This is a genomic window from Rhodocyclaceae bacterium (assembly GCA_020248265.1).
Lineage (GTDB): Bacteria > Pseudomonadota > Gammaproteobacteria > Burkholderiales > CAIKXV01 > CAIKXV01.
In genome coordinates this window covers 1-57,057 of the sequence record JADCHX010000005.1, presented here as the reverse complement: position 1 = coordinate 57,057, position 57,057 = coordinate 1, and the positions used below count along the sequence as shown (strand labels likewise).

At 67.9% G+C, this 57,057-nt stretch carries 51 protein-coding genes and 1 riboswitch (1 of these 52 only partly in view); of the genes, 28 read left to right on the top strand and 23 right to left on the bottom strand.

What is annotated here, in order from left to right:
- A protein-coding gene (locus tag ING98_07545) for a P-II family nitrogen regulator (GenBank protein ID MCA3101710.1) crosses the window boundary here: on the top strand, positions 1 to 148 show its final stretch. The gene continues 191 nt to the left of window position 1, outside the view; 148 of the gene's 339 nt are visible here — the last part of the coding sequence; its start codon lies beyond the left edge, outside the window; it ends in the stop codon at positions 146 to 148.
- 4 nt (positions 149 to 152) lie between these two features.
- Here the strand turns inward: ING98_07545 and ING98_07540 are convergent, their stop codons facing one another.
- Positions 153 to 806, bottom strand: a complete 654-nt coding sequence (locus tag ING98_07540; protein MCA3101709.1) for a Smr/MutS family protein — start codon at positions 804 to 806, stop codon at positions 153 to 155.
- A 28-nt stretch (positions 807 to 834) separates the two neighbouring features.
- On the bottom strand, positions 835 to 1,794 hold the full coding sequence (trxB, locus tag ING98_07535) for a thioredoxin-disulfide reductase (GenBank protein MCA3101708.1): 960 nt from the start codon (positions 1,792 to 1,794) through the stop codon (positions 835 to 837).
- Positions 1,795 to 2,203: 409 nt separating this feature from the next.
- On the opposite strand from trxB, the gene ING98_07530 reads away from it, so the two are divergent.
- From ING98_07530 to lolA, 4 genes are all read left to right on the top strand, one after another.
- Positions 2,204 to 2,911, top strand: a complete 708-nt coding sequence (locus tag ING98_07530) for a Crp/Fnr family transcriptional regulator (protein ID MCA3101707.1) — start codon at positions 2,204 to 2,206, stop codon at positions 2,909 to 2,911.
- A 127-nt stretch (positions 2,912 to 3,038) separates the two neighbouring features.
- Complete coding sequence (locus ING98_07525) at positions 3,039 to 5,432, top strand: DNA translocase FtsK 4TM domain-containing protein (protein MCA3101706.1); 2,394 nt, start codon at positions 3,039 to 3,041, stop codon at positions 5,430 to 5,432.
- A 29-nt stretch (positions 5,433 to 5,461) separates the two neighbouring features.
- A complete protein-coding gene (locus tag ING98_07520; protein MCA3101705.1) occupies positions 5,462 to 6,076 on the top strand; it encodes a DUF4124 domain-containing protein in 615 nt (204 codons plus the stop codon).
- A gap of 107 nt (positions 6,077 to 6,183) precedes the next feature.
- Positions 6,184 to 6,795 carry an outer membrane lipoprotein chaperone LolA gene (gene lolA, locus ING98_07515; GenBank protein MCA3101704.1) on the top strand — a complete coding sequence of 204 codons (612 nt, stop codon included), beginning with the start codon at positions 6,184 to 6,186 and terminating at the stop codon, positions 6,793 to 6,795.
- An 87-nt stretch (positions 6,796 to 6,882) separates the two neighbouring features.
- Here the strand turns inward: lolA and ING98_07510 are convergent, their stop codons facing one another.
- Positions 6,883 to 7,404, bottom strand: a complete 522-nt coding sequence (locus ING98_07510) for an OmpA family protein (protein MCA3101703.1) — start codon at positions 7,402 to 7,404, stop codon at positions 6,883 to 6,885.
- A 335-nt stretch (positions 7,405 to 7,739) separates the two neighbouring features.
- On the opposite strand from ING98_07510, the gene ING98_07505 reads away from it, so the two are divergent.
- The 3 genes from ING98_07505 to ING98_07495 all read left to right on the top strand — a co-directional run bounded on the left by ING98_07505 (position 7,740) and on the right by ING98_07495 (position 11,288).
- Complete coding sequence (locus tag ING98_07505) at positions 7,740 to 8,738, top strand: tripartite tricarboxylate transporter substrate binding protein (protein ID MCA3101702.1); 999 nt, start codon at positions 7,740 to 7,742, stop codon at positions 8,736 to 8,738.
- A complete protein-coding gene (locus ING98_07500) occupies positions 8,738 to 10,168 on the top strand; it encodes a replication-associated recombination protein A (GenBank protein ID MCA3101701.1) in 1,431 nt (476 codons plus the stop codon). The genes ING98_07505 and ING98_07500 overlap by 1 nt, the downstream gene beginning before the upstream one ends.
- Positions 10,169 to 10,496: 328 nt before the next feature.
- A complete protein-coding gene (locus ING98_07495; protein MCA3101700.1) occupies positions 10,497 to 11,288 on the top strand; it encodes an SDR family oxidoreductase in 792 nt (263 codons plus the stop codon).
- 96 nt (positions 11,289 to 11,384) lie between these two features.
- On the opposite strand, the gene pcaD is transcribed toward ING98_07495, so the two are convergent.
- Entirely contained in the window at positions 11,385 to 12,179 is a 795-nt protein-coding gene (gene pcaD / locus ING98_07490) for a 3-oxoadipate enol-lactonase (protein MCA3101699.1), read from the bottom strand.
- 27 nt (positions 12,180 to 12,206) lie between these two features.
- On the opposite strand from pcaD, the gene ING98_07485 reads away from it, so the two are divergent.
- The 3 genes from ING98_07485 to ING98_07475 all read left to right on the top strand — a co-directional run bounded on the left by ING98_07485 (position 12,207) and on the right by ING98_07475 (position 14,312).
- Positions 12,207 to 13,073 carry a methyltransferase domain-containing protein gene (locus ING98_07485; protein ID MCA3101698.1) on the top strand — a complete coding sequence of 289 codons (867 nt, stop codon included), beginning with the start codon at positions 12,207 to 12,209 and terminating at the stop codon, positions 13,071 to 13,073.
- A complete protein-coding gene (locus tag ING98_07480; GenBank protein ID MCA3101697.1) occupies positions 13,070 to 13,975 on the top strand; it encodes a DMT family transporter in 906 nt (301 codons plus the stop codon). Before ING98_07485 ends, ING98_07480 begins: the two co-directional genes overlap by 4 nt.
- Before the next feature lie 103 nt (positions 13,976 to 14,078).
- Positions 14,079 to 14,312, top strand: coding sequence for a DUF3567 family protein (locus ING98_07475; GenBank protein MCA3101696.1), 234 nt, complete (start codon positions 14,079 to 14,081; stop codon positions 14,310 to 14,312).
- Between the two features lie 36 nt (positions 14,313 to 14,348).
- On the opposite strand, the gene ING98_07470 is transcribed toward ING98_07475, so the two are convergent.
- From ING98_07470 to ING98_07460, 3 genes are read right to left on the bottom strand one after another with little or no spacing between them, the layout of a single operon-like run.
- Positions 14,349 to 14,591, bottom strand: coding sequence for a hypothetical protein (locus tag ING98_07470; protein MCA3101695.1), 243 nt, complete (start codon positions 14,589 to 14,591; stop codon positions 14,349 to 14,351).
- Positions 14,592 to 14,649: 58 nt separating this feature from the next.
- Positions 14,650 to 16,149: an ethanolamine utilization protein gene (locus ING98_07465; protein MCA3101694.1), complete on the bottom strand. Its 1,500-nt coding sequence runs from the start codon at positions 16,147 to 16,149 to the stop codon at positions 14,650 to 14,652.
- Positions 16,146 to 19,013 carry an insulinase family protein gene (locus tag ING98_07460; GenBank protein ID MCA3101693.1) on the bottom strand — a complete coding sequence of 956 codons (2,868 nt, stop codon included), beginning with the start codon at positions 19,011 to 19,013 and terminating at the stop codon, positions 16,146 to 16,148. Before ING98_07460 ends, ING98_07465 begins: the two co-directional genes overlap by 4 nt.
- A 229-nt stretch (positions 19,014 to 19,242) precedes the next feature.
- Between ING98_07460 and ING98_07455 the strand changes: the two genes are divergently transcribed.
- A complete protein-coding gene (locus ING98_07455; GenBank protein ID MCA3101692.1) occupies positions 19,243 to 20,526 on the top strand; it encodes an amidase in 1,284 nt (427 codons plus the stop codon).
- A gap of 151 nt (positions 20,527 to 20,677) precedes the next feature.
- On the opposite strand, the gene ING98_07450 is transcribed toward ING98_07455, so the two are convergent.
- Entirely contained in the window at positions 20,678 to 21,172 is a 495-nt protein-coding gene (locus tag ING98_07450) for a hypothetical protein (protein MCA3101691.1), read from the bottom strand.
- Positions 21,173 to 21,435: 263 nt separating this feature from the next.
- A riboswitch (cyclic di-GMP riboswitch) is annotated at positions 21,436 to 21,519 on the top strand.
- A gap of 56 nt (positions 21,520 to 21,575) precedes the next feature.
- Here ING98_07450 and ING98_07445 point away from each other — a divergent pair.
- Together ING98_07445 and ING98_07440 are read left to right on the top strand one after the other, a co-directional pair.
- On the top strand, positions 21,576 to 23,885 hold the full coding sequence (locus tag ING98_07445) for a S8 family serine peptidase (protein MCA3101690.1): 2,310 nt from the start codon (positions 21,576 to 21,578) through the stop codon (positions 23,883 to 23,885).
- Between the two features lie 138 nt (positions 23,886 to 24,023).
- A complete protein-coding gene (locus ING98_07440; GenBank protein MCA3101689.1) occupies positions 24,024 to 25,022 on the top strand; it encodes a tripartite tricarboxylate transporter substrate binding protein in 999 nt (332 codons plus the stop codon).
- Between the two features lie 83 nt (positions 25,023 to 25,105).
- Here the strand turns inward: ING98_07440 and ING98_07435 are convergent, their stop codons facing one another.
- Positions 25,106 to 25,960, bottom strand: coding sequence for a hypothetical protein (locus tag ING98_07435; protein MCA3101688.1), 855 nt, complete (start codon positions 25,958 to 25,960; stop codon positions 25,106 to 25,108).
- Here ING98_07435 and ING98_07430 point away from each other — a divergent pair.
- Complete coding sequence (locus tag ING98_07430) at positions 25,959 to 27,332, top strand: hypothetical protein (protein MCA3101687.1); 1,374 nt, start codon at positions 25,959 to 25,961, stop codon at positions 27,330 to 27,332. The genes ING98_07435 and ING98_07430 overlap by 2 nt on opposite strands.
- 68 nt (positions 27,333 to 27,400) lie before the next feature.
- On the opposite strand, the gene ING98_07425 is transcribed toward ING98_07430, so the two are convergent.
- Genes ING98_07425 through ING98_07410 form a run of 4 tightly spaced genes read right to left on the bottom strand, consistent with a single transcriptional unit; the run spans position 27,401 to position 32,412 of the window.
- Positions 27,401 to 28,033, bottom strand: coding sequence for a hypothetical protein (locus tag ING98_07425; protein MCA3101686.1), 633 nt, complete (start codon positions 28,031 to 28,033; stop codon positions 27,401 to 27,403).
- A 22-nt stretch (positions 28,034 to 28,055) separates the two neighbouring features.
- A complete protein-coding gene (locus ING98_07420) occupies positions 28,056 to 29,435 on the bottom strand; it encodes an MmgE/PrpD family protein (GenBank protein ID MCA3101685.1) in 1,380 nt (459 codons plus the stop codon).
- 48 nt (positions 29,436 to 29,483) lie between these two features.
- Positions 29,484 to 30,344: an alpha/beta hydrolase gene (locus ING98_07415; protein ID MCA3101684.1), complete on the bottom strand. Its 861-nt coding sequence runs from the start codon at positions 30,342 to 30,344 to the stop codon at positions 29,484 to 29,486.
- Positions 30,345 to 30,369: 25 nt separating this feature from the next.
- Positions 30,370 to 32,412 (bottom strand): fused MFS/spermidine synthase, encoded by a 2,043-nt coding sequence (locus ING98_07410; protein MCA3101683.1) that lies wholly within the window; start codon positions 32,410 to 32,412, stop codon positions 30,370 to 30,372.
- Between the two features lie 149 nt (positions 32,413 to 32,561).
- Here ING98_07410 and ING98_07405 point away from each other — a divergent pair, with 149 nt between their 5' ends.
- Together ING98_07405 and ING98_07400 are read left to right on the top strand one after the other, a co-directional pair.
- Positions 32,562 to 33,326 (top strand): SDR family oxidoreductase, encoded by a 765-nt coding sequence (locus ING98_07405; GenBank protein MCA3101682.1) that lies wholly within the window; start codon positions 32,562 to 32,564, stop codon positions 33,324 to 33,326.
- Positions 33,327 to 33,415: 89 nt separating this feature from the next.
- Positions 33,416 to 34,267 carry a TRAP transporter substrate-binding protein gene (locus ING98_07400; GenBank protein ID MCA3101681.1) on the top strand — a complete coding sequence of 284 codons (852 nt, stop codon included), beginning with the start codon at positions 33,416 to 33,418 and terminating at the stop codon, positions 34,265 to 34,267.
- Between the two features lie 29 nt (positions 34,268 to 34,296).
- Here ING98_07400 and ING98_07395 read toward each other — a convergent pair whose 3' ends face one another.
- Complete coding sequence (locus ING98_07395; GenBank protein ID MCA3101680.1) at positions 34,297 to 35,322, bottom strand: tripartite tricarboxylate transporter substrate binding protein; 1,026 nt, start codon at positions 35,320 to 35,322, stop codon at positions 34,297 to 34,299.
- Between the two features lie 82 nt (positions 35,323 to 35,404).
- Positions 35,405 to 36,223 carry a sugar phosphate isomerase/epimerase gene (locus ING98_07390; GenBank protein ID MCA3101679.1) on the bottom strand — a complete coding sequence of 273 codons (819 nt, stop codon included), beginning with the start codon at positions 36,221 to 36,223 and terminating at the stop codon, positions 35,405 to 35,407.
- A gap of 149 nt (positions 36,224 to 36,372) precedes the next feature.
- Here ING98_07390 and ING98_07385 point away from each other — a divergent pair, with 149 nt between their 5' ends.
- The 3 genes from ING98_07385 (at position 36,373) to ING98_07375 (ending at position 42,069) form a co-directional block, all read left to right on the top strand.
- Positions 36,373 to 38,226: a hydantoinase B/oxoprolinase family protein gene (locus ING98_07385; protein MCA3101678.1), complete on the top strand. Its 1,854-nt coding sequence runs from the start codon at positions 36,373 to 36,375 to the stop codon at positions 38,224 to 38,226.
- Positions 38,223 to 40,328, top strand: a complete 2,106-nt coding sequence (locus ING98_07380; GenBank protein ID MCA3101677.1) for a hydantoinase/oxoprolinase family protein — start codon at positions 38,223 to 38,225, stop codon at positions 40,326 to 40,328. Before ING98_07385 ends, ING98_07380 begins: the two co-directional genes overlap by 4 nt.
- 85 nt (positions 40,329 to 40,413) lie before the next feature.
- Positions 40,414 to 42,069: a hypothetical protein gene (locus ING98_07375; protein ID MCA3101676.1), complete on the top strand. Its 1,656-nt coding sequence runs from the start codon at positions 40,414 to 40,416 to the stop codon at positions 42,067 to 42,069.
- Positions 42,070 to 42,126: 57 nt separating this feature from the next.
- Here ING98_07375 and ING98_07370 read toward each other — a convergent pair whose 3' ends face one another.
- From ING98_07370 to ING98_07355, 4 genes are all read right to left on the bottom strand, one after another.
- Positions 42,127 to 42,702 (bottom strand): hypothetical protein, encoded by a 576-nt coding sequence (locus ING98_07370; protein MCA3101675.1) that lies wholly within the window; start codon positions 42,700 to 42,702, stop codon positions 42,127 to 42,129.
- 271 nt (positions 42,703 to 42,973) lie between these two features.
- On the bottom strand, positions 42,974 to 44,122 hold the full coding sequence (locus tag ING98_07365; GenBank protein ID MCA3101674.1) for an FAD-dependent monooxygenase: 1,149 nt from the start codon (positions 44,120 to 44,122) through the stop codon (positions 42,974 to 42,976).
- A gap of 5 nt (positions 44,123 to 44,127) precedes the next feature.
- A complete protein-coding gene (locus ING98_07360; protein MCA3101673.1) occupies positions 44,128 to 45,138 on the bottom strand; it encodes a tripartite tricarboxylate transporter substrate binding protein in 1,011 nt (336 codons plus the stop codon).
- Between the two features lie 4 nt (positions 45,139 to 45,142).
- A complete protein-coding gene (locus ING98_07355; GenBank protein ID MCA3101672.1) occupies positions 45,143 to 46,108 on the bottom strand; it encodes a tripartite tricarboxylate transporter substrate binding protein in 966 nt (321 codons plus the stop codon).
- Between the two features lie 128 nt (positions 46,109 to 46,236).
- On the opposite strand from ING98_07355, the gene ING98_07350 reads away from it, so the two are divergent.
- Positions 46,237 to 47,850 (top strand): FAD-dependent oxidoreductase, encoded by a 1,614-nt coding sequence (locus ING98_07350; GenBank protein ID MCA3101671.1) that lies wholly within the window; start codon positions 46,237 to 46,239, stop codon positions 47,848 to 47,850.
- A gap of 9 nt (positions 47,851 to 47,859) precedes the next feature.
- Here ING98_07350 and ING98_07345 read toward each other — a convergent pair whose 3' ends face one another.
- Both ING98_07345 and ING98_07340 read right to left on the bottom strand, forming a co-directional pair.
- Positions 47,860 to 48,246: a cupin domain-containing protein gene (locus ING98_07345; protein MCA3101670.1), complete on the bottom strand. Its 387-nt coding sequence runs from the start codon at positions 48,244 to 48,246 to the stop codon at positions 47,860 to 47,862.
- Between the two features lie 7 nt (positions 48,247 to 48,253).
- The gene (locus tag ING98_07340) at positions 48,254 to 48,637 is read right to left on the bottom strand and encodes a cupin domain-containing protein (protein MCA3101669.1); all 384 of its coding nucleotides are present in this window, start codon (positions 48,635 to 48,637) and stop codon (positions 48,254 to 48,256) included.
- Between the two features lie 144 nt (positions 48,638 to 48,781).
- On the opposite strand from ING98_07340, the gene ING98_07335 reads away from it, so the two are divergent.
- Entirely contained in the window at positions 48,782 to 49,561 is a 780-nt protein-coding gene (locus ING98_07335; protein ID MCA3101668.1) for an SDR family NAD(P)-dependent oxidoreductase, read from the top strand.
- Positions 49,562 to 49,581: 20 nt separating this feature from the next.
- On the opposite strand, the gene ING98_07330 is transcribed toward ING98_07335, so the two are convergent.
- On the bottom strand, positions 49,582 to 51,192 hold the full coding sequence (locus ING98_07330) for a peptide chain release factor 3 (protein MCA3101667.1): 1,611 nt from the start codon (positions 51,190 to 51,192) through the stop codon (positions 49,582 to 49,584).
- A gap of 159 nt (positions 51,193 to 51,351) precedes the next feature.
- On the opposite strand from ING98_07330, the gene ING98_07325 reads away from it, so the two are divergent.
- Both ING98_07325 and ING98_07320 read left to right on the top strand, forming a co-directional pair.
- Positions 51,352 to 51,702, top strand: coding sequence for a molecular chaperone DnaK (locus ING98_07325; protein ID MCA3101666.1), 351 nt, complete (start codon positions 51,352 to 51,354; stop codon positions 51,700 to 51,702).
- 43 nt (positions 51,703 to 51,745) lie between these two features.
- Entirely contained in the window at positions 51,746 to 52,666 is a 921-nt protein-coding gene (locus tag ING98_07320) for a TAXI family TRAP transporter solute-binding subunit (protein ID MCA3101665.1), read from the top strand.
- An 18-nt stretch (positions 52,667 to 52,684) separates the two neighbouring features.
- Here the strand turns inward: ING98_07320 and ING98_07315 are convergent, their stop codons facing one another.
- Positions 52,685 to 53,260 (bottom strand): class I SAM-dependent methyltransferase, encoded by a 576-nt coding sequence (locus ING98_07315; GenBank protein ID MCA3101664.1) that lies wholly within the window; start codon positions 53,258 to 53,260, stop codon positions 52,685 to 52,687.
- Positions 53,261 to 53,425: 165 nt separating this feature from the next.
- On the opposite strand from ING98_07315, the gene ING98_07310 reads away from it, so the two are divergent.
- The 4 genes from ING98_07310 to ING98_07295 form a co-directional block, all read left to right on the top strand.
- Entirely contained in the window at positions 53,426 to 54,490 is a 1,065-nt protein-coding gene (locus ING98_07310; protein MCA3101663.1) for a LysR family transcriptional regulator, read from the top strand.
- 55 nt (positions 54,491 to 54,545) lie between these two features.
- Positions 54,546 to 55,424, top strand: coding sequence for a dienelactone hydrolase family protein (locus ING98_07305; protein ID MCA3101662.1), 879 nt, complete (start codon positions 54,546 to 54,548; stop codon positions 55,422 to 55,424).
- Positions 55,425 to 55,465: 41 nt separating this feature from the next.
- Entirely contained in the window at positions 55,466 to 56,662 is a 1,197-nt protein-coding gene (locus ING98_07300) for a pyridoxal phosphate-dependent aminotransferase (protein MCA3101661.1), read from the top strand.
- 104 nt (positions 56,663 to 56,766) lie between these two features.
- Positions 56,767 to 57,057: hypothetical protein (locus ING98_07295; GenBank protein MCA3101660.1), on the top strand; the 291-nt coding region annotated here is incomplete at its 3' end.

Below are 57,057 nucleotides of genomic sequence, written 5' to 3'. Positions count from 1 at the left end.
CCTTCCCGATAGCCTGCTCGATGCGGCGATCGAGGCGATCAACAGGTCTGCGCGTACCGGCAAGATCGGCGACGGCAAGATCTTCGTCTACGACGTCGAGCAGGCGATCCGCATCCGCACCGGCGAGACCGGCGAAGCTGCGATCTGACCGGCTATCGCTCGCGCGCCTTCAACAGCACGAACAACGCGCCACCGCCGCCGTCGCGCGGCGTGGCCTCGCAGAAGGCCAGCACCTCGTCGCGCTGCGCCAGCCAGTGCGCAACCCTCGACTTCAGTACCGGCTCCCGGTTGCGCGAGCGCAGTCCCTTGCCGTGGATCACCCGGATGCAGCGCGCACCCCGGCGCGTGCATTCCGACAGGAAGGCGGCGAGGTGCACCCGCGCTTCCTCGCGGGTCATTCCGTGCAGGTCGATCTCGCCCTGCAGGATCCAGTGCCCGCGGCGCAGCTTCCGGAACACCAGGGGCGACACGCCGTCGCGCTTGAACGCCAGCTGTTCGCCGGTCTGGTTGTCGAATTCCCAGGCGACCGTGTCGCTCAGGCTGTCGGCCAGCGCCGCGCGGTCGTCTGCCCAGCGCTGCAGGGGCAGCGGGCGCACCCGCGGCGGGGACGGTAGCACGCGTCCCGTATCCGGCAGCGGGCTTGCATCGGACACCGCGGCTCGGAACAGGCCCGTATCGGACAGGTCGACCGCCGGCTGGATCACCGGCACCAGCGGTGGCGGGCGTCCGGCAGCGCGGCCGCCGCGCCCCTGCCCGGCGCGCGTGCCGATGGTGACCGCGCGTAACCGCCTGAAACGGTCTTCCATCGGACACTCGAACTGCCGGCCGCTGCGCCTACGTCAGCCCGTCGAGGTAGCGTTCGGCATCCAGCGCCGCCATGCAGCCAGTGCCGGCGCTGGTGATCGCCTGCCGGTACACGTGGTCCTGCACGTCGCCGGCCGCGAACACGCCCGGTACCGAGGTGGCGGTAGCGTTGCCTTCGGTACCGCTGCGGGTGGTGATGTAGCCACCTTTCATTTCGAGCTGGCCATCGAAGATGCCGGTGTTCGGCGTATGGCCGATCGCGATGAAAACGCCGTGCACAGGGAGGTCTTTCTTCTCGCCGGTTCCGGTCGATCGGATGCGCACGCCGGTCACGCCCTTGTCGTCGCCCAGCACCTCGTCGACTTCGTGGTTCCACTCGATGCGGATGTTGCCGTTCTTCGCCTTCTCCATCACGCGGTCGATCAGGATCTTCTCGGAGCGGAAGCGGTCGCGCCGGTGGATCATGGTGACCGTCTTTGCGATGTTCGACAGGTACAGCGCCTCTTCGACCGCAGTATTGCCGCCGCCGACGACTGCGACGTCCTGGCCCTTGAAGAAAAAGCCGTCGCAGGTCGCGCAGCCGGATACCCCGCGCCCGAGCAGCGCCTGCTCGGATTCGATGCCCAGGTACTTCGCCGACGCGCCGGTGGCGACGATCAGCGCATCGCAGGTGTAGATGCCGTTGTCGCCTTCCAGCCACAGCGGGCGCTGCCGAAAGTCGACCTTGCCGATCTGGTCGAACAGGATCTCGGTGCCGAAGCGCTCGGCGTGGCGGGTGAAGCGATCCATGAGGTCCGGGCCCTGAACGCCATCGGCATCGGCGGGCCAGTTGTCCACGTCCGTCGTGGTCATCAGTTGCCCGCCCTGGGCGTAGCCAGAAATCACCACGGGCTTGAGGTTGGCGCGCGCGGCATAGACGGCAGCGGTGTAGCCGGCGGGGCCGGAGCCGAGGATCAGCAGCCGTATGTGGCGAACAGGCTTGGCGGACATGGTGCACTCCCGAAATGACAGAACCCGATTGTACACGCGACGCAGATCGCCAGCCTGGATTCCGCCGTTTTCTTTCTTCAAATTCAGGGTGTTACGCTGTGCTTGCGGCCCTTTTCGAGGGCCGGGCCGAGAGTGCGGGACGGCGCTGCGGCGGGTACCGCTAAAGTGCCTGCGGCGCTGGTCGATAAGTGACCGACAGTCTCAAGCGTGAATCACTTCCTTGCGCACGCGGCTACCCGCCCAGCCTCCTGACGCTATACTTGACAGTCGATAGAGGTAAGTGCAGTAACCGACCGGTGGCAGTTCTCGCCGGTGAACTGAACGACGATGGTCGCGTGAGTCTCGCTGCACGTTCCAGCCTGCCTTTCCTGGGCGGGTGGACGGGGCGGCGGGCGTGTCACGCGAACAGATGCTCCCGCGACCGAGGTTCTCCGTGCCCGCTTCCCCCACCGTCATTGCCACGCTGCGTCTGGTGCCGTTCTTCGCGGCCCTTCCCGAATCCGACCTGCAAAGGCTTGCGTCGACCGCGCGTCAGAGGAAGTGCCCGAAGAATACGGTGATCATGTCGCAGGGTGACGACACCGATTCGCTTTCGCTCTACATCATCGCGTCGGGCCGGATCAAGGTCGGTATCAGCGACGAGGAGGGCAAGGAAGTCATCCTGTCGATCCTCGGGCCGGGACAGTTCTTCGGCGAGATGTCGCTGGTCGACGATCACCCGCGCTCGGCGAACATCGAGACGATGGAAGCATCCGAGTTCGTCGTCGTGAACAAGGACGATTTCAAGCGCTTCCTGTCTCAGAACTTCGACATGGCACTTTCGTTCATGAAGGAACTCGTGCGCCGCCTGCGCGAGGCCGACAAGAAGATCGAGAGCCTGGCGCTGATGGATGTCTACGGCCGGGTCGCGCGCGTGCTGCTCGACATGGCCGAGGAGACCGTCGACGGCAGGCTGATGATCAAGCGCCGGCTCACCAAGCAGGATATCGCCCGGATGATCGGCGCCTCGCGCGAGATGGTGAGCCGCGTGATGAAGGATCTCGTCGAGATGAACCACGTGAGCTTCCAGGGATCGGTGATCGTGCTGAACGAAAACCTGGCGGAATCCACGCGCTGATCCGCAGTACCCGATTTCCCGGACGCCGTGCCGCGAGTGTCCTGCGGCGGCAGTGTCTGGTCCGGGGGGTGCCCGGGCGCCGGTATACTCGTTGCCGCGGGCTGCCCGCTTTCCGGAGACCGGTCGTTTGTCCCAAGCCGCACGCAAGGCCCCTGAACCTTCCGCCCTCACGCTGACGCCGGGCCGCATAGCCGGTCTGCTGCGCGAGTCCTGGTGGCTCGGCCTCGTGGCGGCGGTGATCTACCTGGCGATGGTGCTCTATACCTTCGACCGGGCCGATCCGGGATGGTCGCACAGTGCCCGGGTCAGCGACATCCGCAACGCCGGCGGCGCGGTCGGCGCTTGGGTATCCGACCTGCTCCTCTGGCTGTTCGGAATGTCGGCGTGGTGGTGGTTGGGGTTCTGCCTGTATCTGATCTGGTGGGTCTATCGCCGGCTGGACGATCTGCTGAAACTCGAGCGGGCGCACCTCGCGGTCGCGGTGGCCGGATTCCTGATGCTCCTGGTCGGGAGCAGTTCGCTCGAGGCGCTGCGCCTGTACAGCCACACCGCTGCGCTGCCGCTCGCGCCCGGCGGCATGGTCGGCCTGGTGTTCAGCGGCGCGGTGTCTTCGGCGCTCGGCTTTACCGGCGCAACCCTGATGTTCCTGGTGATGATGGCGGTCGGCTTCAGCCTGTTCACCAACCTCTCGCTGATGGCGCTGATCGAGAAGACCGGCGAGGTCGTCGAGGGCGGGTTCGAATGGGCGCTGGCGAAATGGCACGAGCGCCAGGACCGGAAGATCGGTGCCCAGGCGGCAGTCGAGCGCAAGGAGGTGGTCGAAGTCGAGCGCAAGCGCTTCGAGCAGAACGAGCCCGTCCGCATCGAACCCCCGAAGGTCGAGATCGTGCCGTCGGTACGGGTCGAGAAAGAGAAGATCAAGGCCAAGCAGACCAAGCTGTTCGCTGACCTGCCCGACTCCCCGCTGCCGCCGCTCGGGCTGCTGGACGAGGCCCAGGTCCAGGTCGAGGTGGTCGGCAACGACACGCTCGAGTTCACCTCGCGGCTGATCGAGAAGAAACTGGCCGACTTCGGCGTCGAGGTGAAGGTGGTCGCGGCCTACCCCGGCCCGGTGATCACGCGCTACGAGGTCGAGCCGGCCACCGGCGTGAAGGGCAGCCAGGTGGTGAGCCTCATGCGCGACCTCGCGCGTGCGCTGTCGGTGGTGAGCATCCGCGTGATCGAGACCATCCCGGGCAAGACCTGCATGGGACTCGAGATACCGAATCCCAGGCGGCAGATGGTGCGCCTGTCCGAGATTCTCTCCTCGCAGGTGTATGCCGAAAATCCATCTTCCCTCACCGTCGCGCTCGGCAAGGACATCGGCGGCAAGCCGATGGTGGCCGATCTCGCGAAGATGCCGCACCTGCTCGTGGCCGGCACCACGGGGTCGGGCAAGTCGGTGGGTATCAACGCGATGATCCTGTCGCTGGTCTACAAGTCGACCGCCGATGAAGTGCGCATGATCATGATCGACCCGAAGATGCTCGAGCTTTCGATCTACGAGGGCATCCCGCACCTGCTGGCGCCGGTGGTGACCGACATGACCAAGGCTGCGGTGGCGCTGAACTGGTGCGTTGCCGAGATGGACCGGCGCTACAAGCTGATGTCCGCGCTCGGCGTGCGTAACGTGGCCGGCCTGAACGCGAAGATCCGCGACGCCGAGAAGGCCGGTACGCCTCTGGTCGACCCGATCGAGGCCGCTGCCGCGAAGGAAGCCGAGGCGGCGATGATCAGCTCGCGCCTTGGCAGTGGCGAGGACCCGGAGTCGATCCGCTCCACGGTCCCTCCGCCCGATCCGCTGCTGCCGCTGCCGCTGATCGTGGTGGTGATCGACGAACTCGCCGACCTGATGATGGTCGTCGGCAAGAAAGTCGAGGAGCTGATCGCCCGCCTCGCACAGAAGGCGCGTGCCGCCGGCGTCCACCTGATCCTCGCCACCCAGCGGCCGTCGGTGGACGTGATCACCGGCCTGATCAAGGCGAACATCCCTACCCGAATCGCCTTCCAGGTCTCGAGCAAGATCGATTCGCGCACCATCCTCGACCAGATGGGCGCCGAGGCGCTGCTCGGCCAGGGCGACATGCTGTACCTGCCGCCTGGCACTGGTTATCCGCTGCGGGTGCACGGGGCGTTCGTCTCGGACGATGAAGTGCACCGTGTCGTCGACTACCTGAAGAAGCTCGGCGCGCCGCAGTACGACCCCGCCGTGCTGGCCGGGGATTCGCTCGAGGACGGCGGCGCGGCGGGCGAGGGGGCAGCCGCATCGGCGGATGCCGAGACCGATGCACTGTACGACGAGGCGGTCGCGATCGTGCTCAAGACGCGCCGTCCGTCGATCTCGCTCGTACAGCGACACCTGCGTATCGGCTACAACCGGTCGGCGCGGTTGATCGAGCAGATGGAGCGCGCAGGTCTGGTGTCCCCGATGCAGACGAACGGCAACCGCGAGGTGCTGGTGCCGGCCGGCGGCGAGCGATGAACACCGCGCGCCGCGTCCGGAAAGACCGCATGGCCGTCTTCGCGTGCACGGTGGTGCTCGCGTGCCTGCACGGCCTGTCGGGAGCGCTGGCGCAGCAGGTGCAGCCGAGGGCAGCCGAGCGTACCGGACCTGGCAGCGACACCCAGCCGCTCACGGCCCAGCCGCTGCCGCCCGCGGCGTCTGGCCGCAGCGGCGGCGAGGTGTTCCGATCGGTCGATGAGAACGGCACGCCGTCGTTCAGCCAGAGCCCGCCGTCCGGTCGTGCGTCGCAGCCGGTCGAGCTGAAACCGTTGTCGGGCAGCATCGACACCGTGAAGCCCGTGCCTGGCCCGGTTGCTGCGCCGGCGCCGCGGGTGGTTCCCCCGCCGCCCCCGCCGCAGGCCGCCCCGGGCGCGGAGCGCACGCCTTCGGGGGGGGCACCGCGCGGGCTGTCTTTCGAGACCTTTATCCTGATCCGGCGTGGCATGAGCGAAGGCGAACTGCTCGGCCGCGCCGGGCCACCCGACTATCGCGGCAACGAGGTCAACCGTGGCCTCCTGCAGGAGTCATGGTACTACCTGCCAACCGCCTCCGACCCCTTCACCACGATCATCCAGCTGCGTGGCGGACGCGTGGTCGATACCGAACGGATACGAAAGCTTTGAACGATCCCGATCGCAGCAGGCCTGGCCTGGCGGGTACGCACGCCGATCGTGCAGTCCGCGCGCCGCGCAGGCGCGATGCGTTGCGGGTGGCGACGGCCATGCTGGCGATGCTGCCACTCGCGACGCTGTCCCGGGCACAGCAACAGGCGCAGCCTGCGGGTTCCGCCGCCGCGCGACTGCGCAGCTTCATCGAGGGTACGCAGTCGGCGCAGGCGCGGTTCACGCAGACGGTGGTCGATCGCAAGGGCAGGCGTGTGCAGGAGGCGACCGGCCTGATGCAGTTCCAGCGTCCCGGACGCTTCCGCTGGGAATACGAGAAGCCGTATTCACAGCTGCTGGTCGGCGATGGTCAGCGGATCTGGATCTGGGACCGTGACCTGAACCAGGTGACGGTGCGAAGCCTGGATCGTGCGATCACAGGTACGCCGGCTGCGCTGCTGGCGGGCAGCAACGAGATCGAGAAGGCCTTCACGGTCACGGCGCAACCGGCGCAGGACGGGCTCGACTGGATCGAGGCGGTTTCGAAGGGCAACGAAAGCAGCTTTGCCAGCGTCCGCCTCGGCTTCGCGGCGGACGTGCTGTCGGCGATGGAACTGAACGATGCGCTCGGCAGCCGTACCCTGATCCGCTTCGAGGATCTGCAGCGAAACCCGAAGCTGGCACCGCAGCTGTTCCGCTTCACCCCGCCAAAGGGCGCGGATGTACTCGAGGACAAGTGAAAACGCCCGCGCGGATCGCGCGGGCGCTTCGGGTTGGCTGGGTTGGCTGGCGCGCGCCATGCCGGCCGCGCGTCTCCCGGGCCGTCCTCAGGCGTCGCAGAACTTCGTGACCGCGACCGGATCGCGCGCGCCGCGACCTTCCCAGAAGATCACCTTGGAACTGATGCCCTTGCTGACCAGGTAATCGGTGACGGCTTTTGCGCGCTGCTCGCTCAGGCCGGGCGTCTTGCGCTCCTCGAGACGATCATTGTGTCCGGTGACGATAACGACCTCGACCTCGGTCGGACGCGTGTCCTTGCCGGCACCGGAGGCGATCTCCTTCAGCATGCTGTCGAGTTCGGCGCGCCCTTCGGCCTTCAGTGCTGCGCTGCCGACATCCCAGGCGCTGCTGCCCTGGATCTGGACGCTCATCGTGACGTTCTGGCGGCCGGGCTTTCCGGGCTTCGCGCCTTCGACGGGCTTCGGCGCCGGCTTGACCTTGAAGCCGGTCACTTCGACCGCGACCCGACGGTTCGGGTCGAGGCAACTCACGAGTTCGGGGCTCGCGGCACAGCCGGAGAGCACGGTAACGGCGGCAATCACTACCCAGCGCGAGCGGGCAGGCATCATGGTCAACTCCCCCAGTATCTGAATTTGTTGGTCGGCGCGATGCGGATCTGCAACGGCTGAGGCTTCTCCACTCGCGTACGAATTCTAGGGCCGATGTAAGGTTCAAGTCATCTGTTTTCCGAGCGAGCCGGTCAACCTTCGAGGATGCGCCATGCCGCCCGGACCGCGAGCCGGCCGAGCCCGGGTCGCGCAGCCCGAACCACAGCGTCACCACGTCACGCCGCAGCATCCTGGCCCGGTCTGTCCGTGGCGTACGCGTATCCCTCGGCAGGGGCTACCATCCGCGTTCGGGGCGTGCAGGCTGCGCATGCCGGATTTCGAAAGGAGCGGATGAAATGGATCGCAGGATCCGTGTGACCCATGCAGCGGCATTGCTCATCGCAGCGGCCAACCTGGCGGTTTCTCCCGATCTGCATGCGCAGCGTGCGCAGCCGATCGCGTTCCCGGAGAAACCGATGCGCATGATCGTGCCGTTTCCGCCCGGGGGTGGCAACGACATCGTCGGGCGCGCCGTCGCCCAGCGGCTGTCGGAAGTGGTCGGCCAGCAGGTCGTGGTCGATAACCGCCCGGGCGCCGGCGGCGTGGTCGGCGTGACGATCGCCGCGCAGGCGGTGCCGGACGGTTACACGATGCTGCTCGGCAGCGTCGGCATGCTGGCCCACAACCCCGCACTGAAGCGTGACCTCGCCTATTCACCGCTGCGTGACTTCGCGCCGGTGGCGCTACTGGTGACCTCGCCGATGATCATCGCCGTGAATCCGGGGCTGCCGGTGAAGACGGTGGCCGAACTCATCGCCCTGGCCAAGGCGAGCCCGGGCAAGCTCAGCTATGCATCGGGCGGGACCGGCTCGTCGCTCCACATGACGGGCGAGCTTTTCCTGCGTGCCACCGGAACGAACATGCTGCATGTGCCCTACAAGGGCGGCGGCCCGGCGCTGGTCGACCTCGTCGGCGGTCGCGTCGACCTGATCTTCAGCACGATGCCGCCCGCACTGTCGCTGGTGAAGTCCGGCAAGCTGCGCGCGGTCGCGGTGACGACGACCAGGCGCGCACCGGCGCTGCCCGAAGTGCCCACGGTCGGCGAGACGGTGAAGGGATTCGAGGTGACGAACTGGCAGGGCATCGTGGTGCCGTCGAAGACACCGCAGGCGATCGTGCGCAAGCTGCATGCCGACCTTGCGGCGACGATGAAGCTGCCCGCGATGGGCGAGACCATGGCCCAGCAGGGACAGGATACGGCGATCGGCACGCCAGAGCAGTTCGGCGCGTTGATCCGCAGCGAGATCGAAACCTACACGCAGCTGGTGAGGGCGGCCGGCATCAAGGCCGACTAGTGACTGCCGACCTGTTTGGCGGGCCGTCTTCCGCGCCGGTGTCCGGGGCCGCGCGGCGCAGCGCGGCTGGCGGTGACGCTCCGGACGTCGCTGGTCGCCAGCCGTCGCCGCACGCACCGCTGGCCGAGCGCCTGCGGCCTGCGTCGTTGTCCGAGGTGATCGGGCAGCGCCACCTGGTCGGGCCGGGCATGCCGCTGTCGTCCGCGCTGGCCTCCAGGCGCATGCATTCGATGATCCTCTGGGGCCCGCCTGGCGTCGGCAAGACGACGCTCGCTCGCCTGATCGCCGCGTCGGTCGAGGCCGACTTCATCGCGCTGTCCGCGGTGCTCTCCGGCGTGAAGGACATCCGCGAGGCGGTCGAGCGTGCGCAGGCCGCGGCGGACGCGGGCCGGCGCACGCTGCTGTTCGTCGACGAGGTACACCGCTTCAACAAGTCGCAGCAGGATGCCTTCCTGCCGCATGTCGAATCCGGGCTGGTCACCTTCATCGGCGCGACCACGGAGAACCCGTCGTTCGAGATGAACGCTGCGCTGCTGTCGCGCGCAGCCGTGTACGTTCTCAAGCCGCTGTCGCACGATGAACTGCTCGAAGTGGTCGCGCGTGCCTCGGCGGCGCTGTCCCCGCATCCGCCGATCGAGCGCGATGCCCGCGAATTGCTGGTCGGACATGCCGACGGCGATGCGCGCCGGCTGATCAACCTGGTCGACCAGGTCGTCGCGGTCGCGCGCGATGCGGCGGTGTCCGGCATCGACCAGGCGTTCGTGCAGACGACGCTCGCGCAGAGCGTGCGCCGCTTCGACAAGGGTGGTGACCAGTTCTACGACCAGATCTCGGCGCTGCACAAATCGGTGCGTGGCTCTTCGCCCGACGCAGCCATCTACTGGCTGGTACGCATGCTCGATGGCGGCGCCGATCCGCGCTACCTCGCGCGTCGGATCGTACGCATGGCGGTTGAGGACATCGGGCTCGCGGACCCGCGCGCCTGGCGCATCACGCTCGATGCCGCCGACACCTACGAGCGGCTGGGTTCGCCGGAAGGCGAACTGGCCCTCGCCAACGCCGTGCTGTATCTCGCCTGCGCCGCGAAGAGCAATGCCGCGTACAGCGCGTTCAACGAAGCGCGTGCGCTGGTCGCCCAGGATGAGAGCCGGCCGGTTCCGATGCATCTGCGCAATGCGCCGACGAAACTGATGAAGTCGCTCGGGCATGGCGAAGGCTATCGTTACGCGCATGACGAGGCCGACGGCTATGCGGCCGGCGAGCGCTACCTGCCGGCGGGGCTCGAGGAGCGCCGCTTCTACCGTCCCGTCGCGCGCGGCCTCGAGGCGGGTATCGCCGAGAAGCTCGATCGACTGCGCGAGCGCGATGCGGCGGCGCGCGGCGACCATTGCCCCGATGTGAAGAACCCTTCGGCCGGGCGAGCAGACTGAACAGCCGGGTACCGTCGCGCTGGGCGTCCATGTGCAGGCATTGGCGAGTTTCGTGACGGGATGGGTGCTTTCGGCGCGCGACGCTTTCGGCGCGCATGCGTAACGTCGTGCCTGCCGGATACCGCCGGTGCAGGCAGGCAACGCAGCTGCAGCGACCGGGGCAACCTCCTCCAGCCCCGCTGATGCAGCTTCGTTTCCTGGCGCTGCCGCCCCCGCCAGCGGCGCGCTGGCGTGTATCCGGCACCCAGTCATCGGACGCGGTGTGCACCCTGCCGCCGTGGCGGCGGCCCTATACTCCGCGTCCCGCATGGTTGAATGGACAGAGCACATGGATCTGTGTCTGAAGGACAAGGTCGCGATGGTCACCGGTGCGAGTTCCGGTATCGGTCGCGAGTCGGCACGCGTGCTCGCCGCCGAAGGAACGAAGCTGATGCTGGTCGCGCGATCGAAAGACAAGCTCGACGCGGTGGCCGCCGAGATTGCCGCCGCGTTCAAGGTCGAGACGGCAGTGTTCGCCTGCGACCTTACCGAGCAGGATGCGGCCGACCGTGCGGTGGCCGCGACGCTGGCGCACTACGGGCAGCTCGACGTCGCGGTGTGCAGCGCCGGTGCGTCGGCCAACGGCATCTTCTGGGAGATCCCGGACGCCGTCTGGGAAGCGAGCTTCCGGCTGAAGTTCATGGGCACGGTGCGCACGCTGCGTGCGGCACTCGCTCCCATGCGCGATCAGAAGTCCGGCCGCATCGTGGTGATCGCCGGCAACCTCGGCCGGCAGCCGTTGCCACGCGGGCTTCCCAGCGCGTTCGCGAATGCCGCGCTGCTCGCGGTGGTGAAGGGCGCGGCCGATGAAGTTGCCGCGCAAGGCATCTTCATCAACGCGGTGAGCCCCGGCCTGACGCGCACCCCGCGCTTCGAGGAGCGCATCGCCGCGCAGGTGAAGGCGACCGGCAAGACCGCCGAGCAGATCGAACACGAGATGACCGCACCGGTGCCGAGCGGCCGCGTCAGCGAAGCCGACGAGATCGCGCGCACCGTGGCGTGGCTGGCTTCGCCAGTGGCGGGCCACATCACCGGCACCAATGTCACGGTCGATGGCGGCCACACCCGGGGCGTGACCTGAGCGGCCCGGGGCTTCATGCCGGGCGCTGCCAGGTGCGTGGCCTGGCCGCTACCGCCGAGCGCCATATCGGCGGGCGGTAGTGGCCGGCGCAGACGGTCAGTGCCGTGCGAGGAAGCCGGTGAGCGCCTGGTCGAACGCTGCCGGCTGTTCGACGTTGGACAGGTGCGAGGCCTCCGGGATGATCACCAGTTCCGAACCGGGTGCCGCCGCATGCATCGTCTGCGACAGCGCCACGGGGGTGCCGGCGTCCTGCTCGCCGACGATGATCAGTATCGGGCACTTGATCGTGTTCAGGCGGGCGGTGGTATCGATCTTGGGCAGGGCCTCGCAGCAGCCGGCATAGCCGAGCGGCGGGGTCGAGCGGATCATCGCGGTCACTTTGTCGATGCGCGGGTCGCCCTTCGCACGGAACGGGTCGGTGAACCAGCGCGAGATCGTGCCGGCCACCAGCGGCTCCATGCCCTGGGCGGTGGCGGTCTTCACGCGCTCGGCCCACATGGGGATGGCTGCCTCGGGGTAGCGGCTGGTGGTGTCGCACAGCGCGAGCGTGCGGCAGGTGCCGGGATGCTTCAGCTCGAGCACCTGGCCGATCATGCCGCCCATCGACAGCCCGACGAAGTGCGTGCTGCCGATCTTCAGCGCATCGAGCAGGGCCTTGGCATCTTCTGCCAGTTCGTCGAGCGTGTACGCCGCCGCAGGTGCCTCGGTCAGGCCATGGCCGCGCGTGTCGTATGCGAGCACGCGGTACTGTTTCGACAGCGTCTCGATCTGCGCGTCCCACATGTGCAGGTTGCAGGCGAGCGAGTGCGAGAGCGTCACCCACGGTGCGCTGCCGGAGAGGTCGCCATGCAGTTCATAGTTCACTTCGATGCCGTTTGCCTTGATCTTCACGCAGTCCTCCGGTAAATGACTTTGCCCATGTCTGCAATCCCGAAGAGTATAAGCGAAGCGTCCGGCCATCCCGTTCGCGGTCCGTCCCCCGCGCGCACGGCCGTCAACATCAGCGAAGAGCGTGGCCTGCGCCTGATGCACCTGGGCGACGACGCGATCCAGAGCCGGATGCGCATCGACCGACCGGACGAACTCTCGCTGGCCTACACGCGCGCGATGATGGGCGGGTTGATGTTCATGCCCCGGGCGCGCGACTTCCTGATGATCGGGCTGGGCGGCGGTTCCCTCGCCAAGTTCATCCATCGCCGGCTGCCGCGCGCGCGCGTCACCGCGGTCGAGATCAATGCGCAGGTGCTGATTGCCGCGCGCACGATGTTCGGCGTGCCGAGGGACGGCAAGCGCTTCACGGCCCTGCTCGGCGACGGCGCCAAGGTCGTGCGCACGCTCGAGCCGGCTTCGTATGACATCGTGCTGCTCGATGCCTACTGCGGCGGGCGCCAGGTGCCGGCGATCACCCGGCGCGCATTCTACGAACGGGTACGGGGCGTCCTGCGCCCCGGTGGCGTGCTGGTGGTCAACTGCATCGCCGACCAGCCCGAACTGCGCGGCTACCTCGACAACCTGTGCCGCGCGTTCGGCGGACGCGTCTGGGCGGTGCCGACCCCGCCGGACGACAACCTGGTGGTGTTCGCGCTGGGACCTTCGGTCGAAGAGCCGACGATCGAATCGCTGCGACCGCGCGCGGCCGACTGGCAGGCCCGGTTGTCGCTGCCGTTCCGGCGCTGGGTGCGTGACCTGCGGGCGGTGCCGCACAGTTCGGAACTGCGCCGGATCCCGCCGGCCCGACGGATACCCGGACCCGGCCGCGCGGCCGCCGGCCAGGGGCGGCGGTGACCCGCGTCCACCACCCGGCCACGCACTGGGTGCTGCTTGCCTGCCTGGTGACGATGTGGAGTACCACCTATCTGTCGATCAAGGTCGCGCTGCTCGGCTTCGATACGCTGACCGTGATCGCGGCACGGCTGGTGCTGGGCTCGCTGGTGCTGCTCGGCATCGCCGCGGCGGCCGGCAGCCGGCTGCCGCGTACCCGGGTCGAATGGGGCTGGATGCTCTGGCTCGCGCTCCTGGGCAACTGCCTTCCCTTCTTCTTCATCACCTGGGGCACGCAGCACATCGACAGCAGCCTCGCCGGGATCCTGGTTGCCGTGATGCCGCTCGGCGTGCTGGTGCTCGCACATTTCGCGCTGCCCGGCGAACGCATCACCCGGCGCAAGGCGGCCGGCTTCGTGCTCGGTTTCGCCGGCGTGGTGGTCCTGATCGGTCCGGACGCGCTCGACCTCGGCAACACCTCGCTGCTGCAGGTGCTCGGACAACTCGCCGTGCTGGGCGGGGCGCTGCTCTACGCCGCCAATGCCGTGTCCGCGCGCCGGATGCCGCGGATGGATTCGATCAGCGTGGCGCTGTCGACGCTGCTGATCGCAACCGTGCTGATGGTGGCCTGTGCATTCTGGTTCGAGGATCCGTTCGCCGCAACGCCGCCGCCCGAAGCGGTCTGGTCGGTGCTCTGGATGGGCATCTTCCCGACCGCCGTGGCGACCATCGTCTACTTCCAGCTGATCCGGATGGCCGGGGCGAGCTTCATGGCGCTGACCAACTACCTGACCCCGGGTATCTCGGTGCTGCTGGGCATGGTGCTGCTGGGCGAGCGGCCGGGCTGGAACGCCTTCGCCGGCATGATCCTGATCCTGGCCGGCGTCGCGATCGCGCAGTCTGCCTGGAAACGCCGTCAGGCTTGAAAACGGCTGTCGCCAGCCCCAGATTCAATTTCGAACGGGGTCCTGCCGTTAATGCAGAACCGCCCGAAAACAGTCCCGGACGCTCCTGGCAGAGGTGACGACGATGAACCTGGTCTACAACAGCGAAACGTTCTATGTCCTCGAGTACCCGGCCCAGCACGGGTACGAACTCGTGAACAAGCACACCGGTCGCGGTGCATTCATCCAGGGTGAAATCGCCCTGCATTTCCGCAACTCGATCACCGACGCCGCGAGCCGTGACGACTCGGTCGAGAACATCGACGAGTTCCTGGAGAACTTCCAGCCGCTGATGACGCTGCCGGTCGTGATGCACTGAGGGCAGGTGACCGGGGCACGCGGCGAGCGCCTGCGCTCAGTGCCAGTCCTGCATCGCCTTCATCACTCGCTGGCGCTTTTCCTCGACATCCTTCGCGAAGCCGGGATGCTGCTGCTCGACGAAGTGGATGGCGAGGCTGACCTTCAGCACGGCCACGGCCAGGCAGGCGCCGAGATCGTCGAGGTCGGGACTGGCCTTGGCCAGCGCGAGCGCCTCGGTCGTCTCGTCCATCAATTGGTTGAAGGCGGATTCGTGTTCGCCGGTCAGTATGGTCGGCATGGTCTGCACCTGGGCAATATCGAGCGGCGGATGATACCGCAGGGGCCCGCGCGCTTCGTCAGAGGCGGATGCGTTCGATCCGCAGCCCCGGGGTCTTCAGCAGCCGGGCGAGGATGCGCAGCGGCTGCGGATCCGGCTGCAGGCTGCCGTCGGCAAGGCCTCGCGCGCGCGCGTCGAGGTCGGCCAGTGCGTCGGCATCTTCCACGCTGCCCAGGTAGTGCGGGCCCTCGAACACATGCAGCTCGGAGCGGCCGTCGATATCGGTCTCGCGGAAACCGACGCGCCCCTGCGTTGCCGTCGGCGTCGGGCGTGGCAGCCGTGCGAGGGCGGTGAGCGCACGTCCGAGGTGGGCTGCCTCGGTTTCCAGGCCCGGCGCGTGAGTTTGCCCGGCGCCCAGGCATTCGCGTCGCGCAGCGGCTGCGCATGGCGTGGCGCAGCCGCCGGCCGGCGCCGCCGGACGGTCGGCGGCTTCGCGTGCAGCCGTGCCGTCGGCCATCAACCCGAGGCGCGGCAGGCAGAGCCGGTGTTCCCGCGCGAACGCGGCAAGGGCCTTGCGTGCCGTTCGTTCGTCGGGAAAGTCGCCGAACCGGGTTTCGCGGGTGCCGGCGGACAGTCCGGCCTCGCGCAACGCGAAACCGCTCGCGGGGGCGCCGCTCCAGGCGAGACTCCACGACTCGCGCAGCGGTTCGGAGGCGACCCGCCGCTGGTGCTTCGGCGCGAACCGTTCGATCAGCCGTCGCTGGGCGAGGGCTGCACCGAGCACGCCGGGATGCGGCTCGGGGTCTACGGTCGCGGCCTCCGACAGCAACGCGCGGCCGAGCGGACTGGATTTCTGCAGCAGCCGGAGTGCCTCGCCGCGCATGCTGGCGCCGCCACCGACGTACAGCACGCCGCCGTCGGAGGCGCGCAGCACGAAGCAGCCGGGCGCGTCTGCAAGCTCATCGGCGAGCGCGACGGTTTCGCGCGGCGTGCCGGCCGGGGCGGTCAGTGCGCTGGCCACTTCGCGCACCCGATCGGCACCGAGGTCCGTCACGGCCGCCACCAGGAAGTCGCCGATCACGCGCGCATCGCCCAGCGCGCGATGCCGCTCGCTGCAGTGCAGGCCGTGGCGCGCGATCAGCGAATCGAGGTTGTGCCGCGGGTACTGCGGATAGAGCTTGCGTGACAGCCTGGCGCTGCACAGGGCGGGCAGCGCGAACGCGATGCCGGCGCGCTCGAACTCTGCGCGCAGGAAACCGTAGTCGAAACGCACGTTGTGCGCTACCAGCACCTTGCCCTCCAGCCGCCGCGCCAGGTCGGCCGCGAGGTCGGCGAAACGCGGTGCCGTGGCGACCATGTCGTCGTCGATGCCGGTGAGCCCGCTGATGAAGGGGGGGATCGGCATGCCTGGCTGCACCAGCGTACTCCAGCTTACCGGGTCTTCGCCCAGCGCCGGGTCAGGCAGGCCGGGGCCGATCTCGACCAGCCCGATCTCTGTGATCCGGTCGCGGGCCGGCGAGGCCCCGGTCGTCTCCAGGTCGAGGAGTACGGCCGGGCGATCGAACAGGGCTGCGATCAAGGCGCTGCGGCGGGCTTCGACGCGGGGGCTGGCCCGGCGGCCGCCGTGGATCCACCGGGCTGGGTTCGCAGGCTGCCGGGCCGTTTCGCCGCTCCCGCGAAATCGCCGGCGATCACCGTGGTGAGCTTCGACAGGTCGAGCCGCCTGCGCAGTGCCTCCACCACCTGCTGCGGCGTGGTGGCCGCGACCTTTGCATCGAGCGCTTCCTGGAACGCATAGGTGCGCCCGAGGAACTGGTTCGATGCGAGTGCCGCCGCCAGACGGGTGTCCGACGAGCGCGCGACCCGTACCGACTGCAGGTAGCCGCTCTTCGCGCTTGCGACCTCCTGCTCGGTGAAGCCGTCGGCGAGCGCCCGCTGCAGTTCTTCGCGCACGGCCGCCTCCAGGCGCGCAGCGTTCTCCGGGGCGAAGATCGCACCGGCGATGAATGCGCCGCTGTCGTCGAGGCTGCCAGCGGCGATCTGTGCCCAGATCGAGTACGACAGGCCTTCCTGATGCCGTACGCGCGTGGCGAGGCGCGAACTGAGGAAGCCGCCACCGAGCATCTGCTCGCCCAGCAACAGTGCCGGGTAATCCGGGTCGTCCACGCGCAGCGCGAGATTCATCCCCATCCGGAAGGACGCGTTCGCACGGTCGGGCGTCTCGATCACGATGCGGGACGGCGCGATGTCGGCATGCACGTTCGGCACGCGCTGCCACGGCCGGGGGCTTTTCCAGTCGTTGAACAGCCTGCCGACCAGCCCGGCGAGCGCGGCCTCGTCGAAGTCGCCGACGGCGGCGAACTCCCCCTTGCTGGCGCCGTAGAACTCGCGGTGGAAGGCACGCACGCCGTCCAGCGTGACCGCGCGAACCTGTGCCATCTGCTCGTCGAGCGTCTGTACGTGGCGGATGTCGCCCGGCGGGTGGATGTTGAAGTGCCGGTTGAACGCCAGCGCTCCGATCGACGCCGGATCCTGGCGCTGGCGATCGATCGAGGCGATCGATTCCGCCCGCATCTCTTCCAGGTCCCGTTCCGGGAAGGAAGGCCGCCGCAGCACCTCGGCGACCAGTTCCAGTACGGCCGGCAACTGCGACTTCACCGTCTGTCCCGTGACGGTGACCGAGGTCGGGCCACCGCCGATCGATACCTGCGCGCGCAGCGCGTTGAACGCATCCTGGATCTGCTGGCGATCGCGCAGCGCAGTCCCGCGCATCAGCATCGCCGCGGCGAAGCTCGCCTGCGTGCCACGGCCGAACACCGACTTCTCGTCGCCGAAGCGCAGCGTGAGCTGGAAGTTGACCGTCTCGCCACGGGTGCGCCGCGGCAGCATCACCAGATCGAGGCCAACCGGCAGCGTACGCCGCAGCGTGCGCTTCTCGATATTGGCCGGTGCCGGGTCGAAGGTCTCGCCGGCTGCCAGTGCGGTGTCGCCCTTGTAGTCGCGCAGCAGCTCGGCCACGTCCGGCGTCGGCGGGATCTCGGCCCGGTCGGGTTTCGGATCGGGGATGAACAGCCCCAGCGTGCGGTTCGACGGCTTGAAGTAGGCAGCGGCCACCCGGTTCACGTCGGCGGCGGTCGCCTTGCGCAGGCGGTCGCGCTGCAGGAAGAACAGGCGCCAGTCGCCGGTGGCGATCGAATCGCTCATCGCCCGGCCCAGCGCCGGCGGATTGGCCATGATCTCGTCGTACTGGCGCAGCAACGCGGTGCGCGCGCGCTCCACCTCGGCCTCGGTGACCGGCTCTTTCGCCAGCCCTTCGAGCGTCGCGGTGAGCGTGTCGCGCGCCGCTTCGATCGGCTGGTCGAGCGTGAGTTGCGCGCCGTACATCGCGATGCCGGGCTCGCGCATCGCCTGGTCGAAGCCGAAAACGGACACCGCGCGCTTGCGCTCGACCAGCGCGCGGAACAGGCGGCCCGCCGGGGGTGTACGCAGGATCTCGGTCAGCAGGTCGATCGCCGCCGAATCCGGGTGCGGGCCCGCCGGGATGTGGTAGGCGGCGATCACCGCCTGCACGTCGCCGGTGCGGCGCAGTACCACCTGCCGCTCGCCGTCCTGCACCGGTTCGACGGTGTAGGTCCGCGGCAGCACGCGTTTCGGTGCCGGGATCGCGCCGAAGTGCTTCGCGATCAACTCCAGCGCGAGCGTCTCGTCGAAGCGCCCGGCGAGCAGCAGGGATGCGTTGTCCGGCTGGTAGTACGTCCGGTAGAAAGCCTCCAGCCGCTCGATCGGTACGTTCTCGATGTCCGAACGCGCGCCGATCGTGCTGTTGCCGTAGTTGTGCCACAGGTAGGCCGACGAGGTGACGCGCTGCATCAGCACCCGTACCGGGTTGTTTTCGCCCTGCTCGAACTCGTTGCGCACCACTGACATCTCGGGGTCGAGTTCCGCGCGCGTGATCTGCGTATTGACCATACGGTCGGCTTCCATCGCGATCACCCAGCGCAGGTTGTCCTCGCTCGCCGAGAAGGTGCCGAAGTAGTTGGTGCGGTCGAGCCAGGTCGTACCGTTGGACCAGGCACCGCGTTCAGCCAGCGCCTTCGAGATGCTCGGGATGTTCGTCGTGCGCCGGAACAGCAGGTGTTCCAGCAGGTGGGCCATTCCACGTTCGCCATAGTTCTCGTGGCGCGAGCCGACCATGTAGGTGATGTTCGCCATGAAGTTGGCGCTCGACTCGTCGGGAAACAGCAGCACCTGCAGGCCGTTGGCCAGCCGGTATTCGGTGATGCCCTCGACGCTGGGGCCGCGCGTCACGCCTGGTGGCAACCTGGGTTGCGCGGCCGCCGGCATGGCGGCCAGCGACGCGGCCGCGGCTGCGGCCGTTGCCAGGGCGGCCCCGAGGGTCGTGCCGGCGACCGTACCGGGCAGCGGTGCTGCCAGCAGGGACATGGCGGCCAGCAGCGTACCCAGCCAGCGGCGGACAGGATGCAAGGCGGGCTTGGCGCTTCGCGGACGGGACGGGCGGGGCAGGGTCGGCATGAGGCTTTCGAAGGCAGGCGTGCCCGGGGCGCGGACACGTTCGAGACGGATCATAGAGCAGGCTGAAGGCGGTCGCGTGATACAGTCGAACCGTCCGGATGCATCCTTCCCGAGCCCGCCGAAGAAGAGGAAAAACCCGATGGCCAGCGTTGCCAACCAGTTCTCCGCAACCCAGGCCGCGCGCGAAATCGCCGCGGGACGCCTGACCAGCGAAACGCTGGTCCGCGCGTGCCTTGCACGCATCGCCGAACGTGAACCGACCGTGCAGGCATGGGCATTCCTCGACGCGGAACTGGCCATCGAGCAGGCGCGTGCCTGCGACCGTGGCCCGCGCCGCGGTGTGCTGCACGGCGTGCCGGTCGGCGTGAAAGACGTGATCGACACGGCCGACATGCCGACTGCCTGCAACTCGGCGATCTACGCCGGCCATCGCCCGCGCGCCGATGCAGCGTGCATCGCGGCCGCCCGGCGTGCCGGCGCGGTGATCCTCGGCAAGACCGAGACCACCGAGTTCGCCAACAACCACCCGGCGCGCACCCGCAATCCGCACAACCTGAGCCACACGCCCGGCGGCTCGTCGAGTGGTTCGGCGGCTGCCGTGGCCGACCAGATGGTGCCGTTCGCGTTCGGTACCCAGACTGGGGGTTCGACCATCCGGCCGGCTGCGTTCTGCGGCATCGTCGGCTACAAGCCGACGTTCAACACGATCAACCGGGCCGGGCTGAAGATCGTCGCCGAGTCCCTCGACACCATCGGCACCCATGCCCGCACGGTGGAGGATGCAGCCCTACTCGTCTGCGCCACCTCCGGCCGGCCGCTGCCCGACTTCGCGCGCAACAAGGCAAAGCCCCGCGTCGGCCTCTACCGCACGCCGCACTGGGACAAGACCGACGAGCCTACGCGCAACCTGCTCGCGAACGTCGCAGACAAGCTGCGCGCGGCCGGCTGGACGGTCGTCGATGCCGACCTGCCGCCGCAGGCGGTGGCGATCTACGATGCCAACGCGACCATCATGCAGTTCGAGGAGGCGTTTTCGCTCGGTTATGAGTACGACAAGCAGCGCGAACTGCTGAGCGAAGACCTGCGCTCGCGCATCGAGCGCGGCCGCGGTACCTCGCGCGAGCTCTACGAGCGTGCGATCGACGTGGTGCTGGAAGTGGGCGCGATGTTCATCGATGCGTTCCGCACGGTCGACGTGCTGCTCACCCCGAGCGCGCCGGGCGAGGCGCCGTTCGGCCTGACCAGCACCGGTAACTCGCTGTTCAACAAGAACTGGACGACGCTCGGCCTGCCGTGCGTGACGATTCCCGCCGGCATCGGTCAGAAGGCGCTGCCGCTCGGGGTGCAGTTCGTCGGACCGTACCGCGGCGACAGCACCGTGCTGCTTGCGGCCGACGCGGCCTGGAAGACGATCTCCCGCTAGGCGTTCTGGCGCAGGCCTGCCACCTCTTCGGGTCAGCGTGCCAGGGGCGAATGAAGAGGCCTGGCGACATGGCAGGCGGCGATCGGAATCAGGTCGGCGATTCGAGGTGACGCCGACTGGCTGATCGCGCCTTGCAAGGCATGGCTTGGAATCAGCCCTGCGGCTCGATCGCGAGGACGGCGTCCTCCATGAACGTTGCGCGCGAGAGCGTGCCCAGCGCGATGCGCCCAGGCGGCGACAGCTTGAAAGTCTCCTGATCGAATCGACCCGCGTATGCGTGCGATAGGAGACGGACTGATGCGCCCGCGCCGCACATCGCCGAGAGAGCCTCCAGGAACCGATCTCGGGCGGTCCGCGGCGAGTGTGCGCGAGAGCGGGATACGGACTCGATCGCGCGATCGATCTTCGCGGCTGTCCAGCCCTTCTTTGCATAGCGCCGTCGAAGCTCGGCCTCGTCGTGCCTGGACCCATGCGCATGCAGAGAGCACGAGCATCCGTGCTCGGTGATGTCGAACGCCGGGTATGGGCCGAGAGCCTCCTTGACCGTCGGGTTGACCGTGTCGGCAGCCACCAGGCCGAAGCCGTGGAAGTGCGCCTGCACGTCTATGCCCGGCGAAGCGACTGCAACGCTGATCAGGTAACACATCGGTTGGACTGGCGCCTGAGTTGAATTCAACTGGCTGCGCGACGGCTGGCGCGGCCACGTTGGACGGGTCGGTCAAGGATACTGACACGAACGGCAGGCAGGGTGAACAGACGAATCCCGCAACAGGCCCCGCCCACGCTGGCAGGCAGCCGCTCCTGTCGACAAATTCACACCGCTGCAGTGCATAACCTCCGCGACGGTCGGGGCGGCCATCACTAATCTCCATCCACTCAGACGGACGCCAACCCCAACAAAGGGCAATGGCGTCCATCCGGCAAACCCGGCGAAAGCCGGCGGCGCAAAGCTACAGGGGCTACGGTCGAAGACCACGCCAGCCAGCTGCCAGATCCCGCACGGGACTGCCTGCGCCGCCGTCATCGCCCGCACATTTCGAGGGCTACCGATGGTGAACGCAACTACGCTCGACGCGCCGCGCAAGGCACTCTTCCTGGCGGTCGCTTCGGCTGTATTCGGCATGGCCACGCCGGCCGGCGCACAGCCGGTCGCGCCCTGGCTCGCGCAGATGAAAGTCACGCCGGCGATCCTGTCTGCCGGCCAGTGGGGCACCGGGCAGGTGCTCGGTGTCGTCGATACCGGCATTGCCGCGGGCAACAGCGTGTTCGCAGCCGGGCAGGTGTCCAGGGCACTGAGCGGCTGTGCGGCGGTAACGTTCCGCTGCTCGAACGGTGCGAACGACGACAACAACCATGGCACTGCAGTGGCCGCGATTGCAGCCGCGAACGCGCGGATGCCGTTCGCGGTCAACTACCGTGGCTATTCGACCGCAGCCGGCAGCGTGATCGGCATGGCGCCCAACGCGAACATCGTTGCGCAGAAGGTGCTCAACGCGTCCGGGTCGGGCTACTCGACCGATGTCGCCAACGGCCTGGTGCGCGCGGCGAACGCCGGTGCTGGCGTGATCAACCTCTCGCTGACCTTCGGCAACACGCCCGAACTCGTGGCGGCGATCAACTACGCCGCGGGGAAAGGTGCGTTCATCGTCTGGGCTGGCGGCAACAGCGCGCAGAACCTGCTCGGAGGCGCGAGCACCCGCGGCCTTACGGCTGCGGCGGTTTCGAGGCTGGTGTTCGTCGGCTCGGTGAATGCGTCGGGTACCGTGTCCTCCTTCAGCAACCGTCCGGGCTCCGGATCGCTGGTGGACACTGGTGCGAAGGCGACCTCGTATGCCGCGCGCTGGGTGACGGCACCGGGCGAGAACATCCTTGCGCCGGCAGCCAAGAGCGGCAACGGCGCCTACGCCGCGTGGAGCGGTACCTCGATGTCGGCACCGCTGGTCAGCGGCTCGCTGCTCCTGCTGCAGGGGGCGTGGCCGATCCTGCGTACCAATGGCACTGCCGCGAACCTGCTGCTCGCCACTGCCACCGACCTGGGCGTGGCCGGCGTGGACAGCACCTACGGCAACGGCCTGGTGAACCTGGCGACGGCTTTCAGCCCCTACGGGACGCTCACGGTGACACAGGCGAACGGCAGGGCGGTGCCGGTGTCGTCGCTCACCGGTTCGATGATCTCCAGCGGCGCGCTCGGCAACCTGTCGGCGGTGCAGTCGAGGCTCGCGAACTACACCGCGCTGGACGGTTATCAGCGCAACTTCTCGGTCAATCTGTCCGGTCTGATCCGGACGCCATCGGCTTCGGCGCAGCTCAACGCGTTGCCGGTCAGCCCGAACGCAGGCGTGCGCAGGATGGCTCTAGACGGCGGCGAGCTGTCGATGCTGGCGCCAGCCGCACCCGACCGCCTGTCGTTGCTCGGCGTGTTCGGGCAGGACCCGGACGCCGTCCGGCCATCTCGTGCCGCTTACGCGCTGCTCGAGGATCGCAGTGGCGCAGTGCTCGCGTTCGGTTACGGCACGGCGTTACCGGTGCAGTACTCCTACGTACGCGCGCTGCACGGCTCCGAAGATGCGGCCATCGCAGCCGGAGAGATGGCGACCAACCTTTCCTCGTTCAGCCAGGGTGGCAGCATCGTCGCCGCTGGCATGCCGCTCGGTGGCGGCGTGCGCGTGGCGTTCGCCTACAGCGGCAGCGCCGGCCTGGCGCAGTCGCCGCTGGAGTCGGCGGCGATGCCGCTCGCGCAGAAGGCGACCGCCGTCGGTGCTGGCCTCGCCTGGCGGGTGCACGAGCGGCTGCAGATCGGCGTCTCCACGCAGTCCCTGGGCGAACGCAACGGGCTGCTCGGCAGCAGCTACAGCGAGTCGTCGGCGGTCGGCCTGGGCAGCGCCCGCCAGAGCATCGAGCTCGGCGTCTCCGCCCTGATTTCGCTCAGTGCCCGCGAGAGCATCTTCATCGAGGCATCGCAGTCGACGACCCGGTCGGGGCAGGCCGGCGACGCAAGCCTGCTGACGGACACCAGCGATATCCGGGCGCAGGCGTTCGGTGCGCGCTACAGTATTTCGGAACTGTTGCGCCCGGCCGACCGGATCAGCTTTTCCTTCCGGCAGCCGCTTCGTGTGACCGCGGGTAGCGCGAGCCTCGCGGTGACTTCCATCGACCCGGTGACCGGCGTCGCCTCGACCGGCATCGAGCAGATCGACCTTGCACCGACCGGTCGACAGCGCGACTACCGCGTCGGCTACGACGCGCCCCTTTCGAGGACTTCGCGTCTGGGCCTGCAGTTCACGCTTTCGCAGGACGCGTTGAACATCGCGGGCAACGACAAGCGGTCGGTCGGCCTGATGTGGACCTCGGCGTTCTGAGCGCCGCGCTGTTCGGGGGAGCGCGAGTTGGCGTTTCGTAGCGGGTCGCCGTAGACTGTTGCCTGCGTCAGATTGCCCGAAGCGCCGGCCCCAGCGGCGCACGGAAGACATCGGCGCATTCCCGAGGAGGAAACGACAATGCCCTGCAACCGCCCGGCGGTCGCCGCTCTCGCTGCTGCCTGCACGATGCTGTCCAGCGTTCCTGCGCAAGGGGCATCCCCGCCGTCGTACCCCGTCAAGCCCGTCCGGCTGATCATCGCCAACACGCCGGGTACGTCCGTCGACGCACTGGCGCGCGTGCTCGGCGTGCGCCTGGGCGAGGAACTCGGCGCGCAGATCGTCCCGGACAACCGCGCCGGTGCAGGTGGCCTCATCGGCGGTGAGATCGCATCTCGCTCGGCGGCGGATGGCTACACCCTGCTGGTCAGCTCCACCGGCATGCAGGTGATCACGCCCCAGATCTACAAGGGGCTGAACTACGATCCCATCCGCGACTTCGTGCCGCTGTCGCTGGTCGCGGTCACGCACAACATGCTGGTTGTCACGCCCTCGTTGCCGGTGCAGTCGGTACAGGAACTGATCGCACATGCGAGGGCCAATCCCGGGAAGCTCAACATGTCGAACGCGGGGTCGGGCTTCCAGAGCCACCTGGCCGGCGTGCTGTTCACCCACATGACGGGCATCAACGTGCAGCACGTTCCGTACAAGGGCGGCGCGTCCCTCGTCGCGGTGATCGGCAACGAGGCGCAGGTGACGATCGCACCGATGCCGGCGGTGATCGGCCATGTCCGCGCGGGCAAGCTTCGCGCGGTAGCCACCGGCGGCGAGAAGCGCTCCGTGGTGACGCCGACGCTGCCGACCATCATCGAGGCTGGTGTGCCGGGATATGTATCCACCGGCTGGATGGGGCTGATGCTGCCTGCCGGACCCTCGCGCGCGGGTCCGCCGAAGCCGCTGTACGAGCGGCTGCGCACCGCAGTGGTCAAGGTCGTCGAGGATCCGGTGACGCGCGAGCAGATGGAGCGCCAGGGCGGCGAAGCCATGTCCAGCACGCCGGAGGCCTTCCTGCAGCTGATCCGCGAAGAGTACAAGCGCTTCCAGACCGCGATCGGACTCGCTGGCCTGAAGGTCGACTGAAAACCCGTGTCAGACTCGGTTTTCCGACCCTCGTCGTGCCGCAGACCGTACCTTGCCGGGAAAACCGAGTCTGACCCGGATTTTCAGTCGTGGGCGCGGCGGCGCTGCAGGGTGAGCACGCCCGCTGCAACGATGAGCGTCGCAAGCAGCGCGCAGCCATAGGCGAGCGGCGCCGGCCACGTACCCAGCGTCATCTTCAGCACCTGGAAGAACAGCGCGAAGGTGACCAGGCCTTCGATGCAGCCGCGCAGCAGCGACAACACGGCCGCCTGTCCTTCGACGCGATGCGTAAACGGTGCCATCACGGACAGCATCACCGGGAATGTCGAGGCCATGCCGGTCATCGTCGGTCCGATCGAGGCGGCGAGCAGGGTTACCGTCATCATGAAGCTGGTCGACACGATGATGCGCGCGGGCAGGTCCCAGGCCGGCGGGGGCTTGCGGCGCAGTGTCGGGCCGGGTGCCGGGCAGACCCGTATCGCCAGCACGATCGCCGATGCGGTGACCCAGATCACGGCCGACTCTGGCAGCGCGATCGTGTCGAGCAGCCAGACCATCGATGCGGTGGCCGAGAGGCCGCAGACGAGCGCGCCCGGCCATGCGAAGCGGCGCGCAGCGAAGCCGTAGGACAGGCAGTAGGTCGCCAGCGCGATCAGCCCTAGCAGCGTGCCTGAGGCCGCCTCGCGTGCGAAGCCGATGCCCTGTTCGAACGCCACGAACACCGAGATCGGACCGGACACGATCGGCAGCCCGAGGATCAGCCCGGCGACGGCCGCGCCGTAGCGCCGGCCAGCCAGCGTCGCGGTGACGATCACCAGCGGCATCGTCGCGAGCTTGAGCAGGAAGAGCGAACCCATGCGTGGAGAGTGCCCGCGCGTGCGGACGCAGGCAAGCGCGGCGGGCAGGCGCGGCAGGCCGGCTGCTATAGTCGGTGGCATGAGTGAACCGCAACCGTCCGGTCGGCATCGGCTCAGCGGCTGGCTGCTGATGTCGGTGGTTGCACTGGCGATCGCCGCCGAGATCGTGCCCACGATCCCGGACTGGCTGCCCGGCGCGGTCGCATGGGCGGCCGCCGCCCCGCTCTGGCACCGTCTCGGCCAGCGGCAGCGGGTGATGGTGGTGGTGATGGGCGTGCTCGGTGCCGCGGGTATGGCCTGGGGCGCGCTGCACGGGCAGTCGGGCCTGCTTGCGCGTGCGCTGACGATGAACACGATGATCATCGCGATGCTGGTCGGCGTCGCCTTCCTGCCGCTGGTCAGCGTGCGCGAGACAGACGGCGAGCCGGGCAGCGAGCCGGCACCGCTGCGCCGCGGCCGGCTCGCGCTGCTGCGCACGATCGTCGGCGTGCACGTGTTCGGCGGGGTGATCAATCTCACCGCCGCGCTGATCGCGGCTGACCGGCTGCGCCGCCCGCCAGGACCCGGCGTGCCGGTGCCGGACTATCCGGTGCCGCCGGAAGGTACGCTCACCCGCCAGCAGGCCATGGCCCTCGGGACCGCTTTCTCCACCTGTGCGTTCTGGTCGCCGTTCCTCGGTGCGATGGCGGTCGCGCTCACCGTGGCTGAGGGCTCGAGCCTGTTCACCCTGGTGCTGCTGGGCCTGCCGATCGGACTGGTCGCGACCCTGGTGCTGTGGGCATGGCTTTCCACGGCCCGCTTCGGCCATGCCCGCGACTTCGAAGGTTATCCGGTGGACGTCGGCGCCCTGTGGATTCCGTTCGTGCTTGCGATCGGCGTGTTCGCGATCCACGAATGGAAGCCCGCCTGGTCGATACAGCCGGTGATCGCGATACTGGCGATCGCGATCACCGGGGTAGCGCTGGCGGCAAAGCAGGGCGCGTCCGCCGCGTCCGATCGGCTGCTGCGGCATGTGCCGATGCGACTGCCGGGGCTGGCCGGCGAACTCTGGATCTTCATGGCAGCCGGGCTGCTCGCCTCCGGCCTGGCGGCGCTGCTCACCGCGTTCGATATCGGCACACCGTTCACCGGGTTCGGTGGTCTGGAAGCGAGCATCGTGCTGGTGATCTGCACGCTGGTGGCCTGGGCCGGCCTGCATACCATCGTGTCGATCCCGCTGGTCGGCGTCTGGCTGGCACCGTTGTCGCCGCAACCCGACCTGCTCGCGCTCGCCTTCCTCTGCTCATGGGCGATCGGCCTGCCGGCCTGCGCCACCTCGGGCACGGTGCTGGCCATGCAGGCACGCTACGGCATCCCGATCGGCACCTACATCCGATGGAACCTGCCCTACCTCGTCACGATGCTGGGCGTGTCGATCGTCGCGCTGAACCTGTACGCATACCTGCTGTACTGACCTGATGTACTGACCGCGCCCTCCCGATCGTCCGCGCCGCGCGGACGCCCGTGCCACAACCGGACCCGCTAGCCGCTCGCTCCGGGATCTCCATGGCGCGACATCCATCCTTCGGCCTCGGCGGCGGACAGGCTCTGTCCGGGCCACGGCCAGAGCCCGGGCACCCGTTCACGATAGCGTCGGTAGGCCTCGCCGAAGGTTCCCACCAGCTTCGCGTCCTCCAGGTGCGAGCCAACCAGGAGGTACAGCGTGATCGCGATCGAGGTTACCAGCCAGGCCGAATCCATCGGCCGCGTCCAGATGATCACCAGCGCCAGGAAGTACCACGGGTGCCGCACATGCCGGTGCAGTGGCGACAGCGTGAAGCCGGCACTGCCATCGACCGATTCGATGCGCAGCCCGGTGAACGCACCCATGTCGTACCAGCGCAGGGTCCAGAAGAAGGTAGCCACCGCCGCCACCGCCGCGACGTCGCAGGCCAGCCTTGCCGGCATCGGTATCTCGAACAGCGGCGCACCGGACAGCTGCCACTGCAGCCACAGCACCGGCAGCAGCGCGGCCAGCGCCACGCCGTTGTAGGCCAGCCGGTAGGCCGGCGCGAGCCGCGGCAGGCGAGCCGCCACCATGGCTTTCACCGGCGTGGCTGCGAGCAGCGAGTGCAGGCAGAAGTACAGTGCCCAGGCGATGGCCAGCAGTGTCAGGCCGGCCGGGCTGGCTGCAGGATCAGCCACCACCGGCTGCGCGCGCGAACAGGGGGGATAGGTCGTCGAGTTCGTCGATGCCACGGCACATCGTGCAAAGCGCGCGCGCAGCCTCTTCGCCCAGCGCGCGCGTGGCAAGCGCGATGAACTTGGCATCCAGTGCCGCGTCGGACATCGGATTGACGACGCTGCCGGTCGCATGTTCGACGCGTGCCTCGAAGCGCCGGCCGTCGGCGAGCATCAGCGTCACGGCAGACTGGTCGGTGCCCAGGCTCTCGTCCACCACTGGGTGGATGCGGGTACGCAGCGCCGCGAGCGCCGGGTCGACCGCGCGCGCGTCGGTGAACTGGTCGACGCCGGCCGACTGGTCGGCGAGGGCCACCGCACAGGCATGGCTGAAGCTCAGCTTCGACTCGAGCCCGTCCTTCGGATCGGTGCGTCCGGTGAGCACCATCACCAGCGGATGCACCTTCACCTCGACGCGTTCGATCGCCGCCGCTGGCGCACCCGACTGCGCCGCCACCTGCAGGCAGCCATCGATCAGCGGATGCAGCACGATGCCGCAGGGATAGGGTTTGTAGGTGTCGAGTGCCGCCTCCCAGCGCTCGCCCAGCGAGCCGGTGAGACTGTCCTCGTCGAATCCGTCGGCCAGCACGACGGCGAAGCCACGCGGTGCCTCGATCGCGCGCAGCGACGAGGTGAAGCCGGTGGCCGCGATCAGCGCGGCGTTCAGGCCTTCGCGGCCGGCGCGCGCGATGTTGTAGCTCTTCGACATGCCGCCCATCATCTCGCCCAGCCCGGTCGCCGATGTCGCGGCGATGCCGATCGCGTGGGCCATCCTCACCGTGTCGAGGCCGAGCAGGCGGCCGGTGGCCACGGCTGCACCGACCACGCCGCAGGTGCCGGTGATGTGCCAGCCGCGGGCGTAGTGTCCATGACCGATCGCGACGCCGAGCCGGCACGCGACTTCCATGCCGATGAGGAACGCGTCGAGCAGCCGCGCACCGGTGACCTTCGGCAGTCCGTCGGGCAGTGCCTCGGCGATCGCGAGTACCGCCGACAGGCAGGCCGGCCCCGGATGGATCACCGTCGCCAGGTGCGTGTCGTCGAAGTCGAGGATGTTGCTCGAGTAGCCATTGACCAGCGCGGCGGTCAGTGCATCGGTGCGCTGGCCGCGGCCGAACAGCCGGGCCGCCGGTGCGCCGGCATGCGGCCGCAGCGCCGACCACAGCAGGTCGACCGCCGGGTCGTCGGCACCGCCCAGCATGCAGCCGAACGAATTGAGGAAGGCGCGGCGCGCTTCAGCCAGCGCAGCGGCGGACGGGCTGCCGGCCGTGCGCGCGATCGGATGCAGCGCCGCGAAGCGGGCAAGGGCGAGCGTAGGGGTCGTGTCGGTATCCATGCGGAGACTCTAGCACCGGGCGTCGACCGATGCCCGACATCGGCGCGCTCAGCGGATGAACGCCGCGATCTCCTCTGCCGTGCCACCCATCCAGTTCAGTGGCCGCGCGAGCGACCCGACCAGCGTACGGTGGCCGAGGTTCTCGTAAGGGACGAGCTTCACCTCGGTGCCGACCTCGCGCAGCCGGCGGGCCAGGGCCTCGCTGTTCTTCGGGGCTACCAGGTTGTCCGAGGTCGCATAGAGCAGCAGCGAGCGCGGCGCTCCCTTCGCGACCGCGTTGATCGGCTGTGTTGATGGCGGGGTATCCGGCCAGCCGAAGACCGCGCGGGTGGTCCTCCCGGTGAGCGGCAGGAAGTCGTACGGGCCAGCCATGCCGACGAACCCGGCGAGCCGTCCGGCGTCGAAGCCGGCGTCCTTCGCGAAGCGCGGGTCGAACGCAACCATCGCGGCGTTGTAGGCGCCTGCCGAATGGCCTCCGATGAACACCCGCGATGGATCGCCGCCATGCCTCGTCGCATGGTCGATCACCCAGCGGACCGCGCGCGCACTGTCCTCGACGAAGCCGGGGAACTTCACTTCGGGATGCAACCGGTAGTCGGGCACCACGGTGACGATCCCACGTGCCGCCATTGCCTCGCCGACGAACCGGTAGAAGCCGCGCGTGCCCGATGTCCAGGCGCCACCATAGAAAAACACGAACACCGGCGCGGGCGTGCGTGCGTCGAGCGGCGAGTAGACGTCCAGCCGCTGGCGGGGATTGCTGCCGTAGGCGATGTCCGGCGCGAGCCGGTAGGTGTCGTCGGGTACCCGCCTTTCCAGGAGGGTAACCGGCGAGCAGGCCTGCACCAGCGGCAGGGCGCCGCCCGCGAGGCCGAGGTGAAGCAGGCGGCGACGGTTCGAAGAGAGCATGGACCGGATTATCCGGCCCATGCCCTCATTTCAGGATCTGGAACAGGTTGTTGAAGTCGTCCGTCCACAGACGCCACTGCGGCTTCGAGTCCACCGGCTGGGCGACCGCCTTGATCGCGGCCTTCTGCAGCATGGCGTCGCTGCGGCTGACCAGCACCCAGTCGGAACTCGACAGGAAGCGGTCCTGCCGGTCGCTGGGCTCGTCGGACACGATGGCCGACTGCAGGCCCATCTCGTCGGCGATCCGGCGCACCACCGGGGGCAGGTCGAGGAAGCGGTTTGTCACGTGGAATGCGATCACGCCATCGGGCTTCATGTGCCGCAGGTAGACTTCCATGGCCTCCTTCGTGATCAGGTGCGTGGGGATCGAGTCGCTGGAGAACGCATCGATCGCCAGTACGTCGAAGCCCTGCGGTGCTTCGCGCTCGAGCTGGAGGCGTGCATCGCCGAGCACCACGTCGACCTTGGCCTTCGAATCTTTCAGAAAGCTGAACCAGTCGCGGGCGATGTCGACCACCTGTGGATTGATCTCATACATGCGGAAGCGGTCGCCCGAACGCCCGTAGGTGGCCAGCGTGCCGGTACCGAGCCCGATCACGCCGACATGGCGCGCGCTCTCCGGGGCGTTGGCGATCGCCAGCCCGATGCCCGATGCCGGACCGTAATAGCTGGTCGGATCCATCCTGCGCGCCGGGTCGAGCCGCTGCTCGCCGTGCAGGATCACGCCGTGCACGAGGCTGCGCACCGCCTCCGGGTCGGTCTTCGGATCGCCGTAGTCTTTCACCCGTACGACGCCGTAGAAGTTGCGCTGGATCATCAGCGAGTCGGCCAGCTTCTCCTTCACGTAGATGGCCGACTGGACGCCGGTGAAGACCAGCACGCCGACCGCCACCACCAGGGCATATACCGGTGCCTTGCGCACCCGGATCAGCGCGAGCAGCGCGACCAGCACGAAGCCGATGCCCAGTTCCCAGTAGCCGTTGAACGCATGCGGTGCCAGCACGCCGACGAACAGGCCGCCCAGGGCGCCGCCCAGCGAGATCATCAGATAGAACGTCGTCAGGTAGCGCGGTGCCGGCTTGATCAGCGTCAGTTCGCCGTGGCAGAACATGCACAGCACGAACAGCCCGGCGCAGTAGAGCGGGATCGCGACCTTGATGCTCAGCGTGATCTCGTTCGAGTGCAGGCCCCAGGCCATCACGCACAGCAGCACCGCGCCGAGCAGCATCAGCGGGGTGCGCCGGTACCAGCCCTGCGAGTCGAAGCAGAGGATGAAGGTGAGCAGGTACAGCGACAGCGGCACGATCCACAGGAATGGCACCGAGGCGATGTTCTGCGTCATGTGGCTGGTCAGCGAGAGCAGCAGCACCGAACCCATCGCCGACAGCGACAGCCACATCAGCAGCGCCCCCCAGGTCGGTGGCTGCCCGGCCGCATCGCCGGCGGCGTGCACCGCGCGCGAGGGCGCGACATCGACCGGTACGCTGCTGGTCTTGAGCCCGTAGGCGGCGGCGGCTGCGCACAGTGTCACGAACACCACGTAGCCGGCGGACCAGCCCCAAGACTGTGCGACGGTGTTCACCCACGGCTCGATCGCGACCGGGTAGGACAGCAGCGCGAGCATCGATGCCAGGTTGGACAGCGCGAACAGCCGGTAGGGCACGGCGTTGTCGAACGTACGAGCGAACCAGGCCTGCACCAGCGGCCCGGTAGTCGACAGCAGGAGGTAGGGGAGGCCGATGGTGGCCAGCAGCAGCCCGAGGATGCGCAGCGCCGGGTCTTCGTCGCCCGACGGCTTCCAGGACGCGTCGGCGATGATCGGCAGCACCGCGAGGCTTGCCACCAGCAGGCCGATGTGCAGCCAGGCCTGCTTCTTCGGCGCCAGGCGCCGGGTGGTCCAGTCGGTGTATGCGTATCCTGCGAGAAGCACGCTCTGGAAGAACACGAGGCAGGTTGTCCAGACCGCGGACGAGCCGCCGAACCAGGGCAGGATCTGCTTGGCGATCAGCGGTTGCACCAGGAACAGCAGGAACGCGCTGAAGAAGATCGTTACGGCATAAAGGTACATCGGGTGTCCTTGGGATCGGATGCGCGTCTGGTATGCCCGTCTGGGATGCAGGTATGGGATGCAGGTCTGGTCTTGCGTACGTCGGCCCGCAAGGGCAAACCTCGTATTATATGGGTTGTCTCAACGCACCAACCGCTCGAAAGGTACACATGGCTGCGTATCCGGAACTCAACGGCAGGGTGGTAGCCATCACTGGCGCCGCCTCGGGCATCGGCGCCGTGGCCGCGCGCGAGTTCGCCGCGCAGGGCGCGCGGGTCGCGCTGGTCGACATCGCGCGTGACGACGCCCAGGCGCTGGCGGCGGAACTGGTCGCGGCGGGCGGGACCGCTCGCCATGTGCACTGCGACATCTCGGACGAGGCCTCGGTGCAGGCGGCTGTCGCGGAGGTGACCTTCGCGTTCGGTGGCCTCGACGTGCTGGTGAACTGCGCCGGCGGCTACACGAAGATGCTCAATATCGAGCAGATGCCGGTCGAGGAATTCGACAAGGTGATCGCGCTCAACCTGCGCGGTACCTTCCTGATGTGCAAGGCGGCGATCCCGGCGCTCAAGGCCTCGAAGGCCGGGCGCATCATCAACATCGCCTCGATCTCCGGGCGTACCGTGCACGCGACCTCGTCGCCCGCCTACGGCGCGGCCAAGGCCGGCGTGATCCAGCTCACCCGATTCCTCGCCTGGGAACTGGGCCCGCACAACATCACCGCCAACTCGATCGCGCCGATCACCACGTTGACGCCCCGGGTGGCTGCCCTGCGCACGCCGGAGCAGGTCGAGCAGATGGCGGCGACCATCCCGTTGCGGCGCCTGGCCGAACCGGTCGACCATGTGAACGCGATGCTCTGGCTCGCCTCCGATGCGGCGAGCTACATCAATGGCGTGTCGCTCGACGTCAACGGCGGCCGGGTGATGTTCTGAACATCGGTGCGGCGGTCACCGGCCGCCAGTTCCACAACCAGCCCGAGAAGAGCCACCTGCACGGCTTCCTGGTCGACCTGTGGGACGAGGTGCGGCGCGAGACCGGCGGTGCGCTCGAGATCACGGTCCATGCGCAGAATGCCGGCATCCCGGGATCCGATCCGGCTGCGCTGAAGATGCTGATTGCCGGCGAGGTGGAGTTCATCGTGCTGATGGGCGGGCTGCTCGGCGACGTCGTCCCGGCGGCCGGGATACAGGGGTTGCCGTTCGCCTTCACCAGCCATGCACAGGTGCATGCCGCCGATGCCGGGCCACTCGGCGAATACCTGCGCCGCGAGATGCTCGCGGCCGGCATCCGCGGGTTCGGCGGCGGCCTGATGGAGAACGGATTCCGCCACATCGTCATGCGCGAGAAGCCTGTCCGTGGCGTCGAGGACCTCGCCGGTGTGCGCATGCGGGTGCCCGACAGCCCGCTGTTCATCGACACCTTCACCGCGCTGGGCGCGACGCCGGTGATCGCCAACATCAGCGAACTGTATTCCTCGCTGGCGAGTGGCCGTGTCGACGGCCAGGAGAACCCGCTCGCGGTGTGCGAGGTGAACCGGCTCTACGAGGTCACGCGCTACGTGAGCCTGACCAGCCACATGTGGTCCGGCTTCAACCTGATCGGCAACCTCGCCTTCGTGCAGCGGCTGCCCGTATCGACCGTGTCGATCGTGGAACGCGCGGTGGCCAGGCACGTGGCGCGGCAGTGCGCGTATACCGACGGATTCAACCGAGACCTCGAGCGTGGGCTCGCCGACCGCGGGATGATCTTCAACACCGCCGATGTCGCCGGCTTCCGCCGCGCGCTTTCGACCGAGTTCTACCTGCGCTCGAAGGAACGCTTCGGACGCACGGCGTGGACACTGCTCGAGGATGCGGTGGGCCGGCTGGGCTGAGCCAGCCGGCCGGTAGCCCGGCGGCGCGGCTACTCGAGCTTGATGTTCGCCGCCTTCGCCACCTTCGTCCATTTCGCGATCTCGTCGCGGATGTACTGGGCGAACTGTTCGGGCGTCGTGCTGGAGGCGTTCATGCCCACCTTGAGCAGACCGGTCTTCACGTCAGCCGCAGCCAGCGTCTTGACGAGGTCTGCGTTGAGGCGGTCGACCGCTGGTCGCGGCGTATTGGCCGGTGCCACCACGCCCCACCAGCTGACCACGTCATAGCCGGGGATCGTCTCGGCGACAGTCGGGATGTTCGGCACTTCCTGCTCGCGCGTCGGTCCGGTCACCGCGATCGCGCGTACCCGGCCGTTCTGGATCTGCGGCAGGGCAGTGGTCAGGGTCGGTATCATGAACGCGATCTCGCCGGCGACCACGCCAGCCAGCGCCGGCGGGCTGCCGCGGTAGGGCACGTGCGTGGTCTCGATCTTCATCAGCGTGTTGAGCAGCGCCGCCGCCAGGTGCTGCGAACTGCCCGGTCCGGCCGAACTGTAGTTCAGCATGCCGGGCTTTGCACGCGCGATCGCGACCAGTTCCTTCACCGTCTTCGCCGGCACCGACGGGTGCACGACGATGATGTTGGCCGTGGTGCTCACCAGAGACACGGGCGAGAAATCCTTCACCGGATCGTACGGCAGCTTCGCGTAGAGGGCAGGGTTGACCCCGTGGGTCGAGATGTTCGCGAGCAGCAGCGTGTAGCCGTCGTTTGGCGACTTCGCGGTGATCTCCGCGCCGAGCGAGCCGCCGGCACCGGGGCGCACGTCGACGACCACCGGCTGGCCGAGCAGTTCGCTCCAGCGCGGCGTGAAGATGCGCGCGATCACGTCGGTCGCGCTGCCAGCGGCCTGGGCGACGACCAGGCGGATGGGCTTGGCCGGAAAGGCCTGTGCGGCGGCGATCGATGGCAGCGCGAGCAATGCCGCTGCACCGGTTGCGGATATGGCGACCGCCAGGGCGGTCGGACGCGACGGTCGGGCGATGCGCCGCTTCGCGGCAGGGTACTGGTTCTGCATATGCTCCTCCGGGGGACTGGTCATGCGGTGTGTCGGCGGCCTCTGGCGGGCCGCTCGGGATCGGGTGGATCAGGCTGGACGATCAGGCGGCCAGCAGCCTGCGCGTTGCGTCGGCCGCCTCGCGCGCAACTTCGGTCGGTGGCCGCGCCCACAGCGCCGGGTTGGGCGCCTCGAAGCTCATGTAGCCGCCATAGCCCTTCTCGCGCAACAGGTCGAACACCGCCCGCCACTGCACGATTCCCTCGCCGGGCAGCAGCCGGTCGGTCGGTCGCCGCTGGCCGGGCGGCGGGCCCGCAGGGACGTCGCTGTACTGGAAGGTGAAGATCTCCTCCGGTGCGACATGTTCGAAGCCGCGGCCCGGCGAGCCGCTGCGCTGCAGGTGGTACGCGTCGATCAGCAGCCCGGCGGCCGGATGCGCGGCCTTCGCGATGATCTCGCGTGCGACCTCGAGATGGTTGATCACGTCGTGCTGCGAGTTGAACTCGAGTGCGAGCCTCAGGCCGTGGTCCGCTGCGATCTGCGCGGCTTCGCGCAGCGACAGTGCCGCCTGCGCGACGGTGCCGTTGTTCTGGCCGGGTGCGGTCATGATCATCGGACAACCCATCGCGACCGCGTTGCTGCAGGTCAGGGCGAACACGTCGAACAACCGGCGCCGCTCGGCACCCTCGGCGAACAGCAGGCCGTATTCGGTGCCGAGGACGGCGATGTGCATGCCGCTGGTCCTGACCAGGTCGAGTACCTGGGCATTGCTCATCCCCATGTCGAGGCAGCGCGTGAAGTCGATCCGCCGAAGCTCCATCGCATCGAAGCCGCCAGCGCGTGCCGCCGCCAGCGCCTCCGCGAGCGGCGTCGTGTCGAGCGACCAGGTGTGCAGCGCGAGACGTTGGGCAAGATCGGTCATCGAGGGGTTCCGGTGAGACGCGTGCCGCACATCATACCTGTGCGGTGCGACAGGTTGCGCGGGTGCCATGCCTGCCGTGTTGCGGGAACCCTGCCGGGTCTGCCGATTTGCCGGTACGCTAGCGGAAATCCCCCCGGGCGAGGCCCCAGATGAATGCACCGACAGCCGCTGGCACCATTGCGTCCACCACTCGTGACCCGATCGCGTTCGAGCTGTTCAAGAACTCGGTCGCGGCGATCGCCGACGAGATGGCGGTCACCGTCCACCGTACCAGCTACACCTCGGTGGTGAAGAACAACATGGACTTCTCCACTGCGTTCGCCGACGGTGACGGGGTGATCGTCGCGCAGGGGCTGACCCTGTCCGGGCACCTGGGTGCGATCCCGGTCGCGCTGCAGTCGGTGATGAAGTGTTTCGAGGGCGACATCCATCCGGGCGATGTGTTCGCGATGAACGACCCGTTCGAAGGCGGCATGCACCTGCCCGACATCTTCGTGTTCCAGCCGATCTTCGTCGACGGCAGGCGGCTGGCCTTTGCCTGCACCATCGCGCACCACACCGACGTCGGGGGGAGGGTGCCGGGGTCGAGCGCGGCCGACTCGACCGAGATCTTCCAGGAAGGCATCCGTATCCCGCCGATCAAGCTGTTCGACCGCGGCGTCAAGAACTTCACCTTCTTCCGCATCTTCGAGGCGAACGTGCGGGTGCCGGACAAGGTGGTGGGCGACCTCACCGCGCAGCTGTCGGCCTGCTACGTTGCGGAGAAGCAGTTCCTGGAACTGGTCGAGCGCTACGGTACCGACACGGTCGCCTTCTTCATGAAGGAGATCAACATCTACGCCGAGCGCGTCACCCGCGCGGCGATCGAGAAGCTGCCCGACGGCGAGTGGAGCTTCGAGGACTGGATCGACGACGACGGGGTCGACCGCGACAAGCCGATCCGCCTGTTCGTGACCGTGCGCAAGCACGGCGACGAGATGGAGGTCGACTACACCGGGTCCAGCCCGCAGGTGCGCGGTGCGATCAATTCCACCTACAGCTACAGCTGCGGTTCCGCGTGGACCGCGGTGCGCGCGATCCTGCCGCAGGACATCCCGAACGCGGAGGGCGCCTCGCGCCCGATCAGGGTGACAGCGCCGGAGGGCACGATCGCCAACGTGATCATGCCGGGCGCCTGCGCGGCGCGCGCAATGACCGGTTTCCGGATGACCGATGCCACCTTCGGTGCGCTCGCCCAGATGCTGCCCGACAACGGCATGACCGCCTCGGACGGCGGCAACACCAACGTGTCGATCGGCGGCTACTACCGAGACCGCAAGTCGTTCATCTATGTCGACTTCACCTGCGGTTCGTGGGGCGCGCGCGCGTTCGACGACGGCCATGACGGTCTGTCGCACATCAAGGGAAACATGGCCTCGCATGCGGTGGAGTCGATCGAGGCCGAATACCCGATCCAGTTCCTGTCCTACGAGTTCGTGCCGGACAAGTTCGGCCCGGGCAAGTACCGCGGCGGCGCGCCGTACAGGCGCGACTACCGGTTCCTGGAAGGCGAGGCAGTGCTGTCGGTGCGCGCCGACCGCAAGCGATTCCCGGCGTTCGGGTTGTACGGTGGTCAGCCGGGCCGTCCCTCGGAGAACGTGCTAAACCCGGGCACGTCGCAGGAAGAGCCGCTGACCGGCAAGTTCACCCGCTCCATCCACCGCGGTGACGTGTTCCGCACGGTGCTCGCCGGCGGTGGCGGCTGGGGCGATCCGCTCGAGCGCGATCCGGCGCGCGTGCTGCGCGACGTGCGCAATGAACTGCTGTCCGACGAACTCGCGCGGTCGCAGTACGGGGTGGTGGTCGACCGCAAGCACTGGCTGGTGGACGAGGCGGGTACGCATGCGCTGCGCGAGTCCATGCGCGCCGCGCGCGGCGGCGCGACGCTACCCTTCGTCACCCATGCATGGCCGGCAGATTTCGACGGCACCGACATCCGCGCGATCGAGGCATCGAGGAAATGAGCGACTCCCTTCCGCACCACCCCACCTACCGCGTCGGCGTCGACATCGGCGGCACCTTCACCGACATCGTTTTCCTGTCCGAGGACGGCCGGCTGCTGACCAAGAAGATCTCCTCCAGCGTGGACAACTACGCGCTGGCGATCGTCCAGGGCCTTAGCGACCTGTTCAAGGAGCACGGACTGGCGGGCAGCGACGTCGACGTGCTGCGCCACGGTACGACGGTCGGCTCGAATGCGATCCTCGAGCACAAGGGCGTGCTGACCGGGCTCATCTGCAGCGAGGGCTTCCGCGACATCCTCGAGATCCGCAACCTGCGCCGGCCGCATCTCTACAACATCGTCTGGAACAAGCCGCAGCCGCTGGTCGAGCGCTACCTGCGGCTGCCGGTGGACGAGCGGATCAACGCCCGGGGTGAGATCGAGGTGGCGCTGGACCTCGCCCAGGTCGAACAGGTCGTCGATCGCATGCTCGGCGAAGGTGTCGAGGCGATCGCCGTATGCCTGAAGAATTCGTACCTGAACCCGGTGCACGAGTACGCGATCAAGCGGGTGATCGAGGCACGCGCGCCCGGCCTGCCGCACTGCGTGAGCCACGACGTGCTGCCCGAGATCAAGGAGTACGAGCGCACTTCGACCACCACGGTCAACGCGTATATCCTGCCGATCGTCAAGCGCTACCTTGAAACGCTGCGCAAGAGCCTCGACGATTCGGGCATCCATGCGAAGCTGCTGCTGATGCAGAGCAACGGCGGCCTGATCACCGATGCCGAGGCCGCACGCATGCCGGTGAACATCGTCGAGTCCGGACCGGCCGGCGGCGTGGTCGGTGCGCAGGCGCTGGCGAAGAAACTCGGGCTGACCCAGATCGTTACCTTCGACATGGGCGGAACCACCGCCAAGGCCTCGATCGTCGAGGAAGGCGAAGTGTCGCGCGCCACCGAGTACAGCGTTGGCGGCGGCATCATGATCGGCTCGCGGCTGCTGACCGGGTCGGGCTACCTGTTGAGGGTGCCGGCGATCGACCTGGCGGAAGTCGGCGCAGGCGGCGGTTCGATCGTGCGCGTCGACGCCGGCGGCGCGGTACGCGTCGGGCCGGACAGCGCAGGCGCCTTTCCCGGACCGGTCTGCTACGGCAAGGGCGGCACCGAGCCGACCATCACCGACTGCAACGTGGTGCTCGGCTACATCAACCCGCAGCACCTCGTGCAGGGCGAGCTGTCGCTCGACGCCTCGAAGAGCCGCAGCGCGGTGGCCGAGAAGGTGGCCGGGCCGCTCGGGTTGTCGCCGGAGCATGCCGCCTATGCCGCCTTCAAGATCGCCGGCTCGAACATGATGCGCGCGATCCGCGCGGTGTCGGTCGAGCGCGGCCGCGACGTGCGCGGCTTCTCGCTGTTCGCCTTCGGCGGCAACGGCCCGCTGTTCGGCGCGGATCTCGCGCAATCGCTCGGCATGAAGCTGGTGGTGGTTCCGCCCTCGGCTGGCCTGTTCTCGTCGTTCGGGCTGCTCTATGCCGACGTCGAGCACCACTACTCGCGCACCTTCCGGCGCGTACTTTCGACGGCGGGCGTGGCGGATATCAACGCCGCCTGGGACCGTTTGATCGCCCATGGCCGCGCCCAGCTCGAGGCCGAGGGCTTTCCGCCGGAGCGCATCCGCATCCGCAAGTTTGCCGACATGCACTACAAGGGGCAGTCGTACGAACTCGCGGTGCCCGCGCCGGATGCTCCGCTCGATGCGACCACCGTGCCGGTGCTGGAGGAGACGTTCGCTAAAGAGTACGAACGGACCTACGGTCACCGCTCACCGTCGTCGATACCGATCGAAATGGTCAACATCAAGGTGATCGCACTGGGCCTGCCCGAGCGTCCACTGGTACCCGAGGCGCTGCACGACGTGCGTGCCGAGCGGCCGGCGCCGCCGCCGCGACAGGTCTACTTCGGTCCGCAGGCCGGCTGGCAGCTGACGCCGATCCTGCGTCGGTCGGATCTCGCCCGGAAGACCGACGGTCCGCTGATCGTCGAGGACTACGATTCGACCTGCGTGGTGCCGCCGGGTGCCACGGCGGAACTCGATGGGTACGGGAACATCCTGATCAGGCTCTGAGCCAGCGGCGGAAGGGCGGTCAGGCGCCCGGAGTCGGCAGAATCGCGCGAAGCAGGTAGTCTTCGCCACAAGCGACCGAGGCCCCATGACGACCGACACGAAGACAGCCACTGCAGACACCGGCAACGCAATCTGGCGCTGGTTCGACCGAACCGTGCTGTCGCTCGGCCGCGACATGCGCTGGTCCTACCTGCCGCCGCTGATGGTGTACGTGGCGGCCGGGGTGTCGGGCCTGACCGGTATCGTCGGTACCTTCTTCGTCAAGGAGTACCTCGGGCTGTCGGCGGCCTTCCTCGCCGCGCTCGGCTTCTGGGCGGGTATCCCCTGGGCGCTGAAGATGCCGCTCGGACACCTGGTCGATCTGATCTGGCGCTACAAGGCGTGGCTGGTCTGGCTCGGCGCCTCGGTGATCGCGGCCAGCCTGCTGATCATGTACGGGCTGATCGTGCATACCGATGCGATGGTCGCGATTGCATCGAAGGAGGTCTGGTTCGTCGTCTCGGCGCTGCTGTCGCCGGTCGGTTTCGTGATCCAGGACTGCGTGGCCGACGCGATGACCGTCGAGGCGGTGCCAAGGCTGGACGCGCAGGGCAATCCGGTCGACCCGGACACGCGCAAGCTGATGCACACGACCATGCAGATGCTCGGCCGGGTGGCGATCATCGGTGGCACCGTACTGGTCGGGCTGATCAACGTCTGGATGTTCCAGGACGCGGCGAAGCTGCCCGAGGCGCAGAAGGTCGCCATCTACGGCAACGTGTATGCGCTGGCACTGGTGATCCCGCTGCTGTCGGTGCTGGGCGTGATGCTCGCAGGCTTCATGAAGCGCAGCACCGTGCGCAAGCTGGCCGCGCTCGGCAAGTCGCGCGAAGAGATCGCGCGCGTGCTCTACGAGACGCCCTCGGCGACCACGCCGAACTGGTGGATCCTCGGCGGTAGCCTGGTGTTCGTGGCGATCACCCTCGCCGTCGGCCTCGGCAGGTTCGACTACGGCCAGGAGATCATCTTCGCCGGCTCGATGGCGGTGATCGTGTTCCTGATGGTGCGCCTTACCCGCGAGCTCGACCCCGATGCGCAGCGACTGCTGATCGGTACCGCGGTGGTCGTGTTCATCTTCCGCGCGATGCCCGGCCCGGGCGCGGGCGCCACCTGGTGGTTCATCGACGAACTCGGCTTCGACCAGCAGTTCCTCGCGAAGCTGTCGCTGCTCGGCAGCCTGCTCACGCTGGCTGGCCTGTTCATCTTCCGCCGGTTCATCGCCGAACACTCGCTCGCCACGATCGTCGTGTTCCTCACCATCGCCGGCACGATCCTCGCGCTGCCGACGCTGGGCATGTACCACGGCCTGCACCACTGGACCGCGGCAATGACAGGCGGCGTGGTCGACGCCCACTTCATTGCGGTGATCGATACCGCGCTGGAGTCGCCGCTCGGCCAGATAGCGATGATCCCGATGCTTGCCTGGATCGCCAACTCGGCGCCTGAGCACCTGAAGGCGACGTTCTTCGCGGTGATGGCCTCGTTCACCAACCTCGCGCTGTCCGCATCGCAGCTCGGCACCAAGTACCTGAACCAGGTATTCGACGTGACGCGCGAGGTGAAGGACGCCACCGGCGCGGTAAAGGTACCGGCGGACTACAGCGAGCTGGGCATGCTGCTCGTGACGGTGATGGTGATCGGCTTCGTGCTGCCGATGCTGGCGGTGGCGGTCGTACGGATAGCGAAATTGCGTACTGCGTGACACATGTCCGGACTGCCCGCCCGCGCGCCCTGGCCGGAGCGCGCGGGCGCGCGCAGATCAGAACTCCAGCTTGGAGATCTTGCTGCCGTCGATCGCAGCACCTGCGAACAGGCCCGCGTTGGCAAGTGCGAAGCCGGCGATGTCCGCCTTCGCAGTCGCAGTATCCACCGCTGCGTTCGCGCCGGCGCGCATCACCGCCACCGAGGCATTGACACCCGCGGTCCAGCCATCGGACTTGCGGAAGCCGGCGAACGCCGACTCGGTCAGGAACATCAGTATCAAGGCCTTCGACTGGCCACCGGCCTGGAAGCCGAACGAGCCTGCGGTGATCCTGTAATAGTCGATCGTCTTGCCGCCGACGCGGAGCGCCCCGTCGCCGAACTCGCCGCCGATGATGAAGCCGGCCTGGATCACGTTCGGGAACACGAGGATGCCGCGCGCGCGCGCGGCGAGTTCGCGCGTGCCGCTGACGCTCTGGAAGAGCTCGCCCATGGCCTTGTCAAAGCCCTTGTCGATCGTGGCGCGGCGCTCGGCGGGCGTGGCGCCCGAACCCATGTTGGTGCTGCAACCGGCAAGCAGCGTGCCAGACGCGGCCACTGACGCAATGGCGGTGATCATGTTCCTGCGGTTCATGGTGGTTCCCCCTGGGTTGTCTGTAGTTATGTCGTTGTGTCGCTTTGGTGTGGCTGGCGCCGCCTCGGAACGCAGGACTGGGAGGTCTTGTGCCGCAGAGGTTTTTCAAGTCTAGCCCTCAAGTTGCCGCTGTGCGAGGCAGGAGTACGCTTTCTGGACAACTCATGCCTGAGCCCCGGCCTTCCTGCTGCCCTCTTGTGTACCCGTAATCCTGATGCGGGCAGGCGCAGTACCCACCATGGACCGGGCGACCTGCCGAGGTAGCGACGATTCAATGGCCGGCCGCGTCCTCGAGGTCTACCGTGCTGGCGTCGTAACCATAGACCCAGCCCGGATCGGTCTTGTCGCGCAGCCAGTTGTTCGCGCTCGACCCAGCCTGGATGTCCGATGCGCGCGGCTTCCGGATGCGTTCGTACAGCTGGTAAGCCTCCTGTACGCCGTCCGGCTCGACCCGGCGGAGGCAGCGCGACAGGACTGCTGCATCCTCGAGCGCGGACGCCGCACCCTGGGCCATGTAGGGCGTCATTGGATGGCAGGCATCGCCGAGCAGCGCGATGCGTCCGTCCGACCACCTCGCCAGGGGATCGCGTTCGAACAGCGCCCACTTGAAGACCTCGGGACATGCTTCCAGGATCGCCTGTACCTCCGGGTGAAAGCCGGCGTATGCAGCACGAAGTTCGTCGAGATCTCCCTTCGCGGACCATGACTCGGGCGTGGTCCACTCGGCACGTTCGGGTACGCTGGTCACGAAGTACAGCTCGTCCTGCGCGCGGGTGACGTAGTACACCACCATGTGCCTGTCCGGTCCCCACCACTTGGTGCGCACCGGGGCCAGCTTCAGGCCCCGCAGGCGGTCGGACGCGTAAGTGGTCCTGTAGGCCACCCGGCCGGTGAACCGTGGTGTCTCGGGTCCGAGCAGCGTCTCGCGGACCAGGGAGTGAACGCCGTCGGCACCGATCACCGCGTCGGCACGTGCGGATGTCCCGTCCGTGAAGCGCAGGTCCACGCCCTGCGGGTCCTGGTCGATCGCCGCGAGCTTCATGCCCAGATGCACGACTTCGGGAGGCACGATGCCGGCGATCGCGGCATGCAGGTCGGCTCGATGCAGGAAGAGGTAGGGTGCACCGAAGGCGCGCTCGACCTCCGAGCCCAGCGGGAGGCGGCTGGTCTCGACGCCGGTGTCCCATGTGCGGCTGATCGCGAAATCCGCCTGGAATGCCGTCCTGCGCAGCACGTCTTCGATGCCGAGGTGACGTAGCACCTTGACTGCGTTGGGGGCCATCTGGATGCCGGCGCCGACCCGGGCGAAGCGGGTCGCCTGTTCATACACCTGCACCCGGTGGCCGGCCCGCAGCAGGAGCGCTGCCGTGGCGAGGCCGCCGATGCCGGCACCGATGATCGCAAACGAAACGGGTTTCACTGGCTTCACTCCATCACGATCTTTGCGCGGCTGATCACCTTGCGCCACTTCTGCATCTCGGCCTGTATGTGCGCGGCGAATCCCTCCGGCGTCGTCGGCGTGATGTCGACCGTGCTGAAGGTCTTCTGCAGTGCCGGCTGCTGCAGCACCTTGCGTATGTCGCGCGAAAGGCGATCGACGATCGGTGCCGGTGTGCCGCCAGTGGCGAGCAGGCCGAACCAGATGGTCGATTCGTAGCCGGGAATCCCGGCTTCCTGCAGCGTGGGTACATCGGGTGCGGCCGCCGCGCGCTTCGTGCTGGTGACACCGAGTACGCGCACGCGTCCTGCGCGCGCCTCGGACAGGCCAGCGGAGCCGAGCATGAGGTCGACATGCCCGCCCATCACATCGGCCATCGCCGGTCCGGCACCCTTGTAGGGTACGTGGATCATGTCGATGCCGGCGAGCAGTTTCAGCAGCTCGCCGGCCAGGTGGTTCGACGAACCGTTGCCGCCCGAGGCGAAGGTCAGGCGGCCTGGCTGCTTTCGTGCCAGCGCGATCAGGTCCTTCACGCTCGTCGCCGGTACCGAGGGGTGCACCACCAGGTAGAGCGGCGTGGTCACGCACAGGCTCAGCGGGGCGAAATCCTTGACCGGGTCGTAGGGGAGTTCCTTGCTGACGGCCGGGTTGATGGCAAGGCTGGTCACGCTGCCGAACACCATGGTGTAGCCGTCTGGTGGTGCCTTGGCTGCCACCTGCATCCCGATCACCTGCGATGCGCCGGGTCGGTTCTCGACGATGACCGGTTGCCCGAGCGCTTCGGTGAGGCTGGCGGCAACCGCGCGGGGAAAACTGTCGCCGAGCCCGCCGGGCGAATAGGGGGAGACGATGCGCAGCGGCTTCGCCGGGAATGCCGAGGCAGGCTGGGCCATCGCGATCTGTACGCCGGTGGCGAGCAGCGCCAGCGCGCAGGCGAGCGTGGCCGCAGGCTGGAGCGGCGCTTCGGAACGGCGGCAGACATCGGGCTTCGCCACCATGGCGTCAGTCGAGCCTGGCTCCGGAAGCCTTTACCACCTTGCCCCAGCGCGCATGGTCTTCGCTGATCACCCGGGCGAACTGCTCAGGCGTACTTGGCGCCGGCTGCAGCCCGAGGTCGGCCAGGCGTTTCTGCACATCCGGCGAATTGAGCGCGCGCACGATGGCGGCGTTGAGCGTCATGATCCGGGCGCGCGGCGTTCCCGCAGGCACCGCTACGCCGTACCACTCGTTGATGTTGGTGAGCGCCGGATAGCCGGCCTCCATCGCGGTGGGAACATCGGGCAGCGCCTCCAGCCGCTCTTTGGCGAACAGCGCGATCGCGCGCAGCCGTCCCGACTTCACATGCGACACGATGGTGAACGGCACGGTGAAGGTCATCGACACTTCGCCGCCGAGCAGCGCCGCGGTCGCCGGAGCGCCGCCCTTGTAGGGCACATGGACCATCTGCGCACCTGTGGTCAGTCGGAACAATTCGCCGGCGATCCATGGGCCGGACGATGACGAAGCGAAGGTGAGCCTGTCCGGATGCTGCTTTGCGTAGGTGGCTAGTTCCTTCGCGGTCGTCACCGGAATAGACGGGTGCAGCACCAGGATGAAGGGCATGCTGACGCCACCGGACACGGCAGCGAAATCCTTCAGCGTGTCGTACCCGGGAGTGCGATAGAGGTGGGGATTGATCGCCAGCGAACCGGAGTGCGCCAGCGTCAGCGTGTAGCCGTCCGGCGCGGCCCGGGCGCCGATGGCGGTACCGATGCTGCCCTGCGCGCCAGCGCGGTTGTCGATGATCACCGGCTGGCCGAAATACTCGTTCAGTTTGCCGCCGATTACCCGCGCGAATCCGTCAGTGCCGCCCCCCGGCGGGAAGGGCACCACGAAACGTATTGCCCGGTCGGGGAAACTGTCGGCGGCTGTCGCTGCCTGGGCCATGCAGCAGCCGGTGACCATCGCGACCATCAACGCACGCACCATCGGATGTCCTCCTCCTCGGGTTCTATCGACCCATTCGATAAATCAGGGTACTTTTCGACGCTGCAGGGGTCAAGCAGCGACGGCACCGGACGTCGATCCGGACAGGTTGCACTCGGGGAGGGGCAGCAGTGAGCAGCGAATCGGCGGCATTCGATTACGTGATTGTCGGGGCGGGCACCGCCGGCTGCGTGCTGGCGGCACGGTTGACCGAGTCGGGGCGCCACCGCGTGCTGCTGCTCGAAGCCGGTGGCCCCGATCGCAGCCCCTGGATCCACATCCCGCTGGGTTACGGTCGGCACTTCGCCAACCCGAAGGTCAACTGGCTGTACGCGAGCGAGCCGGATCCGGCGACCGGCAACCGGCCCATCGCGCAGCCGCGCGGCAAGGTGCTGGGCGGCTCCAGTTCGATCAACGGCCTGGTCTACATCCGTGGACAGCACGAGGACTACGATCACTGGGCGCAACTGGGCAATGATGGCTGGAGCGCGGCGGAAGTCCTGCCGTACTTCAGGAAGTCCGAAGACCAGCAGCGCGGGGCCGATGCCTGGCATGGCGCAGGCGGGCCGCTCCGGGTGTCCGATCCGGCGGAGCCGCATCCGCTCTGCGACGCGTTCATCGAAGCCGCGGAACAAGGTGGCTATCCCCGCAACCCGGATTTCAATGGACGGCAGCAGGCCGGATTCGGGTATGTCCAGCTCACCGCCCGCAACGGCCTGCGCAGCAGCGCGGCGACGAGTTTCCTGCGCATGGCGCTCGGGCGTCCGAACCTGCAGGTCGTCACCGGAGCGCGGGCGACGGGCCTGCAGTTTTCCGACCGCCGGGCCGAAGGCGTTCGCTACCTGGTCGACGGACGCGAGGGGCTGGCGATCGCGCGCCGTGAAGTGATCGTCGCCGCAGGGGCGTTCAACTCGCCGCAACTGCTCCAGTTGTCGGGCATAGGGCCGACCGGACTGCTGCGCGAACACGGCATCGCGCTGGTGGCCGATCGTCCGGGGGTCGGCGCAAACCTGCAGGACCACTACAACGGGCGGCTCGTGTATCGCAGCAACCGCCCGTTCACGCTGAACGATGCGCTGGCGAATCCCCTGCGCGGCATGGCTGCGGGCCTTCGCTATGCGCTCCTGCGCAAGGGTGTCCTGGCAATGGGCGCGTCGTACGCGGCCGGGTTCATCAGCACGGTCCCCGGTATAGCCCGGCCGGATGTACAGGTGGGCCTTGCGTTGTTCAGCGGCGACAAGGCCGGTGCCGGGCTGCACCGGTTCTCGGGGTTCTCCATCGTGGCGCGGTTGTTGAGGCCGCTGAGCCGGGGCCGGGTGGCGATCCGGTCGTCCGACCCGCTGGAGCCACCCATGATCCAGCCCGGTTATCTCACGCACGAGGCCGATGCGCCGATCCTGCTGGAGGGACTCAAGGCCGCGCGGCGGATGATGTCGCAGCCGTCGATCGGCCGCTATCTCGAGGCCGAACACGACCCCGGGCCGTCATGCCGTTCAGATGCGGACCTGCTTGACCATATCCGCCTGCGCGGTGGCATCAGCTACCACCCGGTCGGAACCTGCCGCATGGGCAGCGACGACGAAGCGGTGGTGGACGCGCGGCTGCGGGTGCACGGCGTGCCTGGTCTGCGGGTGGTCGATGCGTCCATCATGCCCACCCTGGTGTCCGGCAACACGAATGCCCCGACGTTCATGATCGCCGAAAAGGGGGCGGACTTGATCCGCGAGGAAGCCGGGGACGCCTGATGCGTCCGGTCAGGTGCCGGCCGCGACCGGGAACCTGAACACCGAGAACACGACGCCGCCGACCGGATACTCGAAGGGCCCGTGCACGGTATCCGGCGGGGCGTAGTGGAAATCGCCCTGGCGCAGGATCTTCCCGCCTACATGCTGCTCGCCTTCCACCACGAGAACGCAGTGCGAAGTCACGTGGCTGTGCGCTGGTTCGACATAGCCGGGCGGAAACTTCACCAGCGCAGCCACCTGCCCGCGGGCGTCATCGCGCATCAGCACCTTGATCTTGAGATTCGGGTGGATCTTGTGCGCCCCGGTGGGCAACTGGAAAAGGGTGACGTTCTCGTCCCATTCGATGTCGGCCGTATTGACGGCGAGGAACGGCGTGAATGCGGAGATGTCTTCCATCTGGCGCTTACCTGGCAAGTGGGACGGTCTGGAAATCCGCCGGCGACGTGATCTCGAGCAGTTCGAGGTCGTCCGAGCAGTCGAGTTCGTTGTGCACGATGCCGGGCGGCTGCATGCAGCAGTCACCCGGGCCGAACGTGTGTTCACCGTGACCTTCGTAGGTGAAGCGGATCCAGCCCTTGAGCACATAGATCATCTGGAAGTCGAGCCGATGGGTGTGCAGGCCGGTGGTGTGCAGGGAACTGTGATCCGACCCCCGCTTCACGCGCAGCACATGGGCACGGAACCGTCCGTTCGTGGCCTCGCGCAGGCCCAGGTCGCGGTACTCCAGGAAAGGCCGCAGGCCGGGTTCGTACTTCGCGTCCCGCTCGAGGCTGGTACAGAACTTCATGTCGGTACTATCCACGCCTGGGCTCCTGTGGAGGCGGGTTCAGGGGGCAAATGGCAAAGCGGGCGAGGGGCAGGGCGTGCGTTGCATGCATGCCCCGAGCGCGCGGTTCGGGACATTATAGACACGGCACGAAGGGGGATCGTAATGGCGGAGACAACTGGAAACGGGGCGGGCATCGAGCGCTGGCGCGGCCGGGTGGCGCTGGTCACCGGCGCCTCGGGCGGCATTGGAGAGGCCATCGCAAGGCGCCTGGCCGGTGCCGGCATGAAGGTCGCGCTCGTCGCCAGGCGCGCGGAGAGAGTTCGCGCGCTTGCCGACGCGTTGACGGCGGCAGGCGCGGAGGCGATCGCCTGCCCAGGTGACCTGAGGATGCCGGAACAGGTCCTGGCTATCTTTTCGCAGGTCGAGCGCCAGTGGGGGCCGCTCGACCTGCTGGTGAACAATGCAGGGACGGGGATGATGGGCCCGCTGGCGGAGGGCAAGTGGGAGGATTGGGTCGAGACGATGAACGTGAACGTCGCGGCGCCTGCGCTATGCGCGCGCGAGGCGCTGCGCACCATGGTTGCCCGGCCTGACACGCAGATCATCAATATCTGCTCGATCTACGGGCACCGGGGCCAGGTTCCGGGCTTCGCGTTCTACCAGGCGTCGAAGTTCGCGCTCAGGGCGCTGACCGATACGCTCCGCGCGGAACTGTTCGCATGCGGGGCCCGCGTCCGGGTGTCGATGATTTCCCCCGGCATGGTCGCGACCGAGTTCCGGGGACGTGCCAGTGGAGGCGCCTTCACCTACGAGTCGTACTTCGAGAAGCTGCAGCCGCTGCTGCCTGCCGATATCGCCGATGCGGTCGGCTACATCCTGTCGACCCCGGGCCATGTCCAGGTGCAGGACATCCTGCTGTCGCCGCTCGGCCAGGGGTTGTGACTGCACGCGGCCGCGAGGCGCTACTCGAAGACTCCCGTCTGGAACACCAGCCCGGCATGCTCCCGCATCGCATGGAACCGGATGCCCTCCCAGCGCTCCTTCGCCACGTCCAGCTCGGACGCGTGCGCGGCAAGGAACACCGGCGCATCCACCACGTCTACTGCCACCCGGTGTGAGTTCGTGCGCAGGAACCGCTTCAGTTCGTCCGCATCAGTGGAGGTCACCCAGCGCGCGATCCGGTAGCGGCTCTGGGTCAGCCGCGGCTTCACGCCGTATTCGTTCTCCAGGCGGTGCGCGACCACCTCGAACTGCAGTTGCCCCACGGCGCCGAGCAACAGCGGGCCGCCGGTCTCGGGCCGGAAGACCTGGATTGCGCCTTCCTCCCCGAGCTGCAGCAGACCCTTGCGCAGCTGCTTCGCGCGGATCGGATCGGCCACCTCGACTTCCTGGAACAGTTCCGGCGCGAAGAAGGGCAGGCCGGTGAACTGCAGCATCTCGCCTTCGGTGAGCGTGTCGCCGAGCTGCAGCAACCCGTGGTTCGGCAGGCCGATGATATCGCCGGGCCATGCCTCTTCCAGCAGGTCGCGCCGCTGCGACAGGAATGACATCGCGTTGCTGGTGCGGATCTCTTTCCCGCTGCGGCAGATCTTCAGCTTCATGCCGCGCTCGAAACGGCCCGAGCAGACGCGGATGAACGCGATCCGGTCGCGATAGGCCGGATCCATGTTCGCCTGCACCTTGAACACCACGCCGGAGAACGTCGGTTCGGAGGGCTCGACCGTGCGCTGGATCGCCGGGCGCGATCCGGGCGGCGGGGCGAGTTCGACCAGCGCGTCGAGCACTTCGCGCACGCCGAAGTTGTTGATCGCCGAGCCGAACAGCGCCGGGGTCTGCCGTGCATCGAGGAAGGCTTCGCGATCGAACGCGGGGGCGGCGCCTTGCAGCAGCTCGATCTCCTGCCGTGCCTGCGCGAACGCTTCGCCGAAGCGGCTGGCGCACTCCGGGTTGTCGATGCCGTTGATTACTTCGTCGTCGTCGCGCACCCGGTCTTCGCCGGCGCGGAATACGCGCATCGAGTCGTGGCGGATGTCGAACACGCCGCCGAAGCGCTTGCCCATGCCCACCGGCCAGGTGAACGGGATCACCGGCATGCCCAGCGCGCGCTCGATCTCGTCGATCAGGTCGAGCGGTTCCTTCACCTCGCGGTCCATCTTGTTCACGAAGGTGACGATCGGCGTATTGCGGGCGCGGCAGACTTCCAGCAGCCGCAGCGTCTGCGCCTCGACGCCGTTCGCCGCGTCGATCACCATCAGCGCGGCGTCGACCGCGGTCAGCACGCGGTAGGTGTCTTCCGAGAAGTCCTGGTGGCCCGGCGTGTCGAGCAGGTTGATCACGCAGTCCCGGTATTCCATCTGCATCACCGAGCTGGCGACCGAGATCCCGCGCTGCTTCTCGATCTCCATCCAGTCCGAGGTGGCGTGCCGGCTCGCCTTGCGTGCCTTCACGCTGCCGGCGATGTGGATCGCCCCTGCAAACAGCAGGAGCTTCTCGGTGAGCGTGGTCTTGCCCGCGTCCGGGTGGGAGATGATGGCGAAGGTGCGGCGGCGGGCGACTTCCCGGTTGCTGCTCATCGGATGCGTGCTCGTTGTGTGTCCGGGCAGCCACCGGCGGCCGGAGAGGCGCGGATTGTAGCCCGTCCGACGTGCGGCAAGCCCGGGGCTGCGGATATCCACCCCGGCAGGCGCTAATGGGCGCAAGCTGTAGCCCTCTCGAAAATGGACCGCGCCCAGATGAATGATGCCGAACAGACGATCTACCGCGCCCGCCTGGCCACCGACCTGGGCCGCCAGCGCGATTCCATTGCCGGCCTGCTTGCCCCGACCGGAAAGGTCGCGGCCGATGTCTCGCCCGACATGCGCCAGGCGCGCATGGACGCGATGGCACAGCAGGTCAATACTCGCGATCAGCTTGAGAAGTTCAACCTGCGCCGGCGCAAGGTAGAGGCGGCGCTCGCGCGCATCGATGCCGGCTCCTATGGCCTGTGCTGCGAATGTCGTGCGACCATGGAAGGCGAGCGGCTGGATTCCGATCCGGCAGAAGTGTTCTGCCAGGAATGCGCCGACGAGCGCGAGGCGCCCTGATCCTGTCCTGAAGTTGTGTGCTGACCCAGCCCGGAGAAGCCGGATGAGTACCCCGTCGAATGAGACCGCCACGCCCACCCCGACCCACGTCGTGCTGGGCACTGCTACCCCCGGCGGGGGTTTTCCCGCCTACGGCGCAGCCTTCATCGAGACCTTGCACGAGTTCGATTCGTCGCTGTCCATCGAGGCGCGCAATACCAGGGGCAGCACCGAGAACGTGCCGTTGCTCGAGCGCGGCGAACTCGACATCGGGCTGGTCCAGGGCGAGGTCGCCTACGAGGTGCTCACCGGCGTCGGCCGGCCGCCGGCCGACCTGCGCATCGTCGCGGCCATGTACTCGACGCCCGGCATGTTCGTGGTGCGCGCAGACAGCCCGGCACGGTCGATCCGCGACCTGGTCGGCAAGCCGGTGGCGTTCGGTGCGCGCGGCTCGGGCCTGGTCATCCTGTCGCGCTATCTGCTCGATGGCCTGGGACTCGACCAGGACCGCGACTTCCGGGCGATCTACCTCGACCGGGCCGGCGATGGTCCCGAGATGGTGCTCGACGGTCGCGCCGCGGCACTGTGGGGCGGCGGCATCGGCTGGCCGGGCTTCGTGAAGGTGGCGTCGAGCCCGGGCGGCGCGCGCTTCATCGCGCCCGGCGCCGACGAGGCCAGGACGATCATGGCGAAGCACGGCTTCCTGAAGCCGCTGACTGCGCCGCCTGGCAGCTATCCCGGACAGGATGCGCCGATCCATTCGATCGGCTCATGGAGCTTCGTGATGGCGCGACCGACGCTGGCACCGGACATCGGCTACCGGATCGCGCGCGCGCTCGATCGGGGGCAGGCGTCGATCGCCGCACGACTGGCGCAGGCAGCGGAGACCACGCCTGCGAACACCATGGCCGCGCTGCCGACCGGCGCGAAACTGGATGCGGGTGTCGCCAGGTATCTCGGCGAGATCGGGCTCGCGACCGGCTGAGTGTCGTCCGCCTGGCGCTCAGGCCTTGCGGCCAGGCACCGTCCACAGGTAGATCGTGCTCGATCCCACCGACTCGGTGCGCTGGGGCTTCCAGTCGTCCATGTCGAATGCATGCGACACGATGCGGGCGCCCGGCCGCAGTTCCTTCAGGAGCTTCGGCCGCAGCTTGAGGTTCAGCCGCGACAACAGGTAGATCGTGACCACGGTCGCCTCGCTGATGTCCGTGGCGAACAGATCGCCCTCGATCAGCTTCACGCGCTCGCCGACACCGGCGACGCGGATGTTCTCGGTCGCCTCGCGGATGCGGATGGGATCGATGTCGATGCCGACCGCGCGCGCGCCGAACTGCCGTGCGGCGGTGACCACGATTCGCCCATCGCCGCAACCGAGGTCGTAGACCACGTCGGTCTTGCCGACCTTGGCCAGCTTCAGCATGCCTTCGACCACTTCCTGGGGCGTCGGCACGTAGATCACATCGGGCGTGCGGCGGCCTTCCTGGGCAGGCGTGGCGCCCGATGCGAAGGCCAGCGATCCAGCCAGGCCCGACAGCACTACTCTCCTGCGATCCATCGACGCTTCCTCCGCTTTGCCCATGAATACCCTGCGGCGGAGTCTACGCGACCCGGGCGGCCACGAAAGGTCGCGATTGACGTTTCCCTCCGGCCACAATCCCGTGTTCTGGCATAACATTGTTTCCTCGTTGGCTTCGTCCGACGTTCGTGGGGCAGGGCAGTGGAACACCTCGAAAACCTGGTCGGGATGGCTATCTTCGCGCGCGTCGCCGAGGCCAAGAGCTTCTCTGCAGCCGCGCGCCGGCTGGGCATCTCGAAGTCGGCGGTGAGCAAGCATGTCGCGCGGCTCGAGCGCGAATTGAAGGCGCGGCTGCTCAATCGCACCACGCGCACGCTCAGCCTGACCGACGTCGGGACGACCTTCTACCAGCACTGCGCGCGCGTGGTGCAGGAGGCCGAGGCAGCCGAGGTTGCGGTGTCCCGGCTGGGCAGCGCGCCCAGCGGCGTGCTGAAGGTGACTGCCCCGGCTGCGTTCGGCCGGATGCACGTGGCCTCGGCCGTGCCGGAGTTCCTCGCCAGGTATCCCGACATCAGGCTCGAGATGGACCTCATCGACCGCGGTGCCGACCTCGCGGAGGAGGGTATCGACGTGGCGATCCACCTGTTCGGCGAGCTTGCGCCCAACACTGTCGCCCGGAAACTGGCGCCGATCCGCTGGGTGGTGTGCGCCTCCCCACAGTATCTGAAGAAGCACGGCACGCCGCAGTCGCTCGATGCGCTGGTCAGCCACAACTGCCTGTTCTATTCGTTCCGGTCGATGCACAGCGACTGGAAGTTCCGGGCGCAGGACGGGTCGATCGTCAGCGTGCGGGTCGGCGGCAACTTCATCGCGACCAACAGCCTGGCCATCCGCGAGGTGGTGCTGCGCGGTGTCGGCATCGCGATGTCTCCGACCTTCGTCGTCGGTGACGACCTGCGCGCCGGCACACTGAAGGCGCTGTTCACCGATTTCGAGGCCCTCGGCACCTTCGGCAGTCACATCAATGCGGTGTACCTGCCCAACCGCTACCTTTCCCCGAAGGTGCGCGCATTCGTCGACTTCTTCGTAGACCGATTCGGTCCCCAGCCCTACTGGGATCAGGGGCTCGCGCTGGCGGGCGTGAAGGGCTCGGGCGCCGCCGACGGGCCCGGACCTGGGCCTGGGCCTGGACCTGGGCCTGGGCCTGGACCTATTCCGGGCCCTGCCGTCGAAGCGCCTGTCGCCGCCGGCCGCCGCAGCGGCGCACGAAGGCGGCCTGACCTAGTACGATAGGGGGTTGGCATCCCCTGAAGCGCATCCTCCAGAGAACCCCACCAGAGACGAACCCATGGACCAGACACTGAACACCGGCTGGCAGTCCCTGCCCGGCATCGGCGCCCTGCCGGGCACCCGTTCGCCGATCGGCAGGCTGACCGAAGGCTTTGCCCGTGCGTGCGAGCCGATCCAGTCGACCGCCATCAGCACCGATACGGCCGGCCTGGTGGCGGGCGAAGTCGCGCTGGTCACCCGCGACGGGGAAGTGCCTGCCTACCGTGCGTATCCGGAGAACGGCACCAACCTGCCGGTGATCCTGGTCGTACAGGAGATCTTCGGCGTACATGAGCACATAAAGGACGTGTGCCGTCGGCTGGCCAAGGTCGGTTATTTCGCGATCACGGTCGAGTTGTATGCGCGCCAGGGCGATGTGTCGACGCTGACCGACCCCCCGGAGATCTTCGCCAAGGTCGTCAACCACGTCCCCGACAGCCAGGTCATGTCGGACCTCGACGCGGCCGTCGTCTACGCAAAGGCCACCGGCAAGTGCGATACCTCGCGGCTGGGTGTCACCGGCTTCTGCTGGGGCGGGCGCATCACGTGGACGTACTGCGTGCACAACCCGTCGGTGAAGGCGGGGGTCGCCTGGTACGGGCGGCTGGTCGCTGCTTCGATGGCGCCGCTGCAGCCGGCCTATCCGGCGGACCTCGCGCCGGTGCTCAAGGTTCCGGTTCTGGGACTGTACGGCGAGGCCGATGCCGGCATCCCGGTCGAGACGGTCGAGAAGATGCGCGCTGCCTTGAAGGCCGCCGGCAACACGACCAGCGAGATCGTGCTGTATCCGGAAGCACCGCATGCGTTCTACGCCGACTATCGTCCGAGCTACCGCAAGGCAGCAGCCGACGATGCCTGGCAGAGGATGCGCGCCTGGTTCACCAGGCACGGGGTGTAATGAGTTCATCGAGACTGCAGGGCGCGCCGCTGGCGGCGCGCATGTCCGGCATCGCGACGTTCCAGGTGCTGAAACTGCTGGCCCGCGCGAAGGAACTGGAAGCGCAGGGTCGTTCGATCATCCACATGGAGATCGGCGAACCCGACTTCCCGACGCCCTCGCCGGTGACTGCGGCCGCTCTTGAAGCGACCCGCAGTGGCGACGTGCACTATCTGCCGGCCCTCGGATTGCCGGCGCTGCGCCGCGCAATCGCCGGCTACTACCGCGAACAGCATGGCGTGGAGGTGTCGCCCGAGCGAATCATCGTCACGCCGGGCTCGTCCGGCGCGCTGTTGCTCGCGATGGGCGTGCTGCTCTGCCCGGGCGACGAAGTGCTCCTGGCCGATCCGTCCTACCCCGCGAACCGGCACTTCATCCGCTTCTGCGAGGGCGTGCCCGTCGGCATCCCGAGCGGTCCTGAGACCGGCTACCAGCTCACCGCTGCCTCGATCGCGTCGAACTGGACCGAACGCACCCGCGCGGTCATGGTGGCCACGCCGGCGAATCCCACCGGCACGACCATTCCCGGGCCGGAGCTTGCGCGCATCGTCGATGAGGTGCAGGGCCGCAACGCCGCACTGGTGGTCGATGAGATCTACCACGGCCTGGTGTACGGCGAGCGCCCGCCGACCGCCCTGGCGCTGACCGACAAGGCGTTCGTGATCAACGGCTTCTCGAAGTTCTTCACGATGACCGGATGGCGCCTGGGCTGGATCGTCGTGCCCGAGGCCTACCATGACCCGGCCGAGCGTCTGGCGCAGAACCTGTTCCTCGCCTGTTCGACGGTCGCGCAGCATGCGGCGCTGGCCGCGTTCACGCCTGAATCCATGGCGATCTGCGAGCGCCAGCGGATCGAGTTCGGCGAGCGTCGCGACTACCTTGCGCAGGCGCTGATCGAGCTGGGCTTTCGCATCCCGGTCATTCCCGAGGGTGCCTTCTATCTTTACGCCGATTGCAGCGCCCTCACCGATGACAGCTTCGCCTTCGCGCTCGATATGCTCGAGCGGTCGGGCGTCGCCATCACGCCGGGTGCAGACTTCGGCGTCCATCGGGCGCACCAGCACGTGCGCTTCGCCTACACCACCAGCATGGATTCGCTGCGCGAGGGCGTCGCGCGCATCGCCGAGCACCTTCGCCAGCGTGCGCCCACGGTAGCGGGCGCCACTTTCATGCCGGCGGTGGCTCCGGCCGCGGGCTGAACGTCGGGCGCCATCGGTGCTGCGGCCGGTCGCGGCACCCGTGCCGGCACGCACGCGCAGAAAGGTACATCGGTACGCGGGTCATGCAACCAGAGAGGAATCACATGTCCGGATCTGTCACCCCGGGATCGCGGCGCCAGCCGCGCCTGAAGCAGGGCCTCGCGGCCCGTGTGTGCCGTGCCCTGGCCGGTGCGGTCGGGCTCGCCATGGCGATGGCGGCCGGCCCAGCCACGGCCGATGCGTTCACTGCCCCGCGCACGCTCGAGCAACTCGCCGCGTTCGAGGCGCTCGCCGAGAAGAATGCGGCCAGGAACGCCCGGCCGCGCTCGGTCGATGAACTGCGCTGGGTGTTCGACCTGTACAGCGGGCACCATCGTGCGCACACGCCCGAATGG

Excerpts from the sequence above, each read along its gene's own strand:
- ING98_07305 (MCA3101662.1), top strand. The coding sequence starts at position 54,546 with ATGGACCAGACACTGAACACCGGCTGGCAGTCCCTGCCCGGCATCGGC.
- ING98_07460 (MCA3101693.1), bottom strand. The coding sequence starts at position 19,013 with ATGTCCCTGCTGGCAGCACCGCTGCCCGGTACGGTCGCCGGCACGACC.
- ING98_07540 (MCA3101709.1), bottom strand. The coding sequence starts at position 806 with ATGGAAGACCGTTTCAGGCGGTTACGCGCGGTCACCATCGGCACGCGC.
- ING98_07420 (MCA3101685.1), bottom strand. The coding sequence starts at position 29,435 with ATGGATACCGACACGACCCCTACGCTCGCCCTTGCCCGCTTCGCGGCG.
- ING98_07330 (MCA3101667.1), bottom strand. The coding sequence starts at position 51,192 with ATGAGCAGCAACCGGGAAGTCGCCCGCCGCCGCACCTTCGCCATCATC.
- ING98_07385 (MCA3101678.1), top strand. The coding sequence starts at position 36,373 with ATGAATGCACCGACAGCCGCTGGCACCATTGCGTCCACCACTCGTGAC.
- ING98_07380 (MCA3101677.1), top strand. The coding sequence starts at position 38,223 with ATGAGCGACTCCCTTCCGCACCACCCCACCTACCGCGTCGGCGTCGAC.
- ING98_07320 (MCA3101665.1), top strand. The coding sequence starts at position 51,746 with ATGAGTACCCCGTCGAATGAGACCGCCACGCCCACCCCGACCCACGTC.
- ING98_07370 (MCA3101675.1), bottom strand. The coding sequence starts at position 42,702 with ATGAACCGCAGGAACATGATCACCGCCATTGCGTCAGTGGCCGCGTCT.
- ING98_07435 (MCA3101688.1), bottom strand. The coding sequence starts at position 25,960 with ATGCCACCGACTATAGCAGCCGGCCTGCCGCGCCTGCCCGCCGCGCTT.
- ING98_07340 (MCA3101669.1), bottom strand. The coding sequence starts at position 48,637 with ATGAAGTTCTGTACCAGCCTCGAGCGGGACGCGAAGTACGAACCCGGC.
- ING98_07310 (MCA3101663.1), top strand. The coding sequence starts at position 53,426 with ATGGCTATCTTCGCGCGCGTCGCCGAGGCCAAGAGCTTCTCTGCAGCC.
- ING98_07415 (MCA3101684.1), bottom strand. The coding sequence starts at position 30,344 with ATGCTCTCTTCGAACCGTCGCCGCCTGCTTCACCTCGGCCTCGCGGGC.
- ING98_07335 (MCA3101668.1), top strand. The coding sequence starts at position 48,782 with ATGGCGGAGACAACTGGAAACGGGGCGGGCATCGAGCGCTGGCGCGGC.
- ING98_07395 (MCA3101680.1), bottom strand. The coding sequence starts at position 35,322 with ATGCAGAACCAGTACCCTGCCGCGAAGCGGCGCATCGCCCGACCGTCG.
- ING98_07495 (MCA3101700.1), top strand. The coding sequence starts at position 10,497 with ATGGATCTGTGTCTGAAGGACAAGGTCGCGATGGTCACCGGTGCGAGT.
- ING98_07430 (MCA3101687.1), top strand. The coding sequence starts at position 25,959 with ATGAGTGAACCGCAACCGTCCGGTCGGCATCGGCTCAGCGGCTGGCTG.
- ING98_07445 (MCA3101690.1), top strand. The coding sequence starts at position 21,576 with ATGGTGAACGCAACTACGCTCGACGCGCCGCGCAAGGCACTCTTCCTG.
- ING98_07375 (MCA3101676.1), top strand. The coding sequence starts at position 40,414 with ATGACGACCGACACGAAGACAGCCACTGCAGACACCGGCAACGCAATC.
- ING98_07405 (MCA3101682.1), top strand. The coding sequence starts at position 32,562 with ATGGCTGCGTATCCGGAACTCAACGGCAGGGTGGTAGCCATCACTGGC.
- ING98_07410 (MCA3101683.1), bottom strand. The coding sequence starts at position 32,412 with ATGTACCTTTATGCCGTAACGATCTTCTTCAGCGCGTTCCTGCTGTTC.
- ING98_07355 (MCA3101672.1), bottom strand. The coding sequence starts at position 46,108 with ATGGTGCGTGCGTTGATGGTCGCGATGGTCACCGGCTGCTGCATGGCC.
- ING98_07455 (MCA3101692.1), top strand. The coding sequence starts at position 19,243 with ATGGCCAGCGTTGCCAACCAGTTCTCCGCAACCCAGGCCGCGCGCGAA.
- ING98_07485 (MCA3101698.1), top strand. The coding sequence starts at position 12,207 with ATGTCTGCAATCCCGAAGAGTATAAGCGAAGCGTCCGGCCATCCCGTT.
- ING98_07440 (MCA3101689.1), top strand. The coding sequence starts at position 24,024 with ATGCCCTGCAACCGCCCGGCGGTCGCCGCTCTCGCTGCTGCCTGCACG.
- trxB (MCA3101708.1), bottom strand. The coding sequence starts at position 1,794 with ATGTCCGCCAAGCCTGTTCGCCACATACGGCTGCTGATCCTCGGCTCC.
- ING98_07360 (MCA3101673.1), bottom strand. The coding sequence starts at position 45,138 with ATGGTGGCGAAGCCCGATGTCTGCCGCCGTTCCGAAGCGCCGCTCCAG.
- ING98_07315 (MCA3101664.1), bottom strand. The coding sequence starts at position 53,260 with ATGGGCAAAGCGGAGGAAGCGTCGATGGATCGCAGGAGAGTAGTGCTG.
- ING98_07505 (MCA3101702.1), top strand. The coding sequence starts at position 7,740 with ATGGATCGCAGGATCCGTGTGACCCATGCAGCGGCATTGCTCATCGCA.
- lolA (MCA3101704.1), top strand. The coding sequence starts at position 6,184 with ATGCTGCCACTCGCGACGCTGTCCCGGGCACAGCAACAGGCGCAGCCT.
- ING98_07390 (MCA3101679.1), bottom strand. The coding sequence starts at position 36,223 with ATGACCGATCTTGCCCAACGTCTCGCGCTGCACACCTGGTCGCTCGAC.
- ING98_07520 (MCA3101705.1), top strand. The coding sequence starts at position 5,462 with ATGGCCGTCTTCGCGTGCACGGTGGTGCTCGCGTGCCTGCACGGCCTG.
- ING98_07470 (MCA3101695.1), bottom strand. The coding sequence starts at position 14,591 with ATGCCGACCATACTGACCGGCGAACACGAATCCGCCTTCAACCAATTG.
- ING98_07475 (MCA3101696.1), top strand. The coding sequence starts at position 14,079 with ATGAACCTGGTCTACAACAGCGAAACGTTCTATGTCCTCGAGTACCCG.
- ING98_07530 (MCA3101707.1), top strand. The coding sequence starts at position 2,204 with ATGCTCCCGCGACCGAGGTTCTCCGTGCCCGCTTCCCCCACCGTCATT.
- ING98_07300 (MCA3101661.1), top strand. The coding sequence starts at position 55,466 with ATGTCCGGCATCGCGACGTTCCAGGTGCTGAAACTGCTGGCCCGCGCG.
- ING98_07345 (MCA3101670.1), bottom strand. The coding sequence starts at position 48,246 with ATGGAAGACATCTCCGCATTCACGCCGTTCCTCGCCGTCAATACGGCC.
- ING98_07450 (MCA3101691.1), bottom strand. The coding sequence starts at position 21,172 with ATGTGTTACCTGATCAGCGTTGCAGTCGCTTCGCCGGGCATAGACGTG.
- ING98_07510 (MCA3101703.1), bottom strand. The coding sequence starts at position 7,404 with ATGATGCCTGCCCGCTCGCGCTGGGTAGTGATTGCCGCCGTTACCGTG.
- ING98_07325 (MCA3101666.1), top strand. The coding sequence starts at position 51,352 with ATGAATGATGCCGAACAGACGATCTACCGCGCCCGCCTGGCCACCGAC.